Here is a 57352-nt window from a genome sequence, read left to right on the forward strand (position 1 = left end):
CGCCGACGCCACGACACTGCGCGGCCTCGCGCACCCCCTGCGGGTCCGCATGCTCGGCCTGCTGCGCGAGAACGGGCCGGCCACCGCGACCACGCTCGCCGAGCGGCTCGGCCAGTCGACCGGCGCTACCAGCTACCACCTGCGGATCCTGGCCAACTACGGCTTCGTGGTCGACGACCCGGAACGCAACGTCGGCCGCGAGCGCTGGTGGAAGGCTGCCCACCGGACCACCCGCCTCGAGATCGACTCGGCGTTGCCACCCGCCGAGGCGGAGGGCTACCTGCGAGCGGTCGCCGCCCAATACGCCGACCAGACCGTCCGCTTCCTTGACGAGATGGCGTCGATGCCGCCGCGATGGCGTGACCCGTTCACGATCAGCGACTGGCGACTGCGGCTCACCCAGGCCGAGGCGATGGAGCTCAACGAAGCGATCTTCGCGCTGGCGGAGCGCTACCGGCGGGACGACCCCGACATCGAGCACCCGGACGGCGCCGAGAAGGTCACGCTCCAGGTGCACCTCCTGCCGTTCCCGGCCGCGCCCGAGGAGGAGGAGCGATGAGCCGCCGGCCCGCGCTCGTGGCCCTGCTGACCGCCGACACGATCTCGGCCGTCGGCACCCGGATGAGCGCGCTCGCCCTGCCCTGGTTCGTGCTGGTCAGCACCGGTTCGCCGAGCCGCGCGGGCGTCGTCGCATTCGTGGAGATGCTTCCCTACGTGCTCGCCGCCGGCGCCGGAGGCCCGTTGATCGACCGGATCGGCGGCCGCCGCTTCAGCATCGTCGCCGACGCGGTCAGCGCCCTCGCCATCGGCGCGATCCCGCTGCTGCACGACCGGATCGGCTTCGGCGGCCTGCTCGTGCTGGTCGGCATCGCCGGCGGCCTGCGCGGGTTCAGCGACACCGCCAAGGAAGCGATCTTCCCCCGCGTGGCGCGCGAGTCCGGCATGGAGATGACCCGCGCCGCCAGCCTGCAGGACGGCCTGCACCGGCTCGCCACCCTGCTCGGCGCCCCGGCCGGCGGTGCGCTGATCGCGGTGCTCGACGCGCCGACGGTGCTGCTGTTCGACGCGGCCACGTTCGCGGTCGCGGCTGCCCTGGTGCTCCTGCTGGTCCGGGTGCCGCCGGCGGAAGTGCCGGTCAAGGAGGAGTCGTACCGGCTGGCGTTGCGGGCCGGCATCGTCTTCGTGCGGCGGGACCGGTTGGCCGGCGCGATCATCGTGATGATGTTCGCGACCAACCTGTTCGATGCCGCGTACAACTCGGTCCTGTTGCCGATGTGGGCCACGCTGGTGGGTTCGTCGGTCGTGCTCGGCCTGGCCAGCGGGTCGTTCGCGATCGGTGCGGTGTTGGGCAACATCGTCTTCACCGCGTACGCGCCGCGGGCACCGCGCTGGGCCCTGTTCACCGTCGGGTTCATCGTCGGCGGCGCACCGCGATTCCTGGCGGCCGGCTTCAGCGACGAGGTCTGGCTGCTCTACGCGGTGTCGTTCGCCGCCGGCCTCGGCATAGCCGCGATCAACCCGATCCTCGGCGCGATCCTCTACGAGCGCGTCCCGGAGCACATGATGGCCCGGGTCCAGGGCGTCCTGACGGCGGTCGCCTGGGCCGGGATCCCCCTGGGCGGGCTGCTCGGCGGCGCGGTGGCCGGCGTGGCGGGCGTACACGTCGCCCTGATCGGGACGGGCGTGCTCTATCTGGCGGTCACGCTGCTGCCGCTGGTGCGGCCGGTCTGGCGGGAGCTCGACGTGCGACCTTCCGTGCCATCACCCCGCGTCGCCGAGGATTCGGCCGACCTGCAAGCTAGGTAGGCGTCCAGGGCGGCTGCCCCGGTGAGCATGGCGCGTCCCCTCGCATCGAGGCGGGCGCGCCAGTCCCGCAGCATCGACTCCAGCGGCGCGACGCCACCGGCGGACCGGACCTGGGCGATCACGGGCGAAATCTGCTCCAGGAGATAGCCGCCACGGCGGAGCTGATGGGTCAACAGCGCATCGCGTACGTCGGCCGCGCCGTAGATCCGGTAGCTCGTTCGCGGGTCCCGGCGCGGCTGGACCAGGCCGGCGTCCTCCCACTTGCGCAGGGTGGCCGGGCGGATGCCGAGCCGGCGCGACAGCGGACCGACGAACGTGTCGCCGCGCTCGGCCGGGACTGGTTCGAGGTCGCGCAGTGCGGTTTCGACGGCCCGCAAGGTGCGCCGGTCCTCAAGTAGCTGTGCGTGGCTCTCGTCGATCAGCGCCAGCGCGTCCGCGGTCGCGTACCCGTTGATGGCCCGCATGATCGAGGTGGCGGTCTGGTTGCCGTGGCCGGGCACGAGGGCGAGGTAGGCGGCCAAGGCCGTGGCGTGGGTCGGCGTGTAGGTGCGGTAGCCGGACGGCGTGCGGTCTGTCTCGGGGAGGATGCCGGCCGCCTCGTAGTTCCTGATCGCCTGCGTGGACCGGCCGTGCTGCCGGGCCAGGTCCACCGGCCTTTGAAGCTTTTCCCGCACCGCCCCGCCTAACGTCGCACAGAAGTCTCAACCGAAGGTTCAACGATACTGTTGAGAGGCATGACTGCTGTTCTGAAGCTGCTGTCGGGCCGGCCGCGCGTCCTCGGGCTCGGTGAGCCCACCCACGGCGAGGACGTGCTGCTCCACGTACGCAATGAGCTGTTCCAATCGCTCGTCGACGAGGGGTACCGCACCATCGCGATCGAGAGCGACTGCCTGATGGGGCTGGTCGTGGACGAGTACGTCACGACGGGTCGCGGGTCGCTGGACGAGGTGATGCGGCGCGGGTTCAGCCATGGTTGGGGTGCGTCCGCCGCCAACCGTGAGCTGGTGAGCTGGATGCGCGCGTACAACGAGGGACGTTCCGCTTCCGATTGGGTGCGTTTCGCGGGGTTTGACGGGCCGCTGGAGCTCGCCGCCGCCGCGAGTCCTGGGCCGGCGCTCATCGCACTGCACTCCGCTCTTGCCGCCCGGGTGGACGCCGATCTGCTTCCGTGCGACGCGGAGACGCTCGACAGCCTGCTCGGCTCCGATGAGCTTTGGACGAATCCCGCCGCCATGATGGACCCGGGAGCGTCTGTCGGGCAGGCGGCGCCGGAGCTTCGCGGGGTCGCCGACGATCTGGTGGCGTTGCTGTCGGAGCAGACGCCTGCCTTCGCGTCCGACGACCTGGTCCACCTCTATGCGCGTACCGCTGTCGGGCTCCTCCGTTATCACTTCTGGATGGCGGACTCGTCACCTGGCCGGCTCGCGCGGCTGGCCGGGGTGCGGGACGCGATGATGGCCGCGAACCTGCTCGCCCTCGCCGCACGGGGGCCGGTCTTCGTGCACGCCCACAACAGTCATCTCCAGCGCGGCAGGAGCGGGATGCGACTGGGTGGCCAGGCGATTTCATGGTGGGGTGCCGGCGCGATCGTCGACGCCCGTCTCGGCGGGGACTACGCGTTCGTGGCCACGGCGATCGGCACGATCCGGCAGCACGGGGTGTCTTCGCCACCGCCGGACACCATCGAAGGCCAGTTGTACGGGCTTCCTGAGGACCGTTCTGTCGTCTCTCCGCAAGGGCTGGCCGGTGTGCCTCGCGTGTCGCCGTGGTTCGGGTACGCCCCGCTGGATCCGACCCAGCTCGCCCGGATCGACGGGATCGTCTTCGTCAAGGATCTGTAATCGCCGCCACAGCCGGTGAACCTTCTTGCGGCGCGGTGGTACCCACAAGCGATGGACGGGTCCGACGAGGCGTTGGTGCGCCGCGTGGCGGGTGGCGACGAGCAGGCACTGGAGCTGCTCTACGCCCGCCACGCGGCGGTGCTGCTGCGCTATGCCGTGCAGCTGACCGCCGACCGGGGGCAGGCGGAGGAGGCACTACAGGACACGTTCGTCGGCGTGTGGCAGGGCGCGGCGGCCCGGTTCGCGGGCGGGTCGACCGTGCGGACGTGGCTGTTCGGCATCTGCCGCCGCCAGGCCGGCAAGCGCACCCGTTCCATGCCACCGCCGTCCCTGCCACTGGACGCGGCCGCGTCCGTGCCGAGCGCCCTTCCGACACCTGACGAGATAGCCCTGGCCCGGGCCGACGTCGCGGCGGTCGGTGGGGCGCTGGCGCGGTTGCCCGCGGGCCATCGCGAGGTGCTCCACCTGACGTTCGTCGCCGAACTGCCCATGGCGGAGATCGCCACCTTGCTCGACATCCCGCTCGGCACGGTCAAGAGCCGCCTCTTCAACGCCCGCGCCGCCCTGGCCCGGGCCCTGCCCGTCGACCAGCTCACCGTGAAGGAGGTCGGCCGATGACCCATCCCGTCGACCAGCTACCGGCGTACGCGGCCGGCACGCTCCCACCGCCACAGGCGGCGGAGATCGCCGGCCACCTACGGGGTTGCCCTTCCTGCCGCACCGACGCCGCGTCGTGGTCGACGTTGGCGACGGGGATACGCACGGCCACCCTCGCCGTAACCCCATCGGACCCGCCACCGTTCGCGGCCCTCCGGGCGCGGCTGGCGGTGGCCACAGCGCCGTCAGAGGCGGTCGGGTCTGCGATGGCTTCTTCGGCTGAGGCATCGCTGTCAGGCCGGCGTCGTTCCGGACCGTCGCCGTCGCGCGGCGGTCGGGCCGCGGAGTCTCGATCGGCGGCGGTGTCGTCCGGGCCGGCCGTGCCTCGCTACCTCCCGACCGCCGCGCCGGCCCGTCGCCCGCTGGCTTCCGGGCGGATCGCCTGGGGTCTGCTGACCCGCCAGGTCGGGCTGATCGGCTGGCGGGTGTGGGCGATCGCGTTGGTGGTGATCGGTGCCGCGGCCGGTTACGCCGCCTCCGCCCCGCCCGGCCGGGCCGGTGACCTGCTCGCGCTGGTCGTCCCCCTGGTGGCGGCGGTCTCGGTGGCCGCCGCGTGCAGCGCCGACGGCGAGGCGGCGGAGCTCGTCCGGGCCACGCCCACCTCGACCCGCGTACTCGTGCTGGCCCGCCTCACCCTCGTCCTGGCGGTGACCGTCGGCATCGGCACGGCCGCCTCGGTGGCCGTGGCCTGGCCGCGCGGCGACCTGCTGCTCGCGGAGTTGTTCCTGACCTGGTTCGGCCCGCTGGTGCCGCTGTCCGCGATGAGCTTCGCGCTGGCCGTCCTCTGGCGGCACGAGGCCGGCATCACGGTGGTGATGGCGTTGTGGGTGCTGCGCCTGCTGGCGCCGACCTCGATCCTCGACCACGGCGTGGCGCCGTTCCTTGACGCGCTGTGGCGACCGGGCCCGCCGCTGCTGCTCAGCGCCGTCGTGGTCGCGGTCGCGACGGTCGCCCTCGCGCCGCTGGCCGGCCGGCACCGCGGAATTCCCGCCCTCCCGTCATGAACCTTCCCCACCCCACCCGGTACCCATCACCGTGAGACTGACCATCTGGCTTCACGAGGCGCGTCGGGCCGGCCCGGCCGCGTTACTCGCCCCACCCGCCGCGCTGCTGTTCGCGGCCGCCATCGCCATATTCATCCGGGCCACCGACGGGAGCCGCGACCAGGCACAGACACTCCTGCTGGCCGGGCTCGAGGCGATCACGCCGCTCGCGGTCGCGATGGTCGCCCTGACCATCGTCACCCGCGAGAACTGCCGCGAGCTGCACCTGTCACTGCCCACCCCACACCTGGCCACCATCGGCCGCCGGCTCGGCGTGCTCGGCGCGGTCACCGCGGTGCTCTGCCTCGCCCACACCGCCGCCGTCGCCGTGGCCGGCTACCGCACCGGCCCCGGCGGCGTGGCCAGCCTGCTGGTCTGGGCGGCACCGACCCTGTGGCTGGCCGGCTTCGCCGCGCTGGTCGCCACGGTGACCCGCAGCGCGGTGCTGGCCAGCAGCGCCGTCGCCCTGGTGTGGATCGGCGAGCAGGTCTGGGCGTCGGTGTTCGTCGGCAGCCCTCTGCTGCGCCCACTGTTCCTGTTCTTCACCAGCCGGGTCGGCGACGGCCCCGGCTGGGCCGCGAACCGGGTCGGGCTGCTCGCCGGCGGCCTGCTGCTCCTGACGGTCACCGCCGCCGTCCTGAGCAGGCCCGAACGACTGCTCTCCGAGGAGGACGCGTGAATGCTCTGCTGGCGGTGGCCCGCTACGAGTTCCGCATGCAGGCCCGCAAACGTTCACTGTGGATCGCCGCGACACTGCTCGGAGGGGCGTTGATCGTGCTCCAGGGCGACCGCGGCCCGCGCAGCCTTCCGATGGGCACGCCGGCCCGCGAGGTGATGGGCACCTGGGCGCTGCTGTTCGCGATCCTGATGCCGCTCGCCTACGGCATGCTGCTCGCCGACCGGCTGGTCCGCGACCGCAAGCTACGCGTCGAGCCGCTGCTGGAAAGCCTGCCGCACGCACCGGCCACCCGGCTGGCGGGCAAATACCTCGGCGGCGTGGCCGCCTGCGCCCTGCCGGGCCTGGCGGCCCTGCTGCTGGCCGCGATCACCGAGCTACCCACGCGGCACGACCCGGCCCTGATCGGGTGGGCGCTGGTCGCGTTCCTCGTGGTCACCCTCCCCGGGATCGCGATGGTGGCGGGCTTCGCCCTGGTCTGCCCGGTCATCGTCTCGGTGCCGCTGTTCCGCGTCCTGTTCGTCGGCTACTGGTTCTGGGGCAACCTGCTCACCCCTGAGTTCCTGCCCTCGCTGACCGGCACCCTGCTCACCCCGATCGGCGACTACGGGGCGACCTGGCTGCTCGCCAACGACCACACCGCCCTGTTCGCCGGCACCCCGGGCTTTCTGCCATTCCTGCGCCCAGACCCCTCCGCCGCGACCGCGGCGCTCAGCGCCGTCGTCGTCGTCCTGTGCGGGCTGATCCCGCTCGCCGCCGCGGCCCTGGTCGCACACCGCAATGCCCGCCAGACCTGGCCGTCCAAGGCCTGAGAGGACCCATCGTGCACATCGAAATCGCTGACCTGCGGCGCCGGTTCGGCCGGGTGACCGCCCTCGACGGTGTCGACCTGACGGTGACCGGCGGGATGTTCGGCCTCCTCGGCACCAACGGCGCGGGCAAGACCACGCTCATGCGGATCCTGGCCGGCGTGCTGCCGGCCACCTCCGGCCGGGTCATCGCCGGCGGCCACGACCTGTCGACCCGCGCCGGCCGGGTCGCGGTGCAACGCCGCCTCGGCTACCTGCCACAGGACCTGGGCCTCTACCCGGACCTGACGCCGACCGAGTTCCTCGACTACGTAGGGCTGCTCAAGGGCCTCGACGACCGGGCGGCCCGGCGCCGCCAGGCCGGCGAACTGCTCGACCTGGTCGGCCTGTCCGACGTGGCCGGCCGCAAGCTCAAGGGCTTCTCCGGCGGCATGCGCCGCCGGGTCGGCATCGCCCAGGCACTGCTCGGCGACCCGGCCCTGCTGATCGTCGACGAGCCCACCGTCGGCCTGGACCCCGAGGAACGGATCCGCTTCCGCACGCTGCTGTCGAGCCTGGCCGACGCCCGCACGGTCCTGCTCAGCACCCACATCGTCGAAGACGTGGCACAAACCTGCCGCCAAACCGCCGTCCTAGCCGCCGGCCGCGTCCTATTCACTGGCGCGGTCACCGACCTAACGGCCCGCGCCGAGGGCGTCACCTGGGAGATCGTCACCCCAGGCCCACCACCCACCGACGGGGTCGTGGTCTCCGCGATCGCCCGCGCCGACGGCACCCACTACCGCGTAGTCAGCCCACGACCACCAGCACCCGACGCCGTCCTGGTCACCCCGTCACTCGAGGAGGGCTATGTCGCCCTGATGCGCTCATCCGTGCCAACCCCGGTCGGCTGACCAGTCGCCGCCCGCGGCCGCCGCCGGTCGTGCCGGCAGCGGTCGGTGGGGTCAGCGCAGCGGAGGGCCGCGTCAGCCGTTGGCGAGCAGCACGACCAACACGGTCGCGGCGGTCACGACGAGCACGCTGAGGATCACGACCCAGGCGAGCCCAGTGCGGCCCGATGCCGCGCCGGACGCACCTGGTCGCTCACCCGGCGCGGCGACGTGACCGCTGGCGGGACTCGTCGGAGCCGGATACCCAACCGGTCGGCGCTGGCCAGGCACCACCCGGCCAGGCGCCGCACCGCCCGGGACGGTCGCATCCGGCGCGGCCTGGCCGGGCACGGCATGGCCGCCGGGCAGCGACTCGTCCGATGCACGCTGCCCCGGCACCACGTAGCCACCGCCGACAACCCCGGTCGGCGGCGACACGGGGCGGTCGACAGCGGGTGCCGATCCCACCCCGCCCGGTCCTCGTTGCGCCGGCACCCGAGGCGCGGTCTCCACGCTGACCGCTCCCTGGGCCACCACCGTCTCCGGTTGCTCCAGGGCGGTCGGCGCGATACCCAACTCCTGATGGATCAGGCGGGCCACCAGCGGCATCCGGCTCGACCCACCGACCAGGAAGATCCCGACCAGGTCGTCCTCGCTCAAGCGGGCGTCGGCGATCGTCCGCGCCAGGCAGTCGACGGTCCGTGCCAGCATCGGCCGGGACAGCCGCTCCAACTCGTCTCGGGTGACGTGGGCCGCGACGTCCAGCGCCGGCAGGTGGACGTCCGCCGACGACGTGCGGGACAGGGCCTCCTTCATGCCGCGTACGTCGTCGTAGAGCAGCGCCCGCTGCCGCCGCGCCGCTGTGTCCGCCGGCGTCAGCAAGCCGTTCCAGAGAGCGGTCCGGGAGGACGAGTACCCCTCGCCGAGGTGCTCCACCAGCGCCTGGTCGAGGTCGAGCCCACCGACGTCCGGCAGCCCGTGCGCGGAGAGCACCTCGAAACCGGCGGGGGAGCGCCGCACCACTGCGGCGTCGAAGGTGCCGGCGCCCAGGTCGTACACCGCCAGCGCCGCACCGGGCGGCACGGACCCGCGCAGCACCGCGGTGAAGTAGCGCGCCGCTGCCACCGGCTCCGGCAGCAGCGTCGGTGTGCCGGGCAGCCCCGCGGTGTCAGCCGCCGACACCAGGACCTCGCGGCGCTGCGACGACCAGCCCGCCGGGTGGGTCAGCACGACCGAGTACGCCTCGCCCGCCCACCGCCGCGCCTCCTCCGCCACCCGAGCCAGCACCGCACCGACCAGCGAGGAAACCGGCACCGAGCGCGAACCCAACAGAACAGAGCCCTCGTCGACGCGGCGTTTCGGGTTCGGCTCGAAGCGGGCTGGGTCCAGTCGCGCGGCCCGCACCGCGTCGGAGCCCGCGACGAGCCGGCCGGACTCTTTCAGGAAAACCGCCGACGGCAGCAGCGGCGAGCCGTCGAACAACAGTGGCCGGGGCGGCGCGTCATCGACGGCGACCACCGCCACCGTGTGCGACGTGCCGAAATCGATGCCCACCGCCCGCATGGCCGACACCCTATCGTCGGTTACGGGCGGCATACTCCGTCGCGTGCATCCGTACCTTGACGCGCCCACGCCGATCGCGTTCGCTCACCGGGGCGGCGCCGCCGACGGTGACGAGAACACCGCCGAGGCGTTCGCCCGCGCTGTCGCGCTCGGCTACCGCTACGTCGAGACGGATGTGCACGGCACCCGCGATGGCGTCGCGGTCGTTTTCCACGACTCCGACCTGCGCCGGCTGACCGGTCAGCCGGGCCAGATCCGCGACCTGACGATCAAAGACCTGGAGACGGTACGCGTCGCGGGGTCGGCCGCCGTACCCCGGCTCGACGATGTCCTGGCGGCCTGGCCGCAGGTGCGGTTCAACATCGACGTCAAGGCGTCGCCGGGCATCGAGCCCACACTCCAGACGGTGAAGAACGCGAAGGCCGACGACCGCGTCCTGCTCGCGAGCTTCAGTGACAGCCGCCTGGCCCGCATCCGCAAGCTGGCCGGCCCGGACGTCGCGACCTCGCTCGGCATGCGTGGGGTGACCAGGCTCTGGCTGGCGTCGCGGAGCAACACCAACATGAAGCTGCATCCGTCGGTGGTCGCCGCCCAGGTGCCACCCCGCTATGGGCGGCTGACCGTCGTCGATCCCCGTTTCGTCGCGTACGCCCACCGGCTCGGCCTGCAGGTCCATGTCTGGACGATCGACGATCCCGAGCCGATGCACCACTTACTTGATCTCGGCGTGGATGGCATCATGACCGATCGCGTCGACGTGTTGCGCGACGTATACATCGCCCGTGGCCTCTGGCCCGCCTGACCACCCCCGAGGATCACCCGATGGCCGAGGTCACCGCCGCCACACCTGTCGACGCCGCGCCGCCACCGAGCACCAAGCGGGAGCGCACCGGCTGGTACATGTACGACTGGGCCAACTCGGCCTTCCAGACCACGGTCATCACGGTCTTCCTGGGACCGTTCCTCACCACCGTCACGGAGCTCGCTGCCGGCTGCGCGCTCGGCGCCGACGAGTGCGACGGCCGCGTCAGTCCACTGGGGATCGGGATCGCGGCCGGCTCGTTCTACCCGTACCTCATCTCGCTGTCGGTCCTGCTCCAGGTCTTCGTGCTGCCGGTGGTCGGCGCGATCGCCGACCGCACCCCGCGCAAGAAGTGGCTGCTGGCCGGCTTCGCGTTCCTGGGCGCGTTCGCCACGATCCTGTTCGCGTTCGTCACCGGCGACCGCTACCTGCTCGGCGGCTTGCTGTTCCTCGTCGCCAACATCTCGTTCGGCGCGGCGTTCGTGGTCAGCAACTCGTTCCTGCCGCAGCTCGCGAACCCCGACGACCGGGACAAGGTGTCCAGCCGTGGCTGGGCGCTCGGCTACCTCGGCGGCGGCCTGCTGCTCCTGCTCAACCTGGTCGCGGTGACGCTGCTCAGCCAGGACGGCAACGACCAGCGCACGCTCGACCTGGCCCGCTGGTCGATCGTGTCGGCGGGCGTGTGGTGGGCGCTGTTCACGGTGCTGCCGCTGCTCTGGCTGCGCGACCGGCCCGTCGTGGTCACCGAGCGGGTAGGCCCGCGCGGCAACGTGCTGACCGACGGGTTCCGGCAGCTCGGCGGCACGATCCGCCACCTGAAGGCGTACCCGTTGACGCTGTACTTCCTGCTCGCCTTCCTGGTGTTCAACGACGGCATCCAGACGGTGATCACGCTGGCCAGCCAGTACGGCACCGAGGAGCTCAAGCTCGAACAGGACACGTTGATCATCACGATCCTGATCGTGCAGTTCCTGGCGTTCGGCGGCGCGCTCGGGCTCGGGCGGCTGGCGGGGCGGATCGGCGCGTGGAAGACCGTGCTGCTCAGCCTGATCCTGTGGACCGGCGTGGTCGTCGCCGCGTTCTGGCTGCCGGCGAAGGAGCCGGTGCCGTTCATGATCCTCGGCGCGTGCATCGGCATCGTGCTCGGCGGCAGCCAGGCGCTGAGCCGGTCGCTGTTCAGCCAGATGATTCCAGCGGGCAAAGAGGGCGAATACTACGGTTTCTACGAAATCAGCGACAAGGGTACGAGTTGGCTCGGCCCGCTGGCCTTCGGCTTGGTGTTCCAGCTCACCAACTCGTACCGCGTCGGCATCGTGTCGTTGGTGTTCTTCTTCGTGGTGGGCTTCTTCCTGCTGCTAGCGGTGCCGGTCCGGCGCGCGATCGTGGCCGCGGGGAACACGCCGCCGCGCGTACTGTGAGCGGACTTCGCGTATCCGGCAGTTAGGCTGCCGGATCGTGACCGACGACTCCGCACTGGCTAACACCTGCCACGCCGCCGGCGACGGGCGGTTGCGCCACGGCGCGGCCCTCAAGTTCTTCTGGGGACCGATGGACTGCGGCAAGTCGACGATGGCGCTGCAGATGAACTACAACCATGCCCGCCAGGGGCGCCGTGGTCTGGTGCTGACCCGCATCGACCGCTCGCTCGGCCCGCAGGTGACCAGCCGGATCGGGCTGGCCCACGACGCGATCGAGGTGACCGACGACCTCGACCTGGTCGCCCTCGTGCGGTCCAAGTGGGCTGACGGGATCGGTGTCGACTATCTGATCTGCGACGAGGCCTGCTTCTACGGTGAGCAGCACATCGAGCAGCTCGTCGAGCTGGTCGACTGCTACGACGTGGACGTGTTCGCGTTCGGGCTGGCCAGCGACTTCCGCTCGGTGCTGTTCCCGGCCGCCCGGCGGCTGTTCGAGCTGGCCGACTCGGTCGAGCGGATCCAGGTCGAGGTGCTGTGCTGGTGCGGGCGGGCCGGCACGCTGAACGCGCGCATCGTCAACGGCGTCGTGGCCCGCTCGGGCGAGCAGGTGGTCATCGGCGACACCGCTTCGGATGCTGACGTCCGTTATCAGGTGTTGTGCCGGCGCCACTTCATGGCCGGTGACCTGGGCGCTGCGTTGCCGCAACCCGCGTTGCCGGGCATGTGAGAAATTCTTCGCGCGTACGCGAACCAAATCGCCCCCTCATTCCGATGAAGAGGGTGTGAGACCACCACCGACCGACGCCGACCTGTTGGCCCACGTCGCCGCCGGCGACCGGGCCGCCTTCGAGGCGTTCTACCGCCGGCACGCCGCCTGGCTGGTGCTGCGGCTGCGGCACCGCTGCCCCGACGACGGCCTGGTCGACGAGGTGGTGCAGGAGACGTTCCTCGACGTGTGGCGGGGTGCGGCCCGGTTCCACGCGTCTGCCACTTCTCCCGACGTCGCCGGCTGGCTGTGGCGGGTCGGCTCGCGGCGGCTGGTCGACGCCCTACGCAAACGCCACTCCCGCCACCGGCTTGGCCGCCTGCTGGCCCGGTTCCGCTCCGGCTCCGAGCCCTCCGCAGAAGAGCAGGTGCTGCTCGGCGTCGAGCATGGCGACCTGTCCGGCGCCCTGGCTCGGCTGTCTCCTGAGCTGCGGGCGGTCGTCCAGGCGACCGTGATCGACGGCCTGTCGACGGCCGAGGCCGCGGTCCTGCTCGGCATCCCCGCCGGCACCGTCAAGTCCCGGGCGATGCGCGCCCGCCAACAGTTGCGTGCGGAGCTGACATGAGCACCTGGCATGTTCCAGACGACGACCTACGCTCCTACGCCGGCCGCGGGCTCGGTCCGCCGCTGCTCTGGTCGACGGAGACCCACCTGTTCTCGTGCTCGTGGTGCCGGTCGCGGCTCGCTTCGTTGGTGCCGGTCGACGACGGTTGGGCCAGGCTCGACGCGGCACTCGACGCACCGCGTCCCGGGCCGGTGGAGCGGCTGCTGGTCGCGGTCGGCGTGCCCGACCACACAGCCAGGCTGCTCACGGCGACCCCGGCGCTGCGGCTGTCCTGGCTGATCGCGGTCACGGTCACCCTCGCGCTCACCGCGCTGCTCGCGAAGGCCTTCACCCCGGTCGTGTTCCTCGGAGTGGCGCCGCTGCTGACCCTGGTCGGCGTCGCGGTCTCGTTCGGCCCTGGCGTCGACCCGACCTACGAGCTCACCGTGACGTCGCCGGTCCACGCGTTCCGGCTCCTGCTGCTGCGCTGCGTCGCGGTGCTGTCCGCCAACACCCTGCTGTGCGCGGCCGCGACCGCGTTCGTCCCCGACTACGGCCTGACCATCGCCGGCTGGTTCCTGCCGTCGCTGGCGCTGACCGTGACCACGCTCCTGCTCTCACCCTCGCTCGGCCCCGTCTGGGCGGCGGTGCTGGTCGGCTCCGCGTGGGTCATGACGATCACCTGGGCCGGCATGGTCCCGTTCACGACCGTCGGCCAACTGTCCCTGTTCGCCGCGGTGGCGGTGCTGTCCGTGCTGCTGGCCCGCCGCGCCGCCCTGTTCGACGTTCTCTCACCTCGGAGGCTCCGATGACCCTGACATCCGCGACCGACGTCGCGGTCCGTGCCGACGGCGTGGTGCTGCGCTACGGGCGCACCACCGCCCTCGACGGGGTCTCCCTGTCGCTCGGCACGGGCGTGACGGGCCTGCTCGGCCCGAACGGCGCTGGCAAGACCACCCTGTTGCGGGTGATCGCGACCGCCGTCCGTCCCGACGCGGGCTCGGTCTCCACCTTCGGCCACGACGCCCTGCGCGGCCCGGGCCGGCTCGCGGTCCGTCGCCGCCTCGGCTACCTGCCGCAGGACCCGGGGTTCCACCCGTCGTTCACCGCGTTCGAGTTCGTCGACTACGTGGCGATCCTCAAGGAGCTGACGTCCCGGTCGGCCCGGCACGCCGAGGTCCGCCGAGTGCTCGCCCTGGTCGGCCTCGACAGCGTCCGGACCAAGCGGATCCGGGCCCTGTCCGGCGGCATGCGCCAACGCGTCGCCCTGGCCGCCGCCCTGGTCGGCGACCCCGCGCTGCTGATCCTCGACGAGCCCACCGTCGGCCTCGACCCCGAGCAGCGGATGCGCTTCCGCGAGCTCTTCGCCGACCTGGGCGAAGACCGGGCCGTCCTGCTCTCCACCCACCAGACCGAGGACGTCATGTCCCTGTGCCGCGAGGTGGTGGTGCTCGACCAGGGCCGCGTCCTGTTCACCGGCACACCCACCGACCTGGCCGGCCTCGCCGCGGGCCGCGTCTGGACCAGCGACTCCCGCGTGCCGGGCGCGCTCGCGTCCTGGCGCACCGGCAGCGGCGCCTACCGCCATGTCGGCGACCCGCCACCCGGCGCGCCGCTGCTCGACCCCACCATCGAAGACGGCTACCTCACCCTGGTCGACCTCCACACGGCGGAGGCCCAGCGATGACCGCACTTCTATCGGCTCCGCCGGCACTGGCGGCGGAGGCCGCCGCCACGCGGCGCCAGGCGATGTTGGCCCTGACTCGGTTCGAAGCGATCCGGATGCTGCGCCACCCGATCACGGTGGCCGCGTTCCTGCTCTACCTCGGCCCCTGGGTGTGGACCCTGACCCGCCCGGGCGCCGACCGCTACCCGGTCCTGCCCTCCGACGTGGTCACGCTGCAGATGGCGGCGATGCTGCTGCTCGGCGGAGCCACGCTGGTGGTGGCCAACCTGGCAGTGCTCCGCGAGCACCGGCACCGCACCGACGCGGTCTCGGACCTGCTGGTCCTGCCGCCGCCCTGGCGCACGGGCGCGTTCCTGCTCGCGATCCTCGCCCCGGCCGCCCTCACGCTGGTAGTGGTCGGCGGCCAGGTGGCGACGCTGGCTGCGCTGCCGGGCCGAGCCGGCACGGTCAACCTGTTCGACGTCGCCATCCCGGCCGCGATCGTCGCCGTCCTCGGCGCGGCCGGAGCCCTGCTGGCCCAGGTCGTCCGCTCGCCGATCGTCGCGCCGCTGACCGCGGTGCTCTTAGCCGCGGCCGGCTTCGTCGCCATCGCATCGGTAGCCACCGGCACGAGCTGGGGCCGGCTGCTACCGCTGCTACCCGACGACCTGCCGATCGCCATCCCGTCCGTGCTGGTCGATCGCCCATCCGGGCGGCACCTGGCCTACCTGGCAGGGGTGATCGCCGTCCTCGTGGTGCTGGGCCTGTTCCGCTCCGGCACCCGCGCCCGGGTCGCCCTGCCGGCCCTGGCGGCGGCGCTCGCGGTCACGGTGGCGGGTGGCGCGGCCCAGTTCGTCCGCGACGACGCGGTCCTCGCCGCCCGCGTCACTACAACCGACAACCCGGCGCCAGTGCAGACGTGCTCATCGCGGGAGGGCGTCACCTACTGCGCGTTCGACGACTTCACCTCGTGGATACCCGCCTGGGAGGGCGTCCTGCGCGACGTGGTCCGACTAACCCCGCCCGGCGCCGCCGGCTCGCCGCCGCTGGCAGTGCGCCAATGGGTGTGGGCAGACGGCTACCCGACCTTCGGCGGCACCTTCGGCCCCGAGGTCGCCGAGGCTCGCGCCCGGTCCCAGCGCGCCACCGACACAGCGGCAGGCACCCCGGAGGCGATCCCGGTCGGCACGTCGTGGGGCGACAACACGACGGCCGCGGCCTTCGCGGGCGGCGTCGCCTTCCGGCTCGTCATGGGCCGCGCCGTGGCCGGCGACAGCACGCTCTGCGGCGCCCGCGGCGCGCTCGTCGTCTGGCTGACCGGCAAGGCCAACTCCCGCACCGCGGCGGGGCTGCGGCAACTCGACAACCAGAGCAGCGGTTCGCTGGCGCTGGTCGACTACACGATCGACAACGCCCTGTACGTCGACGACCGCGACGCCGCCGTGGGTCTGGCCATGCTCGACCGCCCGGCGGCCGAGATCGCCTCGGTCGTGACCGCGCACTGGGCCGAGCTCACCTCACCGGAGACCACCATCGAACAGGCGGCTTCGCTGCTCGGCGTGCCGGTAGGCCCGGCGCCCGACCCGGCCTTCGCCAACGTCGGGTGCGAGTCGTGACCGCCGGGTCCGCTGATGGTGGACCTCGCGATCCGGGACGGAGCCGCAGGATGGTGGGGCGGGCGACGCTAGCGGTCGCAGGGGCTGTTGCGGTCCCGGTGGTGCGGGCGGCACGGTGGACGCCGGTGCTGGCCGCGCTGCTGGTCGGCTACGCCATGGTGGGCGTCCCGGCCGTGGTGTCCGGCCCGTCGGATCCCGCGACGGTGGTCGTCCTGCTGCGGTTGGCGGTGCTGTGCGCGGGCCTCGGGGTCGGATTCCTCTTCGACGACCCAGGGCGGCCCACGACCGCGACCTTGCCCACGCCCGCGTGGCTACCGCTCGCCCTGCGGGTCGCGGGGGGCGGCATCGTGCTCGCGGGCTGGTGGTGGGGCACGCTCGTCACGGCGGGTGCGGTGGCGGGCCCGGCTGGGGTGGTGCTGCCTCGCCGCGACCTGACCCTGGAGGCGGTCACCGTGGTCGTCGCCGTCCTCGCGTTGGCGGCTCTCATCTGGCGCCGCTCCGCCCGTGGCGGGGTCGGCCTGGTCGCAGCGCCGGCCTTCCTGGCCGTGGTCTTCCTGGCGGCGTTGCTTCCGGAACGGGTGGCGCTGCTCGTGCCCTTCGACGACTCGGTCTGGGCCGCCGCCCACGATCGCTGGATGGTCACCCTGGTGGCGGCCACCGCCGTCGCGCTCGTCGCGGCCACCTGGTCCGGGTTGGGGAAGGCCCGGTTCACGGTCTAACGCCGCGGAGCGTGCCCGGCCGGGCGCGAACATAGCGGGGGTTTGGAGTTCGGCCGGCGGTCGAGGCACGGACTCCGAGCGCGCCCGGCCGGGCTCGAACAGAGCCAGGCTCGGGCCCGAGCGCGTCCGGCGGGATTAGACGACGGACCGGGGACCGGCCACCGGTCCAGGTGTGAACCCCGCTTCATGGGGCCGCCGCCGAGTGGGGAGCGGGCTCGGCGATCGGAGCCTGGTCGGTGGTGGGTCAGCGCCACGGCTCCTCGGGGGCGCCGGTTCGGCGGTTGTGGTGGTCCAGCAATGTGGACAGCAGCTCCGTCAGCCGCTGTCGCTCCTCGGTCGAGAGCGGCTCCAGCAGCCTCTCCTGGGTTTCGGCCAGCTCCTTCTCCAGCCGCCGCAGTTGGCGTTTGCCTGCTGTGGTCATGGAGATGACGTTGCGGCGGCGATCTGCGGGGTCCGGGGCGCGTTCGACCAGGCCCTCGTCGGCCAGTTCGTTGATCGTCGCGACCATGTCGCTGACGTGGATGCCGCTGCGGCGCCCGAGCGCGGCCTGGCTGGCCGGGCCGAACTCGGCCAGCGTCGCCAGCAGGCGGTAGTGGTAGCCGCGGGCACCGACGGACGCGAACCCGTCGAACACCAGCCGGTGCGCGTGGCCGGCGGTCTGGGTGAGCAGCCAGCTCGGCAAACTCTCCCAACTGGCTGGTGTCGGGTTCTCCATGTGACAAGCCTATCGAATCGTTGGGCGCACTAACGATCGTGCTACCGTTCGGAGCATAAACGTTTGGCCGACCAACGATCCCGCGATGGAGCCATCACCATGATCAAGCCCTTCCGTATCGACATTCCCCAGGCCGACCTCGACGACCTGGCCGACCGGCTCGCCCGCACCCGCTGGCCCAACGAGGTCGCCGACGCGGGGTGGGACTACGGCTTCCCGCTCGCCCGGCTCAAGGAACTGGCGGACTACTGGCGCACCGGCTACGACTGGCGTGCCCACGAGGCCAGGCTCAACGAGCTCCCGCACTTCACCACCGAGATCGACGGCCAGAACATCCACTTCGTCCACGTCCGGTCCGCGAAACCCGACGCGCTTGCGCTGGTCCTGACCCATGGCTGGCCCGGCTCGTTCCTGGAGTTCCTCGACATGATCGAGCCGCTGTCCCGCGACTTCCACCTGGTGATCCCGTCCATCCCCGGCTACGGCTTCTCCGGGCCGACCCACGAACGCGGCTGGGATGTCTACCGGATCGCGCGGGCCTGGGCCGTCCTCATGGACCGCCTCGGGTACGAGCGTTACGGCGCACAGGGCGGCGACTTCGGCGCGGGCATCTCGCTGGCCCTCGGCGCGGTGGCGCCCGAGCAGGTGGTCGGCGTGCACGTCAACTACCTGCCGACCAGGCCAGTGCCCGGCGTCGTCTTGTCCGAAACGGACGAAGCCCGCCTCGACAAGGTCAGAGAGCTGATGGCGAACCGTCCGCCGTACCAGGCTCTGCTCGCCCTCACCCCGCAGACCATCGGGTACGCGCTGACTGACTCGCCGGTCGGCCAGCTCGCCTGGATCGCCGAACGCTTCGCGCAGTGGACCCACCAGCCCATCAGCGACGACCGGATGCTCACCGACATCTCGCTGTACTGGCTCACCGCCACCGCGGCCTCCTCGGCGCGGCTCCACCACGATGCCGCGCGCGGTCAGACCCTGCCGTGCGAGGTGCCGGTCGGTGTGGCGGTGTTGCCGCACGACATCACGCAGTCGGTGCGGCCGCTGGCCGAGCGCCTCTACGACATCAGGCACTGGTCGGAGTTCGACCGGGGAGGCCACTTCGCCGCGATGGAGGTTCCCGACCTGCTTGCCGAGGACGTCAGAGTCTTCTTCGAGACGACACTTCAGCCGAGCACCGGAAGCAGCGCGGTCAGCGTCGACACGGTGTAGGTCGCGGTCAGCCGGCCCGGCAGACGCCGGCCGTGGCGGTTGACCCACGCCGTGTCAATGCCGAGGGCGCCGGCTCCCGCGATGTCCGACGCCGGGGAGTCGCCGACGTGGATGACGTCGGGCGCCGACAGGCCCAGTCGCCGCAGCGCCAGTTCGAACGGCTCGGGACGCGGCTTGTACGCGCGGGCGTCCTCACTGGTCACCACCGAGGCCACGCTGATGCCGTGGTGGTCGAGCACCGCCATCAGCGGATCCCGGTCCGCGTCGGAGACCAGGCAGACCGGCACGCCGACGCGGGCCAGGAACGGCACACTGTCGGCGAACAACCACGGCCGATCCGGGCGGCGACGCAGTTGATCAGCGTCCACGCGTACCCCGTAATGGGAAGCCGTCGCGGTGAGTCCGGAAAGGTTCAGGTCCGCCAACCGCCGGAACTCCGCACCGTACGCGGAGGAGGCCAGCTCCCAGACCCGCGTGGACCACTGCCGTGCGACCACGTCAGCGGAGACGCCGGCCAACTCGGCGACCATCGTGGCCGCCGACACCTCCCACGAGGCGTCGTCGTGCACGAGTGTGCCGTACACATCGAGCAACACGGCTTTGTACACGCCGCCGATCGTAGCCACCCGCCGTCCGGCGAGCCGGGTGTGCCTTCCGGCGCTATTGAATGGTTGCGTGCCCGCGGCGTCGGTTAACGTCGGGCCAACCCGTTCCCGCCGCGAAGGAGCCGCCATGGCCCGGTTCGTGCAGCCGCTTCCGCCGCCGGAGGACCCGTACGCCGGCGATCGGTTTCTGCGGGTCTGGCTCGACCGGCAGCTCGGCGTGACCGGCCACGCCCTGGCCAAGGCACGGCTCACCGACCTCGCCGCCGACGTCGCCGGACCGCTGCGGGCCGCGCACGCCGACGCCGAACAACATCCGCCCAACCTGGTCCGCTACGACCCGTGGGGTGCCCGCGTCGACCGCGTCGACACCTCCGCCGGCTGGCAGGCGCAGCGGGCCGCGGCCGCCCGGCACGCCGTGGTCGCGCTGCCCTATCTGGACGAGGCGCGCGGCACCTGGGGCGCCGCCACCCGCAGCGTCCAGCACGCCCTGCTGCACCTCTACGGCCCCGAGTCGGCGACGTTCTCCTGCCCGGTCGCGATGGCCGACGGCGCCGCCGCGCTGCTGTGCCGGGGCGACGTCGACCGCGGCGTCCGCGACCGGTGGCTGCCGCGGCTGCTGTCCACCGACCCGGACACCGCGATCACCAGCGGGCAGTGGATGACCGAGTCGCAGGGCGGCTCCGACCTGGCCCGGTCCTCGACCGTCGCCCGCCGCGACGGTGACCGTTGGCTGCTCTCCGGCGACAAGTGGTTCTGCTCCGCCGCCGACTCCGCGATGGCGGTCGCGTTGGCCCGGCCCGAGGGTGCGCGTCCGGGCAGCCGGTCGCTGGCGCCGTTCCTGCTGGCCCGGTACGCGGGCGGCGCCGACGGAGGCCCGCCCGCCCCGGGTGTGACCGTGCACCGGCTCAAGGACAAGCTCGGCACCCGCGCTCTGCCGACCGCTGAGATCGGCCTGACCGACGCCGTCGGCGTCCCGCTCGGCGACCCCGCTCAGCCGGGCCTCGTACGCGCGATGACCCTCGTCGTGATCACCCGGCTGCACAACGCCGCCGCGGCCGCCGGTGGGATGCGCCGGGGGCTCGACTACGCGATCGCGTACGCGAAGGGCCGGCACGTCGCCGGTGGTCTGCTCTTCGACTCGCCGCTGCACCGGGCCACCCTCGCGACCCTCGCCGTCGACGCGATCGGCGCGTTCGTCCTGGCCGGGCACGCGTTCGCGCTGCTGGGGCGGGTCGAGGTCGGCTCCGACCCGGCCGCCGCGGCCGAGCTCCGGCTGGTCGCGCCGCTGGCGAAGCTGGCCACCGGGCGGCTCGCGGTGAGCTCGGCGAGCGAGTACGTCGAGTGTTTCGGCGGCGCCGGCTACGTCGAGGACACCGGCGTGCCCCGGCTGCTCCGCGACGCCCAGGTGCTGCCGATCTGGGAGGGCACCACCAACGTGCTGGCCCTGGACGCGCTGCGTGCCGTCGCCCGCGACGACGCCGGCACCCCCGTGGTGGCCCGGGTCGCGGCCGCCGCCGACCTGGCGCGCGGGCTGTCCCCGGCGGTCGCCGACACTCTCGCTGGGGCGGCGCGTGACCTCAGCGCCCGGCTCAAGGAAGCGGCAGCGGACCCGACCGCGGCGACCGTCGTCGCCGGGGCACGCGGGTTGGCGCTGCGCACCGCGTACGCCCTCGCCGCCGCCCTGCTGGTCGAGCAGGCCGCCGACCGCGACGAGCTCGCCGAGACCGCCGCCCGGCTGTGGGCGCGGCGCTGGCTGCGCGGCGAGGACATCGCCGTCGACGCGGCCAACTACGCCGACGTGCTGTGCTAAGCGGGGGGCATGCCCCAGAACCGGGCGAGGGCCGCCGTGGCCGGGTCCTCTGAGCCCAGTAGCGTCTCCCAGCCCGACGACGCCGGGTCGAGGCCGGCGTAGGCGGCCAGGTCCGTGGGCTCCGGCACGTCCGACGGCATCAGCTCGGACGGGCCGAGCGAGCCGAGCGCGGCCGGGTCGGTCCACGGCGCACCGTCGATCGGCTCCGGCAGGCCGGCACCGAGATCGAGGGCGGCCGGGAACTCCGGGGTGGGCCAGAGCGCGTCCGTGTACGCGGAGACGTCCGGGTCGATGCCGAACAGCCCGGTGGCGTCCAGCGGCGCCGGTGTGTCGTCGCCGTCGAGCGCGTCGAGGCCCGCCGACCAGTCGTGCTGCTCGCTGACCAGCGCGTGCGGCGCGAAGGGATCGTCGGCGCCTTCGTCCCACTCCTGGTGGTCGTCGTGCCCGGCGAGATCGTGGCCACCGCCCAGGTCGTGTCCGCCGCCTAGGTCGACGCCGAACGGGTCCGTGTCGGCGTTGCCGTCGAACCCGAGGTCACCCGGCTCATCGTACCCACCGTGCTCGTCATGCGATCCGTGATCTTCAAGATGGTCGCCGTGGTCGCCAGGATCAGCGTGGCCGTCGCCCCAGGTCCAGTCGTCACTCATGGCAGCTCCTGGTCGTCGGTGGTCGGTGCGGGTGCCAGGGTCCGCGCGCGGACCAGCACCGTGTCGACCTGCTTGATGCGGGAACGGATCGCCTCACGTTCGGCGGCCACGCCGGCCCGGCGCCTGGCCCGTTCGGCCTTGTCGTCGGCGAGCGCCTTGTCGATCTCGGCGATGTGCGCGTCGAGCTGTGCCAGCCGCCGCTCGATCGCGTCGTCGAGGGAGAGCGTCAGCGCGTACTGCAGGTCGGTGAACCGGTGCATGATCTCGTCGGAGAGGGCGGCGCGGGCCTCGCTGAGCACGTCGCGCAGCCACAGCCGGGCCTGGGCGCGGTCGCTCTGCGCCCGCCGCCGGTAGAGGATGAACGCCCCCGCCGCCAGCCCCAGCCCGAGGCCGGCGACCGGCACGAGCAGCCCGCCGCCGAGCAGCGCGCTGGCACCGAGCGCGGACGCGCCCGCCATCGCCCCGCGGCCGGCCATGAACGCCATCCCGCCGGCCGACATCGCGATCATCATGTTGTCGGTGCCGGTGTCCCGCGGCGGCCGGCTGGTCAGTGCGTGCCGCAGGGTGGCGTTGAGCCGGGCGAGCACGAACTGCAGCTCGTCGGCGCCGAACACCTGGGCGAGAACCTTCTCGGCGACCTTGCGGAACCGGTACTCCAGGTCCTGCGACAGCCGCACCGACAACGCCTGCAACGCCGTGTCGAGGTCGCTGGGCAGGGCCTTGAGCTCGTCGCTCTTGGCCTTGTCGATCCGGGTGAGCAGCTCGTCCTGCAGCTCGGCGACGTACGTGCGCAGCTTGCCGGTCGCCTCCACCCGCGCCCGCTGCGTCTCGGTGTTCAGCGTCAGCGACCACTGCCGCGACTCGGTCCGCTTGCGCGCGGCGAGGGCGGAACGGTCGGCCCGGGCCTTGGCCACGTCGGCCGGGTCAGGGTCGGTGGCGGTCAGCCGCTCGCCGGCCCGCAGGTCGAGCCGGACCAGCTCGCTGCGCACGGCCCGCAGCACGTTGGCCTGCCGCAGCAGGTGTCCCTTGCCCGCCAGCTCGATCAGCGCGTGCTGCAACGGCGCGATCCGCGACTCGCGGACCAGCTCGGCGCCGGCCTCGCCGGGCAGCGTCATCGACAACTGCGCGAGCCGCGCGGACACGGGGAACCACGGCGCCTGCGCGAACCGCGGCGCGTGCGTCTGGAGCTGCGCGCGGTCGTCGGCGAGGATGGTCCGCCAGCCCGGGTACGCGTCGGTCTTCGTCAGCGCGAACACGACCACGTTGACCCGCTTGCTGGCCTCGATCAGGAACTCGAGCTCGGGGCGGGTGAACGGCCCGGACGCGTCGACCACGAACAGCAGCGCGCCGGCCTGCGCGGCGGCGTCGAGGGCGACCTCGGCATGCAGCGGGTCGAGCCCGCCGGTGCCGGGCGTGTCGACCAGGCTCAGGTACTGCAGCAGCGGCGCCGAGTGGGTCACCTCGATCCGGCGCGGCGGCCGGATGCCGTCCGGGAGCTGCCCGAGGACGGTCGCCCAGTCCCGCAACTGCGAGAGCTCCAGGGGTACGGGCTGCGCGCGGTCGGGCAGCCACGCCTGCGCGCCGGGCGGGCTGCCGGGCACGAACTCCAGGTACGTCGCGGTGGCCACGGCCGCGTCGACCGGTGACAGGTCCGGCACCCCGATCAGCGCGTTGACCAGCGAGCTCTTGCCGCGCTTGGTCTCACCGACGACCACGATTGACGGCCTGGTCACCGCGCGGCGCCGCAGCGCCTCGATGTCGGCGGCCGCGTCGGCGTCGGCCCGGCGCAGGAACGCCAGCGAGCCGTCGACGGCCTCACCGAGCAACGTACCCAGGTCGCTCACGAGGCCACCTCCGCCCGCAGCCGCTGCGAGAGCAGGTGGAAGCCGCGGTGGACGACCAGCGCCACCCGCGACTGGGCGGGGCTGGCGCCGGCGACCGCGAACACCCGCCAGCGGGCGGCGGCGGCCAGCGCGGCCTCGCGTAGCTCGCCGGCGCCGGCGGTCGGCAGGCTGAGGATCCACTGCGGGTCCTGCGACAGCGCGAGCCGGGTCAGCTCCTGCTCCATCGGCGCGGGCAGCTCGACGGCGCCGCCGCTGACCTGCTGTGCGACCTCGAGCAGCCGCAGCCGGTGGTATTCCGGGCGTTGCAGCACCCGTTCGATCGCGTCGCGCAGCACCTCCCGGTCGGGGATGGTGTCGGCGTGCCCGGCGGCCTTCTCCAGCGTGGACAGCGCCCAGCCGGCCTTGATCGCGTCGGTCCGCCACCGGAACGCGTGGTCGAGCGTGTGCCGCAGCCGGGGGAACCCGGACGCCTGGTAGAGCATCCGCACCAGGTCACCGCTGCCCAGCGTCGGGTGGGCGGCGAGCTGCGCGAGGGAGAAGCCGATCCCGTACAGGTCGAGCAGGGTCAGGAGCCGTTCGCGGTGCTCGCGCGGCACGGATGCGGGCCGGGACACGAACAGGTCGACGGACGCGAGCAGCAGCGTACGGTCGGCGAGCGGCATACCGGAGAGCACCCGCAGCGCCTCGCAGTCGGCCGCGGTCAGCCGCCCCGCCTCGGTCGTCTCAGCCAGCAGCCCGACCACCGGCACGACCCCGGAGACCACCCGGCGCAGCGCCTTGCCCTGGTCGTCGGCCAGGCGCTCGGCGACCGGCCACGGGTCGGCGGCGCCGTCGACGAGCTTGTCGGCCTTGTTGAACAGCCCCACCGAGTTGATCGGGTTGCTGGCCAGCCGCGCCGACACCGACCGGAACGCCTCCAGGGCGGCCACGTCGTCGTCCCGGACAGCCTGGGTGAACACGTACACGATGGCCTCGGCCCCGGAGATCGCCCCGGCGGAGTCGGCGTCGAGCCCTTCGTCGATCGGCGCGGTGTTGTCCTCGAAGAGGAAGCGTCGCGCGCCGGCCGAGACGGAGGCGTTGGTCGACGACAGCCCGGGCGTGTCGACCACGGTCAGGTCACGCAGGTTCGCGCTGGTCAGGGCGACATCGACATAGGCGACCTCAGCCGCGGGTACGCCGAGCCGCTGCGGGATCATCCCGCTCTCGTCCAGCGGCAGGCTGACCCGGCTGCCGTCGCGGCGCACGACGTCGACCCGGTCGGCCGTCCCGTAGCGGAACTGAGTGACGACCCGGGTGCACTCACCGACCTCGGTCGGCGCGACCCGCCGCCCGATCAGCGCGTTGACCAGGGTCGACTTGCCGGCCTTGAGCCGACCGGCGATCGCCACCCGCAGGGGTTCGTCGAGCCGCTGCCGCACCCGCCGCACCTGGATGCGGGCGGCGTCGGAGGTGAGCCGCGGGCCAACCTCGTCGCACAGCCCGGCGACGACCTGCCGCAGCGCGATGGGTGCCGTCACGCCGGGACACTCCCCTGCAAACCGCCCTTATCGGGCATGATGCCCGTGCTGGGGTCGTCAGGTCGCGGCACGTCGGCGACAATGACGGTGGCCCGGCGGGGGTGCGCGGTCATCTGGCGTGGTCCTCCTGGCTGGGTCGGCTAGACCAACACTACGAATATCCTGCCGGCGGCAGGATCCCATGTTCGTGCCACCGGGGTACGCGTCCGCCGGCGGCCCCGAAGGTCGGAGGATGAGTGCCGCACGCACCGGGCACCGACGTCGCCGACCGTGCCGCCGGTGAGCCGGCCGGCACGGCGCCCGACGACGTCGTCGCGCGGGCCAGCGCCCTGCTGGCCAAACCCGGCCTGGTTGTACTGACAGGGGCGCCCGGCACCGGCCGCAGCACGGCCCTACGAGACCTGGCGGCGGCCTTCCGCGGCCCGGTCTTCGCCGGCGGCGGCCTCTCGATGCTCCAGGACGTGCCCGCGCTGGCCCTGTCCCGCGCGGTCCGCGTCCGGCTGCCCGCCCACGACACGGCGCTGCTCGCCGAGGCGGTGCGCTCGCGGGTCCGGTCCGGGCTGCTCGTCGTCGACGACCTCCAGTGGGCCGATCCGGCCACGGTCGCCGCCGTCGCCGCGCTGGCCGCGCACACCCGGGTCGCGGTCGCCCTGCGCACCCCGCACCGCCTGCCCGCCGCGTCGGTGGCCGCGCTGCGGTCGGCGTCCGCCGGATGGCTGGCCGTGCCGCCGCTGACCGTGGCCGCCGCCACCGACCTGGCCCGCCGCGTCGCGCCGGCCCTGGGTGACGCGGCGCTGGCCGAGGTGGTCCGCCGCGCCGGCGGGGTGCCCCTGGCCGTCACCGCACTGGCCCGGCACGCCACGACCGGGCGGCCGGCCGCTGTCGACCGCGGCCCGGAGACGACCGGTGCGCTGCCGGTCGTGGTGCCGGCGACGCCGGAGGTCGACCAGGTGGCGTACGCGGTCGCCGAGGCGCTCGCGGACCTGACCCGCCCGGCCCGCACCGCGATGGCGGCCCTCGGCCTACTCGGCCGCCCGGCCTGCCCAACCATGCTCGGCGCGGGCGTGGAAGAGCTCCGCGAGGCCGGCCTGATCATCACCGTGCCCGCCCCCGCCGCACCGCCCGCGTCCTCCGGACCCGATGTCGCGGTGTCCGCCGACGGAAGTCCGGACAACGGCGGTTCTCCCGGCACTACCGCCGGGGCGGGCGACGGCAGCTCTCCGCCGGCCGGAGCCGCCGCGCCAGAGGCCGGTGAGTTGGTCGCTCCCGCCTCGCCCTACGTTGCCGAGGTGGCGGCCGGGATGCTTGATCCTGCCTCCCGGGTCGCCCTGCACCGGCGGTTGGCTGAGCTGACCCCCGACCGCGAGGCGGCGCGACATCTTGCCGCCGCGGGTGACGACGTCGGCGCGGCCGCGCGGGCGTTGGCCGCTGTCGCGCGGGCCGGCACCGCTGGTGAGCGGGCCGAGCTTCTGCTGCTCGCCTGCGACCTGCCGGGCGTGCGCCCCGACGACGCGACCCGGACCGCCGCCGCGGCCGCGGCCCTGGCCGCCGGACGGCCCCGCGACGCGGTGCGGGTGCTGGCGGCCGGTGGGCCGCTCGGCGTCGACGCCGCCGTGTTGCGGGCCGAGGCCCTGCTCCAGATCGGTGACCTGGCGGGGGCGCGGGCCGCGGCGGCGCCCGTACCCGACGACGCACCAGAGTTGGTGCGGTCGGCCCGGGACCGGGTCCTGCTGTTGGCTCGGCTGGCTAACGACCCCGCCGGTGCGCTCGCTGCCGCCGCCGGGCACGGTGCCGCCCCCGAGAACGCCGGGCTGCGGGCTGCGGTCGCCGCGGTGCGGGCCGCGGGGCGGGTGCCGGGCTGGGAGTACGGGCTGGCGTCCGCGGCCGAGGCCGCCGCCGCTGCCGGTGACCTGCTGTCGACCCGGTGGAGCGCCTGGCTGCTGGTGGAGACCCTGGCGGCCGACGGCCGGCTCGTCGAAGCCGCCGCCACCGCGCAGCGGGCGGCGGCCGCGTGCGCTACCGACCTCGCGTATAGCTGGCAGGCCCGGTTCCTCGCGGCCGCCCTGTGGTGCGAGGCGCTGCGCGGCGATCCGGCCGGGACCCCGGCCGACGACGTGGTGCGCCGTGCCGCCGACCTCAGCGACCGGACGGTGCCTACCCTGGCCCGGGCCTACGCGGTCGCCGCGGCCAGCCTCGTCGAGGCCGACGGTGGTCTGCTCGCACCCGCCCGGGCGCGGCTCGCCTCGGCCGCTCCCGCGCCGGCGGCCGCCGCCCTGTTGGACTGGGTCGGTCGGGAGGCCGCGTGGCTCGACGGCCAGCCCGACCGGGCCGCCGCACCGGACAGCGCCGCCGCGCCGCCGTTGGTCGACGGGCTGCGGCGGATCACCGCCCGTTGGGCCGCGTACGACGCCGGGGTTGTCGAGGAGCCGGACCCGGCGGAACTTGACGCGACGGACGTGGCGTCCGCCGGGCTGCCCGCGGTACGCGAGACCCTCGCCGCGTGGTCGGGTACGGGTGGCTTCGACCAGGCGGCGTTGGCGTGGCACGACGTGGTCGTGCGCGAGGAGGTGCGCTGCCTACTGGCGGCCGGCCTGCACGAGACGGACCCGGAACGCGCGGTGGCCGCGCTGCTGGCGGCGGAGTCCCTGGCGGAGTCGGCCGGCCTGGTGGTGCTGCTCGGCCGGGCCAGGCGGGCGTTACGCCGTCACGCGGTGCGGCGGGAGACGCGTGGGCCGCGGGCCGGGTCCGACCTGACCGAACGCGAACGCGACGTGTTGCGCTTGGTCGCCCGGGGCGAGCCGAGCCGCCGGATCGCCGGTCAGCTCGGAATCTCCGCCGAGACGGTGGAGACCCATATCCGTGCCGGGATGCGCAAGCTAGGAGCCCGCACCCGCACTGCGGCCGCCGCGATGGCGTTGGAGCAACTGCGATGACCGGGGTGGGGCCGTGACCGACGTTGACCAGCCCCGCTACGTGTTGCCGAGCGCCGGTGACGCGACCGCCGTGTTGCGCCGGCTGGCCCGGTCCGGCTGGACGACCCGGGAGGGCTTCGCCCTTACCGAGCAGTCCTGGGACCTCACGGGCACCCGGCTGCTGCTGTTCGGCCGTGTGCCTGACCGGGAGACCGTCCGCCTCGTCGTCCTGGCCGCGGCCCGCGGCGCCGGTGTCGTCGCGATCACCGACGCCACCGGCGACATCGGCCGGTCTTTGCTGGCGGACCTGACCCGGCTCGGCCCGGTGCACCGCGACGCGGGTGGCGCCGACCCTGGCCCGGCCGAGTCCGGGGACCTGCTGCCCGAGCAGCGCGCCCTGCTCGACCGTCTCGCCAGCGGCGAGACCATCGCCGCCGCGGCGGCCGCCGAGTTCCTGTCGCTGCGCACCGCCAACCGGCGGATCGCGCAGGCCCGCGAGGCCCTCGGCGTCCGCACCACCCGCGAGGCCGTCCTGGCCTACCTGAGCCAGCGCGGCACCTGAGCGGCCAAGCCAGCGCCAGACCCAGACCCGCGCGACAGACCAGCGCCAAAGCCAGGCCAGCGCAGCAGCCAGGCCCGCGCAAACGGCCGGGCCCGCGCGAACGGCCGGGCCCGCGCGAACGGCCGGGCCCGCGCGAACGGCCGGGCCCGACCGCGAAGGCCAGTCCTGCGCGAAGGCCAGGCGCGTGCAACAGCCAGGCGCTGCAACAGCCAGGCCCGCGCGAAGGCCAAGCCCGCGCGAAGACCAGGCCCGCGCAAACGGCCAGGCCGCGGGACAGCTAGGCCCGTGCGAAAGCCATGCCTGCGGGAACGCCATGCCTGCGGGAACAGCCAAGTCCGCGCGGCGGCTGGCTCAGGCGGTGATCAGCCGCTCGTATTCATTGCCCTCCGGTGTGAAGACCAGGATGAAGTCGTCGCCCGCTTCGGTGGCGACCCGGTGCAGGCGGGCCAGGACCTCGGCCTCGGTGGGAAGGTCAATGCCGAGCGCCGCGGCCGCCCGGTCGCGCCGCTCGCCCAGGTCGGGCAGGTCCTCGAGATATTCGGTGGCCAGCTCCTGGCTCTCCTCCGCGGTGAACGCCTGGCAGTCCCGCCACCACGGCGCGACCAGCAGGAGTTGCAGCAGGTGCTCGAGGCCGATCGCGACCAGGGCCGCGCCGCCCTCTGAGTCGGCGTACAGCACTGGGCGTTCCTCGCCACCGTCACCGCAGAAGAAGTACGTGCCGCCGGCCCCGTCACCCGCGAAACCTTCGAGGGTCGCCCCCGATGCGAGGTGGACCTCCTCGACGTGGTCCTTGCGGTCTAGCTCGAAGTCGCCCGGCCACATCAGGAAGCTGGCGGCGTCGTCGTGGTCGGCAATGGCGGCTATCAGCGATCGCATGCGCCGCACCTTAGCGGCCACCTACGACACTCACGCGCCCCGAAACTCAGGTGCGGCGGCGGTAGCGGCGCGACTGGTCGGCCGGCTTGGTCGGGTCTACGAAGCGCGGCCCGTCGAGCTCGTCCTGCCGGATCGCGGCGAGGGTATCGGTCAGCCCCTCGATGACCCGCTCCGTGGCCCGCTGCGCCGCGCCGGGCACACCCGGATCGAGGTCGGACAGGTCGATCGGTGCGCCGAAGCGGACCTTGATCGTGGGACGGCGCCAGACCGAGCGGGCCAGGCCGGCGATGACGCTGCGGAACGAGGCCACATAAGGAATCACCTCGTGCGAGCCCCACTGGGCGACCGGTACGACCGGTGCGCCGCTGGCGAACGCCAGCCGGGCCGTGCCCGTGCGGCCACGTTCGGGCCACATCGTCGGGTCGAGGCCGATGCGGCCCTCGGGGTAGACCATCACCACCGACTCGCGCACCGCGTCGACCGCGACCTGCAGCGCGTCGCCGACGTTGGCCGTGCGACGGTCGACCCGGATGTGCCCGCTGGACCGCATCGCCCAGCCGACGATCGGCGCCCGGAACAGCCCGCCCGTGGCCATGATGCGGGGGGCGATGCGGCGGACGCGGGTGGCGGCGGTCAGCGCGATCGGGTCGAACGGGCTGATGTGGTTGGCCGCCAGGATCAGCGGCCCGTGCCGCAGCGCCTCGGGGACGTCGCCGCTGACCTCGAGCTTGGCGAGGGCGGCGACCGCCAGCCGGGCGGTCATCTGCAGGGCCAGCCAGAACCGTGGCGCCTGCCACGTGGTGGCCGGCGGCGTGCTCGACATGGTCTCTGCGTCCATCAAGAATTGATCGTGCCACACCGGACGATCATGGGATCAGCGGTCGAAGCTCCGCACGCCCGCGCCGGGCCGCCACAGCTCGATGACCAGCTTGTCGGCCGCCCGGGACAGCCCCGTGTAGACGACCTCGCGCAGGTCGAGGCGGAACAGGTGCATGCTGTCGGGTGAACCGTCGGCGATCACCGCCCAGAACTGGTCGAGGTCGGTGACCTGTTCGGCGACGCCGCCCAGCTTGGCCTCGCCGGGCCACGAAGCCGGGTCGTCGCCCGGGTCGACCGGCGCCGAGTGCAGCGCGAAGCGCGGGTCGTGCAGCAGGTCCTGCGCCTTGCGGGCCTGCCACATGCTGCCGAGCCAGACGTCGTCACCGGCGAAGATCGTCTCGGTGCCGCTGATCCGGGGCGCGCCGTCGCGGCGGAGGGTGGCGAGGGTCTTGTGGGTGTTGACGTCGAACGCCGCCTTGACCCGCACCGCCAGCTCCGGGGCCTCCGCCGCGAAGCGCGCCCACGTCGTCATGTCAGCCGACGTCGCGTAGCTCGGCCAGCCGCGCCTCGATCTCGGCGAGCTCGGCGCGTAGCTTCACGGCCTGCGTCTCGGCCTCGGCCCGCTCGGAGGCCATGATCTGCTCGACGGCCTCGTGCACGCCGGGGACGTCGACCAGGGCGACCATCTTGAGCGCCTCGGCCGGGCGGATCGTGTAGGGCTTGGCCAGGCTCTTGGTGCCCTGCGCGGCCGCGACCGTCCACTCGCCGTCGGCGTAGGCCAGCGTCACCGTCAGGCCCGCCGGCCCCTTCGGCCTGGCCGCCTTGGCGGGCCGCTTGGCCGGGCGCGTCGCCTCGGCGGTCGGCTCCTCCACCGTGGACGTGGTCACTGTGCTCTCCTCACGTGGTGCCGGGACAGAAGGTTTGGCGGGGGTGGGCGGCAACAGCCCGGGGCCCGGTGGGGCCTCGTCGACCGGTGCCACCGGCTTCGCGGCGGCCTTGGCCGCGGCCGACGAGCGGGCAGCGGCGCCGCGGGGCGCGACGGCCAGGTCGATGGGGGAGAACGGCAGCTCGTCGCGGCCGAAGCGGACCACGACGAACTCGTCGGACGCGTCCGGGTCGGTCAGCTCGATCACCTGGCCGGTCTGGCCCTCGATCTGGCCCGCCGACGCCGTGAACACCACCTTGGGCTTGCGACCGGCGGCCAGGCCATCGCGGATCGACGACAGCTCGTCGGTGGAAAGACCGCGGACTGCGGTGCGCGCGGCGGCCATCAGGGAACCCCTCTCATCCGTACACCTGTTTGATTTTGTGCAGGCTCTTCATATCAGGCGCCTCCGACAAAACCGAAGGCGGCACGCCGCTCAGGCCGACCAGACCGCCGTGACCCTGGCCGCCTCGGTCGCCGCCTGCGCCCGTCCGGCCCGCGCGGAGGGCGCCCGCGCCGCCGGGTCGAGCACGTTGCGCCCGATCGCCTGCCGCGCCGCCGCGTCCGGAGTCACCACGACCACCGAAGCGCCGCCGCGGCGCAGCGTCGCGAGCTGCCGGTCGAGGCGGTGGTGCCGGCCCAGCGCGCGGGCGATGGGCGCGAGCAGCACCACCCGGTCGCAGCCGGCGGCCAGGTCGACGTTGGTGGCCGAGCGCACACCGCCGTCGACGTAGCGCCGCCCGTCGATCGTCACCGGCGGCCAGACGCCCGGCACGGCGCAGCTCGCACCGACCGCGTCGACGATGTCGACCCCAGACTCGCGGGTGAACACGGCCGTCTGGCCGCTGCCGGCGTCGACCGCCACGATCCGCAGGTCCCGTTCCGGCCAAACGGCGGCAGGCATGCGCGCCGCAATGGCCGCACGGCGACGGTCCTCCGGCATCGTCGGGGCGCGCAACGCCATCGCGCCGACCCGCGCCGCGGCGCGCTCCGGCTTCCGCGACGTCGCCGCCGCCCAGACCCACGACGCCATCGGACCCCAGCCGAGCTTGGCCGGCGTCCCGGTCTCCGGCGGGGCCAACTGCGAGGCGTAGAGGTCCTCCACGGCGACGCCCGACGCGATGCCCGTGCCGACGAACGACCCCGCCGACGTGCCGATCACCAGGTCGGCGGCGGTGAGGTCCACGCCTGCCTCAAACAGCCCGGCCAGCATGCCGAACTCCCACGCGATCCCGGTGACCCCGCCACCGCCGCACACCAATGCCCTGCCACCCATGCGCACCTCCGCCGGAAAAGTGCACCCAGCGTACGGCCCGGACATGCGGAGTCGACAATGGATGATCGCGACTATCGAATGCACATTCGCAGACGCCTATGCCCACGAATAAGCGGGGCAATAGGTTGCAGTGAATTTCTGTCAGATGGACGACCCCCTGGCGCAATTGATACGCCTCTATGATCGGCGCTGGATCACTGACCAGATCCGTCCACGGGGGAGGGTCGACCATGTCCGGTATCACCGTGCGCCGCCATGTCCGCTGGCGGCGCCGCGTCATAGCGACTACCTGCGCGATAGTGCTGACCGTCACGCTGGTGCAGCCGCTGGAGGGCAGCCCGGCCGCGGCCGCGCCGCCGGCCCCACCAGGGCCCGGGCAGGGTCCGGTCGACCGGCCGATGCCCAAGGGCGTCCGCCCCGACACCGCATTCCCGCCGGACGAACGACCGCCACTCGTGCCGCCGGAGGTCCGCGCCGACGGCGCCCCCAAGGAACTGTCCCGGGCGGCCTGGGACCGCCGCACCACCGCCCGCGTCGCGGCCGACGACCGCGTGTTCACCGACGTGCTGGCGCGCCCCGGCTTCCTGCTCGGCGACACCTCGGTCACGCTCTTCTTCAACGTCGCCGCCGACGCTCCGGCGTTCGGGAGCTGGCGGGTCACCGCGTACGACAAGGAGTCCCAGACCGAGCAGGCCTCGACCACCCTGTCCCGCGACGAGATCGCGAGGTCAACCTGCTCCGGCCAGCGCGACTTCTGCCGGTCGTTCGGCCGCGAGCACGGCTGGGAGCTCGACGCGAGCCGCGACTACGAGATCACCATGACCGCGGTCCTCGACGACGGCCGGGAGATCGTCTCCGACCGGCCCGAGGTCCGGCCCCGCGCCACCATCGTCCCGCCGGCGATCCCGCTGGGCCAGGCCGGTGGCTGCGGTTGCGGCAACGCACTCGCCCTGACCAGCGCCGGCCAGGCCATCCGCGCCGACGGTGTCAACACCGCCACGGGCGCGTTCATCCAGACCGCCGGCGACCTGGGCATGTCCTCGATCGGCGTGCCGTTCAGCTCGTCGCGCACGTACTCGTCGCTCAACGGCGTCGGCCCGCTCGGCGGCGGCTGGGCCTGGTCCTACGGGATGACCGTGACCGCGACCGACGGCGGGGCGGTCGTGCGCGCCGAGGACGGCGCCGAGGTGACCTACCGGCTCGACGGCGACAGCTACCGCCGCCCGCCGGGAGTGCGGTCCAACCTGCGCAGGGCCGGCGACGGGTGGGAGCTGACCACCCCCGACAACATCGCACACACCTTCGACGCGCAGGGCCGGCTCGCCTCGATCCTCAACCCGCGCGGCCAGGGCGTGCGCCTCGCGTACACCGACACCGCCATCACCGTCACCGACGCCTCCGGGCGCACGGCCAGAGTGACCCTCGAGGCCGGCCTGATCCGCGAGATCCACCTGCCCGACCACCGCAAGGTGCGGTTCTCCTACACCGGCACGCTGCTCACCTCGGCGCTCGACGCCCGCGGCAAGCTCTGGAAGTACACCTACGGCACCAACGGCCTGCTCGCCTCGGTCACCAACCCGGACCGGGTCGTGGCCGTGCGCACCGAGTACGACGCGAACAACCGGGTCAGCCGCCAGTTCGACGCGCTCGGCAACCCGACCACCTTCGCGTGGAACGCGGATGCGCAGGAGTCGCTGACCACCGACGCCGACGGTGTGCGGGTCTACGACGGCTACCGCGGCAACGTGCTGCTCTACACCCTCAAGGGCAACGGCGACGTCGAGCACCACCGCTACGACGGCTCGCTCAACCGCGGCCTCGTCGTCGACGGCAAGCAGAGCCAGCACGAGTCGCGGTTCGACGACCGCGGCAACCGCACGCGCCAGGACGCGCCGCAGTCGCTCGGGTTCAAGGAGGACACCGAGTACGACAACCGCAACAACCCGACCAAGCACACCGACGCCAACGGCAAGGTCTGGCAGGACACGTACAACGAGTTCGACGAGCTGCTCGAGAGCAAGGACCCCAAGGGCAACACGATCACCTACGAGTACGACGCCCGGGGTCTGCTGCTCGCCCAGACCGACCAGCGCAAGAAGGTGACCCGGTACGAGTACCTGCCGGTCGGCGACCCGAACAGCGGCCTGGTCAAGGCGGTCATCTCACCGCTGGGCCGCCGGGCCGAGTTCAGGTACGACAAGACCGGCCGCCAGGTCGCCGAGACCGACCCGCGCGGCACCGCGCCACGGTCCGACCGCGACGACTACACCACCCGCTACGAGTTCGACGCCCAGGACCGGATCGTCGAGGTCCACGAGCCGGGCAAGCACGACCCGTGGCGCACCACCTTCGACGACCTGGGCCGCACCCAGTCCCAGACGACGCCGCTGGGCGCCCGCGTCGAGCACCGCTACTTCGACAACGGGCTGCTCAAGTCCATCAAGGACGCCCGCCGCACCCTGTCGTACACCTACACGCCCGCCGGGCGGCAGGCGTCGATGCGGCTGGAGATGGACGACCAGCCCGACCCGGTGACCACGTACGCGTACAACGCCAAGGGTCTGCTGCACAAGGTCGTCTCGCCGCGCGGCAACCTGCCCGGCGCGAACGCGGCGGACTTCACCACCACCTACTTCTACGACGCCAACGACAACCCGCTGCGGATGGAGCGCCCGTACCCGGGCGGGATCACCGTCAAGCGCGACATCCGCGTCGACGACCTCGACCGCACGACGGCCAAGACCGACGAGCACGACAAGACGTCGACATTCGAGCGCGACAACGCCGGCAACGTCACCTCCACCACAGACAACCTGAAGCGCCGCACCGAGCTGGAATACGACGACAACGGCCAGCAGACGAAGATCCGCGACGGGGAGCAGGGTGTCGTCGAGTTCAAGTACGACGCGGCCGGCAACAAGATCGAGTCGATCCGGGCGACCGGCGGCCGCACCACCTTCACCTACGACGACGACGGACTGCTGGCCAGCTCCACCGAGCCGCGCGGCAACCTGCCCGGCGCCGACCCGGAGAAGTTCACCACCCACTTCGAGTACGACCTGGCCGGCAACGCGACCCGGACCGTCGACGCGCTCGACCACACGACGACCAGCAAATACGACGCCAACGACCGGCTGACCTCGGTCACCGACGCCAACAACCACACCACCACGTACACGTACCGCGACGACGACCTGCCGCGCACGATCCGGACCCCGGAGGCGCCGAACGACCCGCACGACCCGGCCAAGGGCGCCACCGTCTACGACTACTTCGACGACGGGCTCGTCGCCTCGGTCCGCGACCCCAACGGCAACCGCACGTACGTGGCGTACAACGAGGCCGGCTGGCTGACCAAGGAGACCGACCCGCTGGGCCGCGTCACCGAGTACGGCTACGACGTCGAGGGCAACCGCGTCTCGACCCTGAGCCGGTGGGACAACGAGCGACTCTCGACGACCGAGCGGGCCAAGCGCACCGTCGTCGAGTCGTACGACATCGTCAACCGCCGCGAGTCCAGCGCCCTGGGCAGCCAGGGGCCCCGCTACGCCTGGCAGTACGACGCCAAGGACCGCACCACCGCCTACATCGACCCGACCGGGCACCGCGCCGTCACCTACGACGACGAGGACCAGGTCCAGACGGTCACCCGCGTCGAGGCGGGCCTGGAGGAGAAGTTCCGCTACGAGTACGACGTGCGCGGCAACATCAAGCTGCGCGAGTACCCGGACGGCACCGCGGTGTCCTCGACGTACGACGCGGACAGCCAGATCCGCACGATGACCGCCGCGGGCGGCTCGGTCGGCGCCACACCGGCGACGTGGAAGTTCGACTACGACCCGGCCGGCCGGCGTGAGGTCACCTGGCTGCCGGCGGCGACCGGGCTGATCGAGCGCCGCGGCTACGACGACGCCGGCCGGCTCACCCGCATCGGCACCGAGCGCGCACCGGACGCGGCGCCGGTCGACCTGGCCGACGGCGGGCTGCTGTCCTTCGGCGACCGGCCCGACCCGCCGACCGACGTGACCGCACAGCCGGGCGCCGGCCTCGCGGTCGTCTCGTGGAAGGCACCGCGCGGCGACGACGTCGCCGGCTACACGGTGACCGCCGCGCCCGGCGACCGGTCCGTGACCGTCGGCGCGACGGCGACCAGCGCGGTCGTCAACGGGCTCGACGCCGGCACCGCGTACACGTTCACCGTCACCGCCCACGACAAGGACGGCGCCGGCGACGCCTCCGCGCCCTCCGGCCCGGTCGTTCCCGTGGCGGTGCCGCAGAACCCGGTCTCCGCCTACCAGCTCGAGCTCGACCCGGTCGGCAACCCGACCCGGGCCGTCACCACCCGCGGCGGCGTGTCCGAGTCCGTCGCGTACGCCTACGACAAGGCCGACCAGCTCGTCTCGGCCTGCTACGCGGCGGTGGACTGTGGCGACAAGACCCGGCCGGCGGGGCGGATCGACTACCGCTACGACCTGATGGGCAACCGGCTCAGCCAGAAGCGCACCGGGACCGCCGGAGACGACACCACCACGTACGAGTACGACCACGCCAACCAACTCGAGAAGGAGGTCCTGCGCGAGCCGCGGCACGTCACGACGACGGAGTACGGCTACGACGTCAAGGGCAACCAGACCCGCGTCGGCACCGACCGCTTCGACTACAACCTCGACAACTCCCTCGCCAAGGCGCGGGTCGCCGGGCGTGACGCGGTCTTCTCCTACGGGGCCGACGGGCTGCGGCTGACCGCGACCGTCGACCCGGGCACGCCGGAGCAGGCCACGCAGCGCTGGTCCTGGGACGTCGCCGGGACCCTGCCGCAGATCGCCCTGGACGTCCTGACCGACGCGAACGGCGCGACGACGGAGAAGCGCGGCTTCACGTACGGGCCCGACGACGAGCCCCTCGCCCTGCTCGACCCGACCACCGGGCCGCACTCGTACACCCACGACTGGCTCGGCGGCGTCGCGAACATGCTCACGCCGTCGGGGACGCCGGAGATCGGCTACGACTACGACCCGTACGGCAACCCGCGGGTCGGCGCGACCCTCGAAGGCACCGAGACCGCCGCAGGCGACACCGCACCGGGCGCCGTCCAGGCCCAGGCGGGCGGGCCGGAGAACCCGCTGCAGTACACGGGCGCCTACCAGGACTCCACCACCGGCAGCGGCAACTACTACCTACGGGCCCGCAACTACAACCCGGGCACCGGCCGGTTCACGGCCGTCGACCCGATGCCGTCCGGCGGCGCGGCGACCTCGGCCTACACGTACGCCGACAACAACCCGACCGTCTACACCGACCCGACCGGCAACATGCCGGCCCCCGGCGACACGGTCAGCACGGCCGCACCGGCCACGACCGCCACCGACGTCCCCCAGGTCAACCCGGAGGAGGTGGCCGAGGCAAACCGGATCCAGAGCAAGAGCGTGCTCGACGTGATCCTGGAGGCCGGCGGCCAGATCCTCATGGAGGTCCTGGGGATCAACGACATCCTCAACTGCCTCAAGGGCGACCTGGGCGCCTGCGCGATGGCGATCATCGGGTCGCTGCCCTGGGGCAAGATCTTCAAGGCGAAGAAGATCGGCGAGGCGATCTTCCGGGCCGGCAAGGCCGTCCTGACGTGGTTCAAACAGATGGACTGGGCCAGAGCGGTCCTGCGCGGTGCCGAACGGGCTGCCGAGGCCGCGAAGGCAGCAGCCGCCGCAGCGGCCCGGGAAGCGGCGCAGAAGGCGGCCGCGGCCAAGGCAGCGGCGGAGGCGGCGGCGAAGAAGGCCGCCGCGGAGGCCGCCGAACGGGCCAAGGCCCTCGCCGCCAAGGCGAAAGCCGCGACCAAGAAGTCCGACGGTGGCGGTGGCCCCAAACTCTGCGAGATCGCGAACAGCTTCGTCGCCGGCACCAGGGTCCTGCTCGCCTCCGGCGCCACCAAGCCGATCGAAGAGGTCCAGCCCGGCGACGCCGTCCTCACCACCGACCCCGAGTCGGGTCGCACCGAGGGACACCAGGTCACCCACACGATCCGGACCGACACCGACAAGGAGTACGTCGACATCGCCGTCGACTCCTCCGGCGGCCGCGACACCATCACGGCGACCGCACACCACCCGTTCTGGTCCGGCACCCACAAGCGGTGGGTCGACGCCGGCGACCTGAAGCCCGGCGAGCTGCTGCGGACCTCGGCCGGCACGTACGTCCAGGTCAGCGCCGTCCGCGCATACCACGGGGAACGCGTCACCTACAACCTGTCGGTCGACGGGATACCCACGTACTACGTGTTGGCCGGCGACACCGCAGTCCTGGTCCACAACCGCGGCACCAAGGTCGTCGGTCCGGCATGCGACCCGACGTCGGTCCTGGACGACGGGCGGGGCGTCTACATCCTGGCGGTCAAGCCGAAGAACGGAAACGGGTACAAGTTCTACATCGGCATCACCGACAAGCAGACGTTCGCGTCCCGGGTGCCGAAGCACTGGAAGCGCAGCCGGGGTGCCCTGAAGCGCGACGGCTACGACAAGAACGACATCGTCGGCGTCACGATCTACAAGACCGACGCGTCGAAGGCGACCCTGCAGCAGATGGAATGCCGCCTGATCGCCCGGTTCGGCGGCCCGAACGGTCCGCTGCTGCTCAACCGCAACAAGGGCACGAACTGCTAGGGGAGTAAGCGGAAGGGGGGCCGGGCGCCGGCCCCCCTTTCTTCAGAAGTGGCGGTTCTCGTCGAACCAGCGTCGCGCGGTGTCGTCGGGGACGCCCGCCCGCTTCGCCAGGTCGTCGAAGACGTCGCCGGCGTGCTCCCGGTTGAGCGTGTCGATCAGCCCGTACTTCTTCTCCACGGCGTTGAGGTCCGCGACGAACGCGCGCAGCACGGCCTCGGCCCGTTCGAGGCGGTCGGGTGCGTCCGCCGGGAGGCCGTCCACGGCCGTCGACGCCTTCACGTACGCCTTGCACGCCGCGGTCCCGAACGCCTTGGAGTCCTCGACCCAGTCCAAGAACGGGTTGTCGATGTGGGCCGACACCCAGCTATCGGACTTGGCGCCGCTGACGCTCACCGTCACACCGGTGCCCTTGAACCGTGCCTTGAGCGTCTTCGCGGTCGCCTTCAGGGTGCCGTTGAGCTCCAACTCCCGCAGCGCGGGCAGATCCGGCAGTGAGCTCGGGTCCCAGTCGTACGCGTTGTCGATCGTCAACGTCGTCAGGCCATGGTGGACCCGCAGCGCTTCGGTGTCGGTGAGCCGGCCCGGCGGGTCCAGGAACTCGACGTCGAGACTCTCGGCGGCGGCCAGACTGCTCAGCAACCGGGCCGAGAACTCCCCGCCGACCTTCACCCACACTTTCCTGGCATTGCGCAGACCCGCGGGCACGGCCGGCGGCTGCTCGCTGAAGCGCAGGAGCACCTCGGTGCCACGGCCGTCGTCCGGCGACTCGACCCGCAGCGTGGGGTGCGGGTCGTCCATCGACAGCGACTCGACACCGGCCGGCAGCCGCAGCCGGCGCAGGTCCGTGCCGTGCAGCCCGAGGTTGACCAGGCCCGTGGCGGACAGGTCGACGTCGGCGGGCAGGTCGCTCCAGCGCAGCGCCGGCATACCACGCGCCACGAGGGCCGCGAGCATGCCGCGGTCGGGACCTGACCAACTGATCGACATGGCGGACGGGAACTTGTCGAGTGCGGACCAATCGACGGGCCCGTCGGCCGGTACGGGAATCGCACCCTTGCCGCCGCTGAGATCGACCTGCTGCGTCCACACCGGCACCGTGGCCGGGCCCGCGCCGAAGTCGACCTCCATGGAGTCTCCCCAGGACATGCGGGCGACTATACAACGCGGAGGTTCACCACCATCGATGCGGCACTCCCGGCGTCAGCCCAGGGTCAGCGGGCTCAGCCCCAGCGCCGCCAACCGGGCCGCGTCTTCGCCCGAGACGGTGGCGCGGCCGGTCGCCATGCGCAACACCACCACGGGATCCCCACCGAACGCGGCGACCGCACCGGCCCAGGCCGGCCCGAACAGCGCCGGCAGAAGGTGCGCGGTGGCGCCAGCGGTGAGCCACGGCGGCCGCTCCAGCGCGTCGGCGACGTCCAGGCCATGCACGGCCGTCTCGAACAGCCGGGTGAGCAGGAAGTCGGACAACAGCATGGCGTCGCCGTGCCGGGTCCGCACCACCCGATCGTCGCGCTGCCGCCGGCAGACCTCGACCACCTCGTCGGCGACGCGGCGCAGGTCGCCGGCCAGGTCCAGGACACCGGCGCGGTCGTGCGCGATCCGGACCCGGTCCGCGTTCGCGGCCGCGCTGAACCGCTCGTCGCCGCGGTAGTAGCCGGTCACGCTGGTGTCGGCCCGTTCCGGCGCGGGCGCGGCCACCATGTCCGGGACACGACCCAGCACGGTGATGACGTGGCCGACGACGTCGCGCACCTGCCAGGGCGTGCACCGGGTGGGGCGCTCCCAGCCCGCCGCGGGCAGCGCGGCGACGAACGCGTGCGCCTCGGCGCGGAACGCGGACAGCACAGACTCGCTCGACTCCATCCCATGCACGCTAATTGATCATGGCAAGGGCAGGGGAGAGGCCAGGGAGTGTCCGAAATCAGGCGATATTACTGACGGGCTTGGCTACGTACGCCGTCTTGGCGTCCGGGTCGAAGCCGCAGGCGCGGTAGAAGGCGTGCGTGGCGGGGGTGCGGGACCCGGTCATCAGCATGACCTTGTAGCAGCCGGCGTCCCAGGCGGCCTGGAGTGTGCCGGCCATGATCTGGCGGCCGAGCCCGGTGCCACGCACCGAAGCGTCGACGACGACGTTCTCGACGACCGCATAGGGAGCCGCGCCGCGGGTCAGGTTCGGGATCACGTTCAGGTAGGTCGTCGCGACGACGACACCGGAAACCTCGAGCACGAACAGATCCAGTCCGGGCGTCGCCAGGATCCGCCGGAACGTCTCCGCCGCGCCGGCCGGCAACGGGTCGGCGGGGTGCAGCTGCCGGTACAGGCCGAGGATCGCTTCGAGGTCGCCCTCCCGGGCCACACGGAACATGCCAGGACACCCCCGGGATAACTGGTTGTTCGATAATGCACATTATGTAAACCTGCGAGCTGAACCGGAGCCCCGCTCACATCGTGAGGTCGACCACCAGCGGGCGGTGGTCCGAGACCCCGACCGCCGGAGTGGTCGCCGACACCGTGTGCGGCCACCGGCCCCACCCGCGCGGGTCCGCCAGCACATGGTCGAGTTGCACGCGCGGCCCCGACGACGGGAACGTCGGCAGTCTCCCCAGCGGACGCCACCCCGACGCGAGCGCCGCCGGACCGGCCGGCAGGTTCAGGTCGCCGAGCAGCACCCGCGGCGCCGGGAACGTGCGCAGGAGCCGGACCACCTGGCGGAGCTGCCACAGGTTCCAGCCCGGTACGAACGACAGGTGCGTCGCACCCACCGTCACGTCGCCCCACGGCGTGTCCAGGACCGCGACCACCAGCACGCGTGGCTCGTCGCGCAGCAACATCGGACGGCCCCGGCCGCCCGGTCCCAGCGCGTAGATCGGGCCCGGCACCGGCGACGGTGAGAGCCGCAGCGTCCGCCACGACCGCGCCGGGTAGCGGCTCACCAGGCCGATGCCGTAGTTGGGCTCGTCGGCCCCGTCGTCGTCGAAGGACAGTGGACGGTACGTCTCCCCCGGCGTGCCGACCACCGCCGCCACGAACCGGTGCGCGACCGCCCCGGACGCCTGCGCCGCCAGCACCGTCAGGTCCAGCGAGCCGGACCGCGGCTGGAGGCGGTCCACCTCCTGTAGGGCGAGCACGTCGGCGTCGATCGTCGCCACCGCGTCCGCGAACCGTGTCCGGTCGACGATCCCGTCGTCGATGGACCTGCCATGGAGCACGTTGAAGGTCGCCAACCGCACCTATGCACCCTACGGGGTCGTGTGACAGGGTGGCCGCGTGATCTTCAAGCTCCTGGTGTGCGCCGCGCTCGTCTTCATCCTGATCGGAATGGCCGGCATCTACCTGCGGCGCTCCCGGGACCGCTGAGCTTCCCGGAGGCCGTGGGGCGCGTGCGAGCCCCGGGGTCAGAGGTAAGGCTGCCCTTAGTAGGCTGGTGCGGTGAGTGGCACGACGGCGGAGCCCCTCGACGGGCCCGACCCGTCGACGACCACGCGATGGCTGGAACGCCACCGCCCTGACCTGCACGCCGCCTACCTTCGCGAGCTACCGGCCGCGCGCGCGGCGATCCGGCACCGCCTGGTCACCGCGATCGCCCGCGAGCACCTCGACGGCCCGCGATCAACGGGCGAAGACCCCGCCGAGCTCCTGCGCGCCATGGGCCACGACGGGTTCGCCGCCGAGGTCGACAACAGCGTCGCCAACCTCGCCCTCGCGCAGGCCACCCAGCCCCACCCCGACGGCGGTCCCCCGGCCATCACGAGAGCGACCCCGCCGCACTGGGAGCAGCTCGTCGTCGACGGGCATCCGCTGCACCCCGGCTGCCGCACCCGCACGGGGATGACCACGGCGGACGTCCTCGCGTACGCCCCCGAGCACCGCACCGTCGTCGACCTCGTCCAGGTCGCCGTGCCCCCGGACCGCTGGCACACCACCGGCGCCGGCCTGCCCCCACTGCTGCACCTGCACCCCTGGCAGGCCGAGCGGGTCGAAGAACTGCGCCGCGTCGGCACCCGCCCCGCGCGGCCGCTGATGTCGCTGCGCACCCTGGCCCCGCTCGACGACCCGACCCTGCACCTCAAGACCGCGATCGACGCCCAGCTCACCAGCGCCGTGCGCACCGTGTCCCCGGCCGCCGTCGAAAACGGACCGAACCTGACCGGATTGCTGGCCAGCCTCAGCACGGACGTCACGATCCTGCGGGAGTACGCCGCCGGCGCCGTCCTCACCGACGGCCGACCCGACAGGCGCCTCGCCGTCGTCCACCGCCAGGCACCACCACCGGACGCGATCCCCGTCGGCGCGCTGTCCGCGCCCTCACCGGCCGACGGCGCCCCTCTGGCCCGTGAGGCCGTCCGCCTCGCCTACGGCGGCGACCCCCGGCCGTTCCTGTCCGACCTAACCCGCCTGCTCGTCAAAGGCCCTCTCGAACTGCTCGACCGCGGCATCGGCCTCGAGGCACACGGCCAGAACACCCTCGTCACCCTCCACCACGGACGCCCGGCCACCCTCTACTACCGCGACGTCGGCGGCATCCGGATCAACCCGGACAAGCTCGGGACCACGCTGCCGCCCCTGCACGGCGACCTGACCGCCGCCGACCCCGACGAGCCCGAGACCACCCTGTTCGCCGCCCTCACCGTCGTGTTCGGACAACTCGTCGGCACCCTCGCCGGCGCCACCGACACCCCACCCGACGAGCTATGGGCCGCCGTCGCGAAGACCGCCGGCGAACGCCTCACCCGTCGCGACACCTTGCCGATCAAAGCCACCACCACCATGCGCCTGGCCCCGGACCCACTGGAACCCCGCTGGGCGTACGTCCCGAACCCGCTCCTGGAGCACCGGTGAACAGCGATCTCGACCACGCCGCCCAGCACACCGCGCAACGCCTGACCCGGGTAGCGCCCGCGCTCGTCGGGCCGTTCCGGGCGGCCCTCCCGCACGCCGCCGCCACCGTCGGGCGCCGCCTCGCCGGCGCCCTCTACCGGGAGGACATCGGCGACGCCCGGGAACGGTTCGCCGGTGTCGGCCGCCGCCACGGCTTCGACCGCCTGGAGGTCGACAAGCTCGACGACCTGCCCGCCGGCCCCGCCGCGCTGCTCCCGCCCGGCCTGCCGGGCGCCGACGGCCTCGCCGAGGAGCTCACCGACGCGACCGTCAACCTCGCCCTCGCGTACGCCCGGCCCCAGCCGCCCGACCCCGGCCAGGACCCCGACGCCCGCGCCCTCGCCTACGAGCGCCTCGCGATCGACGGACACAACCTGCACCCGTGCGGCCGCACCCGCCTCGGCTGGGACACCGCCGACACCCTCCGCCACGACGTCGAGGCCGGCAGCACCACGGTCGCGTTCGTCGCCGTGCACCCGGACCTGCACGTCGGCGACGACCTCGGCGCCACCCTCGCCGACCTCTACGACGACGTGCCACGCGGGCACGCGGTCATACCCGTGCACCAGTGGCAGCGCGACACCGTCCTGCGCCACCGCTACGCCGACCTCTACCGCGACGGACTGATCCGCGACCTCGACGGCACCCTGGACGCCGCACCCACCGCCGCCGTGCGCACCCTGCTGCTCCCACCGGCGAGTGACGGCCACCGCCGCTACCTGAAGGTCTCCCTCGACATCCAGGTCACCTCAACGCGCCGCAGCATCTCCACCGCCAGCACCCGCAACGGCCCGGCGATCTCCACGCTCTTACACCGGCTCCTGGCCACAGACCCGACCGTCCTGCTGCTCGCCGAGACCGCCGGGACCGCCCTGACCGCCGGCGCCGGACGCGACGGCTCCGCGATCCTGCGCGCCGGCCTCGACGGCCATCTGAGCCCGGACGAGACCGCCATCCCCGGAGGCGGCCTGACCGCCGGAGACACCCTCGACCGGCTCGTGCCAGCCGGAGCGGGGAATGCTCTCCGCTTCGTCGGCGACTACGGCCGGCTGCTCCTGCCCCCAGTGGTCACCCTCGCCGCCCGGCACGGCATCGCCCTCGAAGCCCACCTCCAGAACTGCCTGCCCACCTTCGTCGACGGCCGCCCACACCGGATCGTCTTCCGCGACTTCGCCGGCCTGCGCATGTACCTGCCGCGCCTCGCCGACCCGCCGCCGCTGTGGCCCGGCTCCGTCATCGCCACCGACGACGTCGACGTCATGCGCGCCAAGCTCGGCTACACCGCCCTGCAGGCCCACCTCGGCGAAATCGTGGTGCGCCTCACCGGCTCCCACGACCTCGACGAGGACAGCGCCTGGCGGGCCATCCGCGACGCCCTCGACGAGGCGTACGAGCCGCTGCTCGCCGACCCCGCCACCGCCGCCGCGGCCCGCGCCGACCACGCCGCCCTGACCGCCCGCACCGTCCCGCACAAAGCACTCGTCCGGATGCGGCTCGCCGGACACGGCGACCGCTACGTGCCGGTGCACAATCCGCTACATGATCCCTGAACGGGTCGCCGCGGCCCTGCGCGAAGCCCGCCGCCCCGTCTGCGCCTACGTCTACGCCCCGGCCGTCGCCATAGGTCGGATCGCCGCCCTGCGCGAAGCCCTGCCCACCGGCACCCGCGTCCTCTACGCCGTCAAGGCCAACAGCAACCCCGACCTCGTACGCGCCATCTCCGCCCACGCCGACGGCCTCGAGGTCGCCTCCGGCGGAGAGCTCGCCTTGGCCCGGGAGACCGGCGCCAAGGAGATCGCGTTCGCCGGCCCCGCCAAGACCGACGACGAGCTAGCCGCCGCCGTCACCGCCCACGCCATGATTCACGTCGAGAGCGCCCACGAGCTGCGCCGCCTGGCCCACATCGCACAGGGAAGAGCGGTCCGCGTCGCCCTGAGGGTCAACCGGGCCGCCGACACACCCAGTGGCAGCCACCGCATGACCGGCACACCCACCCCGTTCGGCATCGCCGAGGAAGACCTCGACACCCTGCCCCGCGACCTGCCGATCAGCGGCTTCCACCTGCACGCCGTCTCCAACAACCTCGACGCCGCCGCCCACGCCGCCTTCATCAACGACGCACTCACCTGGTCGGAGCACACCGCCGCGCGCCTGGGCATCACCCTGCGGTACGTCAACGCCGGCGGCGGCTTCGGCATCGACTACACCGGCGACACCACGTTCGACCTGAGCCGCCTCCAGATCCGAACGCCGCCAAAAGGCGTCACCCTCGCCGTCGAACCCGGCCGGTGGATCGCCGCCGACACCGGCTGGTACGCCGCCGAAGTCATCGACCTCAAACGCAACCACGGCCGCTGGTTCGCCGTCCTCCGCGGCGGCACCCACCACTTCCGGCTACCCGCCGCCTGGGGCTACAGCCACCCCTTCACCGTCCTGCCCATCGACGACTGGCCCCACCCGTTCCCCCGTCCGGAGGTATCCGACGTCCCCGTCGACGCCACCGGCGAACTGTGCACACCCCGCGACGTCCTCACCCGCGGCCAACACGTCGACCGGCTCCGCGTCGGCGACGTGCTCGTCCTCGCCCGCACCGGCGCCTACGGCTGGGACATCTCCCACCACGACTTCCTCCGCCACCCGTACCCGGAGGTAAAGGTCCTCAGGCACGTGGGTTAGCGTCGGCCCGTGACGACGCCAACCAGCCTGCGCTCCGGCCGCCGGGTCCACACCGGACGCCGCCTCGGCCAGGTGATCGGCCGCAAACCCACCGGCGTCACCGCCGGCCAGTGGAACACCGCCGCCAACGTCGTCGTCGACTACCTGATCACCGACCCCGACACCGACCGGCCCGACTTCGCCCTGCTCTTCACCGACACCGCGGACACAAAAGTCGCCCGGATGACCACCAACGTCTGCGACGCCGTCGGCCTGCCCCTGCTGCGGATCACCTCACCGACCCTGACCGCGGCCGAGAACGGCACCCAGATCCTCGGCTACATCCTCGACGCGCGCGCCTTCGGCGCCGACGCCGACTTCGGCGGCTACCGCGACATCGTCGGCCGCCTCCCCGACGGCCGCACCGGCTACGTCAACGACCTCTCCTCGGTCGCCCGCGCCACCGCCGTCGACGCGTACGCCGCCCGCCAGCTCTTCGACCCCATCATCCGCGGCATCCGCGTCCACTGGACCGGCGGACCCGCCGAAGGATGGGCCTGGGTCCAGCTACACGAAGGCGGCTACGTCTTCGAACGCGTCCAGCTCGCTGAACACCGCACCACCTGCGGCGTGCCCGCCGACCGGCTCGCCGAGGACCTCGCCGGCGCCGCCATCGGCCAACGCCTCAAACTGCGCCACAGCGCCCAGCCGGACCTCGTCGACCTCGCACACATCGAGGCCCGGCTGAGGGAGCTGTCGACCCGCCGCGAAGAGCTGGTCGACGGCTTCCCCTACGAACACCTGCTGGTCGATCAGCCCGCCGCTCGATAGGCCGTACCCATCGGCGTCAACGCGCCACTCTCCTTGTACAGGCCGGTGTGGCTGTCACTCGTCGACGGCAACCCGAACCACGAGTAGCGCTCCACGTACGACAGGCCCTCCAGCATGTCCGTCGCCCCGTTGATGAACGCCACCTGCTGCGCGTCCGTCGGATAGTGCGCACCCGACCCGTCGAACCGGATCAACGCGAACTCCGTCAACCAGATCGGCAGCTTGTACTTCGCGTACACCTGCTGGATGTAGCCCCGCAGCTGCCCGACGGCCGCCGCCGAGAAGTCACCCCCGTACCAGTGCAGGGTGATGAAGTCGACCCGGTAGCCCTTGTCCTTCGCACCCTTCATGAACTGGTCCAGCCACTTGCCGCTGTCCGCCGCACCGAACGCCACCGACGGGCTGCCCAACCGCATCCCCGTCGCCTGCAGCTTCGGCCACAGCTCCAACGCCTTCGCCGGCGTCATGTTCGCCTGCTCCGCCATGTCCGGCTCGTTGAACCCCAGCAGCGTGTCACCCTCGCGCTTGGCCTGCGCCAACGTCGAGTCGGTGGCGTTCGCCGTGCCCCAGATCATCGGTACGAACTCGACACCCGACGCCGGCATCCGGTCGTTGTTCGCACCCCAGTTGTAGTACCAGGACGCGCCCACCGCCTTCAGGCCCGCGCTCACCTTGGGGAAGTCCCAGACCGCGGCACCCTTCTTCTCCGTCGTGCCGGTAGGCGGCAACGGCGCCCGCTGCGTCTTCTTCACGGTCGGCTTCGCGGTGGGCGAGACCGTCGCCGACGGCACGGCCGTCGGACTCGGCGTCGCATCAGGGGATACGAGCGACGACGCACTGGCGCTCACCGGAGGCAACACGGCCGCGGCGGGCACCGCGTCCCCGTTGCGGACCACGCCGAACGTGACCACCGCCGTCGTCGCCACCGCCACCGTGGCGACCGCGGCCGCCACCGGCTTGCTGATCAGGAACCCCTTCACCAACCAGCCCGCGCTCTTGGCGGCCGTACTCGCGGCACCCACCGCACCGGAGCCGCCTGCCCCCGTGGCGGCGGCTCCCACGGTCGAGGCTCCACCGAGGCCCGGCATCGCCGCCGTCGTGCCCGCCACCTCAGCGCCCCACGCGCCGGCCGCCGTGCTCCCCGTGCCTGTCCACGCGGCCGCGCCACTGGTCGCCGCGGTCCAGCCCGCGCCACCGACGGCACCGCCGGCCACCGCACCAGCGGCCGAGCTCACCATCGCCGCCACCAGACCCGCCGCCGGCGCCACCAGGCCGATACCGGCCAGCAGCCGCTCCGCCGCGACGAGCTGCTCCGACGCCGGCCCGCAGTACGCGCACTCCCGGATGTGCCGGGAGAGCCGCTTGCGCCACAGCGCGTCCGGATGCCCGGACCAGCCCGCCAGCACCCCGATCAGCTCCGGGCAACGCGGCCGGCTGGACAACGCCCGCACCACCGCCCGGGCCGTATCGAGGGTCGCCTTCATCCGCTGGACGCGTACCGCCGCGTGCTGGTTCGTCACCCCCAACGACTGCGCCAGCTCGTCACGGGTCAGCTCGCCGGAGGCCTCCAGCCACCACAGCGACAGCAGCTCCTGATCGTCCTGGTCGAGCCAGCGGGTCGCCTCGACGACCTCACGCCGCTGACCGGACAGCTCCAACCGCAGAATCGTCAGGTTGGCGAAGTCCGCACCCGGGTCGGTGACGTCGTCGCTGCCCGGGTAGCCGAGCTGACCGGCCTGCCGCGCCCGGTAGGGGTCCGACTGCCGATCCCGCACCTGCCGCACCGCGATCGCGACCAGCCACGCCCGGAAGCTCGCCGGATCGCGCAGCCCCCGCAGCCCCGTGACACAGCGAAGCATCGTCTCCTGAACGACGTCGTCGACGTCGGCGTGCCCGTCGAGCGCTCGACCGACGACGTTGTAGACCAGTGGTAGGTATTCCGCCACGAGCCGTTCGACCGCCCGCGGATCACCGTCCTGAGCGGCGAGCACCAACGCCCGCTCATACCCTTCGCGCATCGCACCTCTCCTTGAAGCCGCCCCATCGTGGCTCACAGGAGACGACCAAGGCGACCGCCGGATAACACAATTAAGGCAGCCCTAGGACTTCCGCGACCGTCCGTAGCGCCATCGGCGCTGACTTGTCATCGCGACTGGCCGCACACCCTGTAAACCGTCCTAGGATAGAAGATTGGCAATCAGGTTGGCGCGGATGGCCGCGTCCTCGTCGGAGGCCGCGGGATGCCAGGGGCACGCCACGTCGACAGCGACGACCCGGCCGGTGGACAGGACCCGCTGGACCGCCTTACGCACGGCGGCCGCGGACGGACCGTGTGGCGCCGGGAAGAGCAGACCGGGTAGCTCGCCGGCATCGACCACATCCACGTCGACGTGCAGCACCAGCGGCCCGTCAGGCAGCACCAGGTCGTCGGCGCCCTCACGCGTCCTGTCGGGCGACGCCAGGTCGTCGACGCTCACTCGGGCCGGGCCGTCGGCAGACAGGTAGGCCGCCTCGGCCGGGTCGAGGTCTCGGGCGTCCACGAGCAGCGCCCGGTCCGGTGTCAGCGGCCGCAGGCCGAGCGGGTCGGCCACCAGGTCCGGGTGCGCGCCCAGGATCAGCCGCAGCGACAGGCCGCCGAGGTAGCCGGAGGTCGTGGTCTCGAGGGTGTGCACGTCACCGTGCGCGTCGAACCACACGATGCCCGCGTCGATCCCGGCCCGCTGCACGCCCGCGACTGTGCCGAGGGCGACCAGGCAGTCCCCCGACACGACGGTCGGCACGACACCCGCCCGGACGTCGTTCGCGACCCGCTGCGCAACAGCGTCGTGCAAGGCGGTGAGCCGCTCCCAGATCGTGCCGTCGGGCAGGGCCGGCTCGACGGTCTCCGCAGGGCCAGCCGGGACCGCGAGGTGCCGGTCGGAGAGTCGCTCGTCCTGGTGGAAGGGAACGTGAAGGGTCGTCACGCGCCGCAGCGTACCCACGTCGGCGGGCTCAGGGCTGGTTCGCGGCCTCCCAGCGGCGCAGTCGCTCGCGGGCCTTGTCGAGGTAGCTCGCACCGCGGACCGTTCCTCCACCGCGTTCCTCGGCGAGGTACCGCTGCTCGGCGCTGACGACCGCCAACAGTGGATCGGGCCCGCGCATGAACAGCGGCCACACCACCGTGCCGTCGGGCCTGCCCAGGTCAACGCGGTACGCGTCGCCGTCGAGGCTGACGAGGAACACCAGCCCGTCCTCCGCCACGACAGCCTGCGCTTCCGACGCGAGGGGATGACGCTCGATGCCCACAGCTCAAGAGTGCCGCAGACCCGCTACGGGCTGCGGCGCAGCCAGGATGTCGCGCGGATCTCGCGCAGCGCTTCGCGGCGGGTCTGGCCGCGCAGGCCGTCCACGTACAGGCGGCCGTTCAGGTGGTCGGTCTCGTGTTGCAGCGCCCGCGCCAGGAAGCCGGTGCCGGACACCGTCAGCGGCTCGCCGTGCTGGTCGAAGCCGGTCACCGTCGCGTGCAGGGCCCGCGGTGTCGGGAAGAACAGCTCCGGGATGGACAGGCAGCCCTCGTCACCGTCCTGGAGCTCCTCGGACACCGTGATCGTCGGGTTGACCACGTGGCCGCGCTGCCCTTCGGCGTCGTAGACGAAGACCCGGGCGCTGACGCCGATCTGGTTGGCCGCGACGCCGGCCCGGCCGGGCTCGCCGAGCAACGTGTCCATCAGGTCGGTGACCAGCGACCGCAGCTCCGCGTCGAAGGTGCGGACAGGGTCACAGTCGGCGCGCAGCACCGCGTCTCCGATGAGCCGGATCGGCCGGATGGTCATGCGCCGAACCATATCGCTCCCCCGCCGCCGGTTGATCTCCGTACCCCGGCACACCCCCTAAGGCGTCCTAGGATGATGATTCGGTCAGCGGGAGGCGGCCGGAAACGGTTGGATGGACGGCATGGCGGAGATCGTCCTGGTCCGGCACGGGCAGACCGAGTGGAGCCTGGGCGGGAAGCACACCTCGTACACGGATATCGAGCTCACGCCCGATGGTGAGCGGCAGGCCCGCGAGATCGGCGAGCGGGTGGCCGATCGCGCCTTCGCCGCGGTGATCAGCAGTCCGCGGCTGCGGGCGGTACGCACCGCGGAGCTGGCCGGCCTCGACGTCACCGAGTTGGACGACGACCTGGCCGAGTGGAACTACGGCCGGTACGAGGGGATCACGTCCGCCGAGATCCACGAGAACCACGACCCGAAGTGGTCGTTGTGGACCGACGGTGCTCCCGGAGGCGAGCAGCCGGCCCAGGTGGGTGCCCGGGTCGACCGGGTGATCGCCAAGGCGGCCAAGCTGCTCGACCAGGGTGACGTCGCGCTGGTCGGCCACGGCCACCTGCTGCGGGTCGTCGGCGCCCGGTGGATCGGGCTCGGCCCGGACGGCGGCGGTCTGCTCAAGCTGGACACCGCGACCCTGTCCGTGCTCGGTCACGAGCACGGAGCGCGGGTCATCCAGCAGTGGAACTCGGGTCGCTGAGCGACACCTTCGGCGAGCGGCCCTCGTACGGCGTGGACAGCACGACGGTGGTCCGGTGCGTGACGTTGGCCGCGGTCCGGATCTCCTGGAGCACCCGCTCGAGGTCGGCCGGGCCGGCGACCCGCACCAGCAGCAGGTAGAAGTCGTCGCCGGCGACCGAGTAGCAGGACTCGATCTCCGGGATATGCGCCAGCCGCTCGGGCGCGTCGTCGGGCTGGGACGGGTCGAACGGCCGGATCGCCACGAACGCGGCCAGGGGCAGGTCGATCGCGTCGTACGCCACCTTGGCCGTGTAGCCCTTGATCACCCCGCGCTGCTCGAGTCGGCGGACGCGCTGGTGCACCGCCGACACCGACAGTCCCACCCGTTCCGCTAGGTCGGTGTAGGACAGCCGGCCGTCGGCGGTCAGGGCTGCGACGATGGCGCGGTCAATGTCCTCCACGGCAGAGAAACTACCGGTCCGACGCGCCCGGCGGCGATGTCGATCCCGTCATGGTGCCGTTCGTCATCCCAGGACACAGCCGTACGAAGCCGGAAAGGCGAGCAGATGCGCTACGTGATGATGATTTGCGGACCCGAGTCCAACTGGACCGGGCCGGGGACCGACGAGCTGATGGCGACCGTCGGCACCTGGTGGGAGAAGTGGCACGCCGCGGGCGTGATCGTCAAGGGCGGCGCCGAGCTCCAGCCGGTCAGCACCGCAAAGACCGTCCGCCGGGGCCGCGACGGGAAGGCCGTGGTCACCGACGGGCCGTACATCGAGCTCAAGGACGTGGTCGGCGGCTTCATGCTGCTGGAGGCCGACACGATCGAGGACGCGGTCGCCGTCGCCGCGACCTGGCCCGGGATCGAGGCGGTCGGTGACCAGGTCGAGGTCCGCCCGACCACCGGGCGCTAACCCCCGAGTGCGGCGAGGCGGCGGCGCAGCAGGTCGCGTTCGGCATCGTTGGTGGCCAACGCCAGCGCGCGCCGGGTGGCGTCCGCCGCCTCGCCGGCGCGGCCCAGTTTGACCAGCAGGTCGGCCCGGGTCGCGTGCCACATCCGGTAGCCGGAGAGCTCGAGCGCCTCGACCTCCGCGAGGGCCACCGCCGGCCCGTCGACGAACCCCGTCGCCACCGCCCGTCCCAACGCCGCCACCGGCGACGGACGCAGCTCCAGCAGCCGGTCGTAGTGTCCGCGCACGGCAACCCAGTCGGTGTCCGCGTAGGACGGCGCCAGCGCGTGCTGGACCGCGATCGCCGCCTGGAGCTGATAAGGCCCCGGTGCGCCGAGGGCCACAGCGCGCCCGAGCCGGCGTACACCGGACAGGATCATGGACCGGTCCCACCGCGACCGGTCCTGGTCGGCGAGCAGAACCAGGCGCCCGTCGGCGTCGACCCGGGTCGCGGCGCGGGCCTCGTGCAGGGTGAGCAGCGCGGCGAGGCCGGCCGCCTCGGGCTCGCCGGGCATCAGGTCGGCGAGCTGGCCGGCCAGCTCCAGGCCTTCGCGGGCAAGGTCCCGCCGGACGGCGTCATAGCCCTGGTTGAACACCAGGTACACGGTGGCCAACACGGCCGGCAGCCGTTCCGTGCGCTCGTCCGGCCCCGGCACCGTGAAGGCGGCGCCGCGCAGGGTCCGCTTGGCCCGCACGAGCCGCTGGGCCATCGTCGCGGTCGGCACGAGGTACGCGGCGGCGATCTCGTCGGTGGCCAGCCCGCTGACCGCGGAGAGGGTCAGCGCCACCTGGGACGGCTCGCTCAACGTCGGGTGGCAGCAGGCGAAGATCATGGCGAGCCGGTCGTCGCCGGTCGGTGCGGCCGGCGGGTCGAGGGCCGACAGCTTCGCCCGGCCGGTCGCCTCCCGGCGCAGCACGTCCAGCGCCTTGCGCCAGGCGGTGGTGACCAACCAGCCGGCGGGGTTGTCCGGGATGCCCTCTGCCGGCCAGCGCCGCAACGCCGAGCCCACCGCGTCCTGCAGCGCCTCCTCGGCCCGGTCGAGGTCGCCGCCGAGCCGCCGCGCCAGCACGGCTCGCATCCCGGCGGCGTCGGTGCGCCAGACGGCGTCGAGGGTGGCAGCCGCGTCAGCCACAGCCGGCCCCCTTGAGTGCTCGCCCGCCGAGGTCGGCCAGGTGGGCGATCAGCTCCGGCGGCTCGTGGACCTCGAACTCGCAGCCGAGGCTGAGCAGCCGCCACGCCAGGTACTCCAGGGTGTCGCTGTGGCCGCGCAGCAGGCACCGGTCCGGCCCGAGCGGCGTGAGGTCGCCGATCCGGCCCGCCAGCCGTTCGGCCGGGGCGTGCAGGGTCGCCACCGCCTCGTAGACCGGGGCGAAGTCCGTCAGGGAGGCGGTCACGTACGCCGCGGCGTCCGGTGCGGGCAGGTCACGCGGCGCGAAACGCACCCCCGTCGGGTGCGGCTCGCCGATCCGGTCCGCCCGGAAGACCCGCCAGTCGGCGCGGTCGAGGTCGTAGGCGACCAGGTACCAGCGACGGCCCGCCGACACGAGCTTGTGCGGGTCCGCCTGCCGCTCACCGGACGTGCCGTCGTGCCGGCGGTACACGAACCGCAGCCGCTCCCGGCCGGTGATGGCCGTGGCCAGGGCCGCCAGCCGGGACGGGTCGGCCGTCGGCTGCCCCCAGGTGAGCAGCGGCTCGGTGGCCCGGCCGAGGGCGCCGACCCGCTGCCGCAGCCGGGCGGGCAGCACCTGTTCGAGCTTGGCCAGGGCGCGCACCGAGGCCTCCTCGACGCCGGCGGCCGCGTGCGCGCGCAGCCCGACCGCGATGGCCACCGCCTCCTCGTCGTCGAGCAACAGCGGCGGCATGGCCTTGCCCGCGACGAGCCGGTAGCCGCCGACGGCGCCCATCGTCGCGTGCACCGGGTAGCCGAGGTCGCGCAGCTTGTCGACGTCGCGGCGGATGGTGCGCAGGCTGACGCCGAGCCGGCCGGCTAGCTCGCTGCCCGGCCACTCGCGCGGGGTCTGCAACAGCGACAGCAGGCTCAGCAGCCGGGCCGGGGTGTTCGACATGACCCCAAGAATGCCAGCCATGTGTGACAGCAGTTGACCTACATGGCTCCTAGCGTGGTCCGCATGACGCCTTTCCGGATCGAGATCCCCCAAGCCGACCTCGACGACCTGCGCGACCGGCTCGTGCGCGCCCGCTGGCCCCGCCAGCTTCCCGGCGACGGCTGGAGCCGCGGGGTGCCGGTGGACTACCTGCGCGACCTGGCCGAGCACTGGGCCACGAAATACGACTGGCGGGAGCACGAGGCCCGGCTCAACGAGTTCCCGCAGTTCATGACCGAGCTCGACGGCCTGGCGGTGCACTTCCTGCACGTCCGCTCCCCCGCGCCCGACGCGCTGCCGTTGCTGCTGACGCACGGCTGGCCGAACTCGTTCGTCGAGTTCCGCGACCTGATCGGCCTTCTCACCGACCCGGATGAAGGACAGCCCTTCCACGTGGTCGTGCCGTCCGTGCCCGGGTTCGCGTTCTCGGAGGCACCGGCGTCGGGATTCGGTGTCGAGCGGGTGGCCCGCATGTGGGCGTCGCTGATGGACCGGCTCGGCTACGACCGCTACGGCACCCAGGGCGGCGACCTCGGCGCGTACGTGGCTCCCGAGGTGGCCAAGGTCGCGCCCGAGCACGTGGTCGGCGTGCACATCGACGGCGGGTTCGGCTTCCCGACGGCGGCCGACGTGCCGGGCATGGACGAGGCCGAACGGGCGGAGTGGGCCCAGATGCAGCAGTGGATGAGCGGCGGCGTCGACCATCACGCGCTGCTGCGGGCGGCTCCGCAGACCATGGCGTACTCCTGGAACGACTCTCCGGTGGGGCTCCTGGCCTGGCTGACCCACAAGTTCAAGGAGTTCGCGTTCATGGCCGAGACCCCCGACCAGGTCATCGACCGGGACCTGATGCTCACCAACGCGAGCGTCTACTGGTTCACCGGCACGGCGGGGTCGTCGTCCTGGCCGATGTACGAGCGCCTCACGCTGGCCGCCGACGGCGGTTTCGCCTGGCCGAAGGGACAGAGGCAGGTCCCCTCCGGCGTGTACGGCGGCGGCTCGCCGCTGATGCGTCGCCTCGCCGAGCGGGACAACACGATCGTGCACTGGCCGGAGGGGAACCCGGGCAACCATTTCGTGGCGATGGAGCAGCCGCGGGCGCACGCGGCCGACATCCGGGCGTTCTTCGGGAAGCTAGCCCTTGGCCAGTGACCGGGCGACGACCATGCGCTGGATCTGGTTCGTGCCCTCGACGATCTGGAGCACCTTGGCCTCGCGCATGTAGCGCTCGACCGGGTGGTCGGCGACGTAGCCGTAGCCGCCGAGGACCTGGACCGCGTCGGTGGTCACCTTCATCGCGACGTCGGTGGCGAACAGCTTGGCCTTGGCGGCCTCCACGGAGTAAGGCCGGCCGTGGTCGCGCAGCCGGGCCGCCGACAGGGTCAGCGCGCGGGCGGCGGACACCTGGGTGGCCATGTCGGCGAGCATGAACCCGAGCCCCTGGAACTCGATGATCGGCGACCCGAACTGCTCGCGCTCGCGGGCGTAGCCGGCCGCGTAGTCGAGCGCCGCCTGGGCCAGCCCGACGGCGCAGGCGGCGATGCCGAGACGGCCGGAGTCCAGCGCCCGCAGGGCGATGCCGAAGCCGGTGCCCTCGTCGCCGACCAGCCGGTCGGCGGGCACCCGGACACCGTCGAACGCGATCTGCGAGATCGGAGAGGCGTGCAGGCCCATCGTGCGCTCCGGCGCCTGCGGCACGATGCCCGGCGTGTTGGCGTCGACCAGCAGGCAGGAGATGCCGCCGGCGCCGGGGCCGCCGGTGCGTGCGAACACGTTGAAGAAGTCGGCGTCGTGCGCGTGGGTGATCCACGCCTTGGTGCCGTCGACCACGTACGCGTCGCCGTCCCGGACCGCCTTCGTGGTCAGCGAGGCCGCGTCGGAGCCGCCCTGGGGCTCGGACAGGCAGTAGGCGCCGAGCAGCTCGCCGCCGAGCATGTCGGGCAGCAGCTTGCGAAGCTGCTCGCTGCCGGAGCTGGCCACCGGGTAGCAGGACAGGGTGTGCACGCTGACCGCCTCGGCGGCGACCAGCCAGCGCGACGCGAGGATCTCCAGGACCTGGAGGTAGACCTCGTACGGCTGCCCGCCGCCACCGACCTCCTCCGGGTAGGGCAGGCCGAGCAGCCCGGCCCGGCCCAGCGTGCGGATCAGCTCGCGCGGGAACTCCCGGCGCGCCTCGTATTCCGCGGCCCGGGGCGCGAGCTCGCGGTCGCCGATCTCGGTGGCGAGGTCGAGGAGATCTCCGGCTTCCTCTGTGGGCAGGATGCGGTCGGT

General features: G+C 72.8%; 53 protein-coding genes (3 of these 53 cut by a window edge). 28 read left to right on the plus strand and 25 right to left on the minus strand.

Annotated features, from left to right (window positions below; genetic code table 11):
- Positions 1 to 559 carry the 3' portion of an ArsR/SmtB family transcription factor gene (locus tag BLV39_RS25980; RefSeq protein ID WP_090798552.1) on the plus strand. 20 nt of this gene lie to the left of the window's left edge, so the window shows 559 of its 579 coding nt (coding positions 21-579); the start codon falls outside the window, past its left edge; the stop codon is at positions 557 to 559.
- The gene (locus tag BLV39_RS25985) at positions 556 to 1806 is read left to right on the plus strand and encodes an MFS transporter (RefSeq protein WP_090798554.1); all 1251 of its coding nucleotides are present in this window, start codon (positions 556 to 558) and stop codon (positions 1804 to 1806) included. The genes BLV39_RS25980 and BLV39_RS25985 overlap by 4 nt, the downstream gene beginning before the upstream one ends.
- Here the strand turns inward: BLV39_RS25985 and BLV39_RS25990 are convergent.
- A complete protein-coding gene (locus BLV39_RS25990; protein WP_090798556.1) occupies positions 1689 to 2480 on the minus strand; it encodes a TioE family transcriptional regulator in 792 nt (263 codons plus the stop codon). The two genes, BLV39_RS25985 and BLV39_RS25990, sit on opposite strands and share 118 nt — an antisense overlap.
- Positions 2481 to 2540: 60 nt before the next feature.
- Here BLV39_RS25990 and BLV39_RS25995 point away from each other — a divergent pair, with 60 nt between their 5' ends.
- Genes BLV39_RS25995 through BLV39_RS26020 form a run of 6 tightly spaced genes read left to right on the plus strand, consistent with a single transcriptional unit; the run spans position 2541 to position 7725 of the window.
- Entirely contained in the window at positions 2541 to 3647 is a 1107-nt protein-coding gene (locus tag BLV39_RS25995; protein WP_090798558.1) for an erythromycin esterase family protein, read from the plus strand.
- Between the two features lie 51 nt (positions 3648 to 3698).
- On the plus strand, positions 3699 to 4265 hold the full coding sequence (locus BLV39_RS26000) for an RNA polymerase sigma factor (RefSeq protein ID WP_090798560.1): 567 nt from the start codon (positions 3699 to 3701) through the stop codon (positions 4263 to 4265).
- Positions 4262 to 5308 carry a zf-HC2 domain-containing protein gene (locus tag BLV39_RS26005; protein WP_090798562.1) on the plus strand — a complete coding sequence of 349 codons (1047 nt, stop codon included), beginning with the start codon at positions 4262 to 4264 and terminating at the stop codon, positions 5306 to 5308. Before BLV39_RS26000 ends, BLV39_RS26005 begins: the two co-directional genes overlap by 4 nt.
- A 31-nt stretch (positions 5309 to 5339) precedes the next feature.
- Positions 5340 to 6026: a hypothetical protein gene (locus tag BLV39_RS26010; RefSeq protein WP_090798564.1), complete on the plus strand. Its 687-nt coding sequence runs from the start codon at positions 5340 to 5342 to the stop codon at positions 6024 to 6026.
- Positions 6023 to 6835 carry a hypothetical protein gene (locus BLV39_RS26015; RefSeq protein WP_090798566.1) on the plus strand — a complete coding sequence of 271 codons (813 nt, stop codon included), beginning with the start codon at positions 6023 to 6025 and terminating at the stop codon, positions 6833 to 6835. The genes BLV39_RS26010 and BLV39_RS26015 overlap by 4 nt, the downstream gene beginning before the upstream one ends.
- Positions 6836 to 6846: 11 nt before the next feature.
- On the plus strand, positions 6847 to 7725 hold the full coding sequence (locus BLV39_RS26020; RefSeq protein WP_090798568.1) for an ABC transporter ATP-binding protein: 879 nt from the start codon (positions 6847 to 6849) through the stop codon (positions 7723 to 7725).
- A gap of 72 nt (positions 7726 to 7797) precedes the next feature.
- On the opposite strand, the gene BLV39_RS26025 is transcribed toward BLV39_RS26020, so the two are convergent.
- Complete coding sequence (locus BLV39_RS26025) at positions 7798 to 9264, minus strand: Hsp70 family protein (RefSeq protein WP_176985080.1); 1467 nt, start codon at positions 9262 to 9264, stop codon at positions 7798 to 7800.
- On the opposite strand from BLV39_RS26025, the gene BLV39_RS26030 reads away from it, so the two are divergent.
- The 8 genes from BLV39_RS26030 to BLV39_RS26065 all read left to right on the plus strand — a co-directional run bounded on the left by BLV39_RS26030 (position 9263) and on the right by BLV39_RS26065 (position 16795).
- Entirely contained in the window at positions 9263 to 10066 is an 804-nt protein-coding gene (locus BLV39_RS26030; protein WP_090800598.1) for a glycerophosphodiester phosphodiesterase family protein, read from the plus strand. The genes BLV39_RS26025 and BLV39_RS26030 overlap by 2 nt on opposite strands.
- A 20-nt stretch (positions 10067 to 10086) precedes the next feature.
- Positions 10087 to 11484: an MFS transporter gene (locus BLV39_RS26035; protein WP_090798573.1), complete on the plus strand. Its 1398-nt coding sequence runs from the start codon at positions 10087 to 10089 to the stop codon at positions 11482 to 11484.
- A gap of 37 nt (positions 11485 to 11521) precedes the next feature.
- Entirely contained in the window at positions 11522 to 12211 is a 690-nt protein-coding gene (locus tag BLV39_RS26040) for a thymidine kinase (RefSeq protein ID WP_373315210.1), read from the plus strand.
- Positions 12212 to 12266: 55 nt separating this feature from the next.
- Positions 12267 to 12815 (plus strand): RNA polymerase sigma factor, encoded by a 549-nt coding sequence (locus BLV39_RS26045; protein ID WP_239083470.1) that lies wholly within the window; start codon positions 12267 to 12269, stop codon positions 12813 to 12815.
- Entirely contained in the window at positions 12812 to 13606 is a 795-nt protein-coding gene (locus BLV39_RS26050; RefSeq protein ID WP_090798575.1) for a hypothetical protein, read from the plus strand. Before BLV39_RS26045 ends, BLV39_RS26050 begins: the two co-directional genes overlap by 4 nt.
- A complete protein-coding gene (locus BLV39_RS26055; RefSeq protein WP_090798578.1) occupies positions 13603 to 14481 on the plus strand; it encodes an ABC transporter ATP-binding protein in 879 nt (292 codons plus the stop codon). The genes BLV39_RS26050 and BLV39_RS26055 overlap by 4 nt, the downstream gene beginning before the upstream one ends.
- The gene (locus BLV39_RS26060; protein WP_090798580.1) at positions 14478 to 16076 is read left to right on the plus strand and encodes a hypothetical protein; all 1599 of its coding nucleotides are present in this window, start codon (positions 14478 to 14480) and stop codon (positions 16074 to 16076) included. The genes BLV39_RS26055 and BLV39_RS26060 overlap by 4 nt, the downstream gene beginning before the upstream one ends.
- Positions 16077 to 16177: 101 nt before the next feature.
- The gene (locus BLV39_RS26065) at positions 16178 to 16795 is read left to right on the plus strand and encodes an ABC transporter (RefSeq protein WP_143049886.1); all 618 of its coding nucleotides are present in this window, start codon (positions 16178 to 16180) and stop codon (positions 16793 to 16795) included.
- Positions 16796 to 17039: 244 nt separating this feature from the next.
- Here BLV39_RS26065 and BLV39_RS26070 read toward each other — a convergent pair whose 3' ends face one another.
- Entirely contained in the window at positions 17040 to 17510 is a 471-nt protein-coding gene (locus BLV39_RS26070; RefSeq protein ID WP_090798584.1) for a MarR family winged helix-turn-helix transcriptional regulator, read from the minus strand.
- Positions 17511 to 17609: 99 nt separating this feature from the next.
- On the opposite strand from BLV39_RS26070, the gene BLV39_RS26075 reads away from it, so the two are divergent.
- Positions 17610 to 18722 carry an epoxide hydrolase family protein gene (locus tag BLV39_RS26075; protein ID WP_090798586.1) on the plus strand — a complete coding sequence of 371 codons (1113 nt, stop codon included), beginning with the start codon at positions 17610 to 17612 and terminating at the stop codon, positions 18720 to 18722.
- Here BLV39_RS26075 and BLV39_RS26080 read toward each other — a convergent pair.
- Positions 18677 to 19330, minus strand: coding sequence for an HAD family hydrolase (locus BLV39_RS26080; RefSeq protein ID WP_090800607.1), 654 nt, complete (start codon positions 19328 to 19330; stop codon positions 18677 to 18679). The two genes, BLV39_RS26075 and BLV39_RS26080, sit on opposite strands and share 46 nt — an antisense overlap.
- Positions 19331 to 19454: 124 nt before the next feature.
- Between BLV39_RS26080 and BLV39_RS26085 the strand changes: the two genes are divergently transcribed.
- Entirely contained in the window at positions 19455 to 21137 is a 1683-nt protein-coding gene (locus tag BLV39_RS26085) for an acyl-CoA dehydrogenase family protein (protein WP_090798588.1), read from the plus strand.
- Here BLV39_RS26085 and BLV39_RS26090 read toward each other — a convergent pair.
- From BLV39_RS26090 to BLV39_RS26100, 3 genes are read right to left on the minus strand one after another with little or no spacing between them, the layout of a single operon-like run.
- Positions 21134 to 21784 carry a hypothetical protein gene (locus BLV39_RS26090; protein ID WP_090798590.1) on the minus strand — a complete coding sequence of 217 codons (651 nt, stop codon included), beginning with the start codon at positions 21782 to 21784 and terminating at the stop codon, positions 21134 to 21136. The genes BLV39_RS26085 and BLV39_RS26090 overlap by 4 nt on opposite strands.
- Positions 21781 to 23628, minus strand: coding sequence for a dynamin family protein (locus BLV39_RS26095; protein ID WP_090798592.1), 1848 nt, complete (start codon positions 23626 to 23628; stop codon positions 21781 to 21783). The genes BLV39_RS26090 and BLV39_RS26095 overlap by 4 nt, the downstream gene beginning before the upstream one ends.
- A complete protein-coding gene (locus BLV39_RS26100) occupies positions 23625 to 25145 on the minus strand; it encodes a dynamin family protein (protein ID WP_090798594.1) in 1521 nt (506 codons plus the stop codon). The genes BLV39_RS26095 and BLV39_RS26100 overlap by 4 nt, the downstream gene beginning before the upstream one ends.
- Positions 25146 to 25381: 236 nt before the next feature.
- Between BLV39_RS26100 and BLV39_RS26105 the strand changes: the two genes are divergently transcribed.
- Both BLV39_RS26105 and BLV39_RS26110 read left to right on the plus strand, forming a co-directional pair.
- The gene (locus BLV39_RS26105; protein ID WP_090798596.1) at positions 25382 to 28078 is read left to right on the plus strand and encodes a helix-turn-helix transcriptional regulator; all 2697 of its coding nucleotides are present in this window, start codon (positions 25382 to 25384) and stop codon (positions 28076 to 28078) included.
- A 13-nt stretch (positions 28079 to 28091) separates the two neighbouring features.
- The gene (locus BLV39_RS26110; RefSeq protein WP_090798598.1) at positions 28092 to 28619 is read left to right on the plus strand and encodes a LuxR family transcriptional regulator; all 528 of its coding nucleotides are present in this window, start codon (positions 28092 to 28094) and stop codon (positions 28617 to 28619) included.
- Positions 28620 to 28970: 351 nt separating this feature from the next.
- Here the strand turns inward: BLV39_RS26110 and BLV39_RS26115 are convergent, their stop codons facing one another.
- The 5 genes from BLV39_RS26115 to BLV39_RS26135 all read right to left on the minus strand — a co-directional run bounded on the left by BLV39_RS26115 (position 28971) and on the right by BLV39_RS26135 (position 32515).
- Entirely contained in the window at positions 28971 to 29495 is a 525-nt protein-coding gene (locus BLV39_RS26115; protein WP_090798600.1) for a hypothetical protein, read from the minus strand.
- A gap of 46 nt (positions 29496 to 29541) precedes the next feature.
- Positions 29542 to 30333, minus strand: coding sequence for a lysophospholipid acyltransferase family protein (locus BLV39_RS26120; RefSeq protein WP_373315208.1), 792 nt, complete (start codon positions 30331 to 30333; stop codon positions 29542 to 29544).
- Between the two features lie 36 nt (positions 30334 to 30369).
- The gene (locus BLV39_RS26125; RefSeq protein ID WP_090798602.1) at positions 30370 to 30846 is read right to left on the minus strand and encodes a pyridoxamine 5'-phosphate oxidase family protein; all 477 of its coding nucleotides are present in this window, start codon (positions 30844 to 30846) and stop codon (positions 30370 to 30372) included.
- 1 nt (position 30847) lies between these two features.
- On the minus strand, positions 30848 to 31585 hold the full coding sequence (locus BLV39_RS26130; RefSeq protein WP_090798604.1) for a hypothetical protein: 738 nt from the start codon (positions 31583 to 31585) through the stop codon (positions 30848 to 30850).
- 90 nt (positions 31586 to 31675) lie between these two features.
- Positions 31676 to 32515: a patatin-like phospholipase family protein gene (locus BLV39_RS26135; RefSeq protein WP_090798606.1), complete on the minus strand. Its 840-nt coding sequence runs from the start codon at positions 32513 to 32515 to the stop codon at positions 31676 to 31678.
- Positions 32516 to 32745: 230 nt separating this feature from the next.
- On the opposite strand from BLV39_RS26135, the gene BLV39_RS26140 reads away from it, so the two are divergent.
- Positions 32746 to 39168, plus strand: a complete 6423-nt coding sequence (locus BLV39_RS26140) for a polymorphic toxin-type HINT domain-containing protein (RefSeq protein WP_143049887.1) — start codon at positions 32746 to 32748, stop codon at positions 39166 to 39168.
- Between the two features lie 42 nt (positions 39169 to 39210).
- Here the strand turns inward: BLV39_RS26140 and BLV39_RS26145 are convergent, their stop codons facing one another.
- The 4 genes from BLV39_RS26145 to BLV39_RS26160 form a co-directional block, all read right to left on the minus strand.
- A complete protein-coding gene (locus BLV39_RS26145; RefSeq protein ID WP_090798610.1) occupies positions 39211 to 40314 on the minus strand; it encodes a hypothetical protein in 1104 nt (367 codons plus the stop codon).
- Positions 40315 to 40368: 54 nt separating this feature from the next.
- Positions 40369 to 41034 (minus strand): maleylpyruvate isomerase N-terminal domain-containing protein, encoded by a 666-nt coding sequence (locus BLV39_RS26150; protein WP_090798612.1) that lies wholly within the window; start codon positions 41032 to 41034, stop codon positions 40369 to 40371.
- A 58-nt stretch (positions 41035 to 41092) separates the two neighbouring features.
- Positions 41093 to 41536, minus strand: a complete 444-nt coding sequence (locus BLV39_RS26155; protein ID WP_090798614.1) for a GNAT family N-acetyltransferase — start codon at positions 41534 to 41536, stop codon at positions 41093 to 41095.
- Positions 41537 to 41612: 76 nt separating this feature from the next.
- Positions 41613 to 42401: an endonuclease/exonuclease/phosphatase family protein gene (locus tag BLV39_RS26160; protein ID WP_090798616.1), complete on the minus strand. Its 789-nt coding sequence runs from the start codon at positions 42399 to 42401 to the stop codon at positions 41613 to 41615.
- Positions 42402 to 42600: 199 nt separating this feature from the next.
- Between BLV39_RS26160 and BLV39_RS26165 the strand changes: the two genes are divergently transcribed.
- From BLV39_RS26165 to BLV39_RS26180, 4 genes are read left to right on the plus strand one after another with little or no spacing between them, the layout of a single operon-like run.
- Positions 42601 to 44010, plus strand: coding sequence for an IucA/IucC family protein (locus tag BLV39_RS26165; RefSeq protein ID WP_239083469.1), 1410 nt, complete (start codon positions 42601 to 42603; stop codon positions 44008 to 44010).
- Positions 44007 to 45599: an IucA/IucC family protein gene (locus BLV39_RS26170; protein WP_176985057.1), complete on the plus strand. Its 1593-nt coding sequence runs from the start codon at positions 44007 to 44009 to the stop codon at positions 45597 to 45599. Before BLV39_RS26165 ends, BLV39_RS26170 begins: the two co-directional genes overlap by 4 nt.
- Positions 45589 to 46725: an alanine racemase gene (locus tag BLV39_RS26175; RefSeq protein WP_090798620.1), complete on the plus strand. Its 1137-nt coding sequence runs from the start codon at positions 45589 to 45591 to the stop codon at positions 46723 to 46725. Before BLV39_RS26170 ends, BLV39_RS26175 begins: the two co-directional genes overlap by 11 nt.
- Before the next feature lie 9 nt (positions 46726 to 46734).
- Entirely contained in the window at positions 46735 to 47535 is an 801-nt protein-coding gene (locus BLV39_RS26180; RefSeq protein WP_090798622.1) for a hypothetical protein, read from the plus strand.
- Here BLV39_RS26180 and BLV39_RS26185 read toward each other — a convergent pair.
- The 4 genes from BLV39_RS26185 to def form a co-directional block, all read right to left on the minus strand.
- Positions 47517 to 49553 (minus strand): sigma-70 family RNA polymerase sigma factor, encoded by a 2037-nt coding sequence (locus BLV39_RS26185; RefSeq protein ID WP_090798624.1) that lies wholly within the window; start codon positions 49551 to 49553, stop codon positions 47517 to 47519. The two genes, BLV39_RS26180 and BLV39_RS26185, sit on opposite strands and share 19 nt — an antisense overlap.
- A gap of 159 nt (positions 49554 to 49712) precedes the next feature.
- The gene (locus BLV39_RS26190) at positions 49713 to 50498 is read right to left on the minus strand and encodes an arginase family protein (RefSeq protein WP_090798626.1); all 786 of its coding nucleotides are present in this window, start codon (positions 50496 to 50498) and stop codon (positions 49713 to 49715) included.
- Positions 50499 to 50526: 28 nt separating this feature from the next.
- Complete coding sequence (locus tag BLV39_RS26195) at positions 50527 to 50820, minus strand: efflux RND transporter periplasmic adaptor subunit (RefSeq protein WP_143049888.1); 294 nt, start codon at positions 50818 to 50820, stop codon at positions 50527 to 50529.
- A gap of 23 nt (positions 50821 to 50843) precedes the next feature.
- On the minus strand, positions 50844 to 51347 hold the full coding sequence (def, locus tag BLV39_RS26200) for a peptide deformylase (RefSeq protein WP_090798630.1): 504 nt from the start codon (positions 51345 to 51347) through the stop codon (positions 50844 to 50846).
- 121 nt (positions 51348 to 51468) lie between these two features.
- Here def and BLV39_RS26205 point away from each other — a divergent pair, with 121 nt between their 5' ends.
- Complete coding sequence (locus tag BLV39_RS26205; RefSeq protein ID WP_090800616.1) at positions 51469 to 52041, plus strand: histidine phosphatase family protein; 573 nt, start codon at positions 51469 to 51471, stop codon at positions 52039 to 52041.
- On the opposite strand, the gene BLV39_RS26210 is transcribed toward BLV39_RS26205, so the two are convergent.
- Positions 52013 to 52483, minus strand: coding sequence for an Lrp/AsnC family transcriptional regulator (locus BLV39_RS26210; protein ID WP_090798632.1), 471 nt, complete (start codon positions 52481 to 52483; stop codon positions 52013 to 52015). The genes BLV39_RS26205 and BLV39_RS26210 overlap by 29 nt on opposite strands.
- A gap of 105 nt (positions 52484 to 52588) precedes the next feature.
- Between BLV39_RS26210 and BLV39_RS26215 the strand changes: the two genes are divergently transcribed.
- Entirely contained in the window at positions 52589 to 52939 is a 351-nt protein-coding gene (locus BLV39_RS26215; RefSeq protein ID WP_090798634.1) for a YciI family protein, read from the plus strand.
- Here BLV39_RS26215 and BLV39_RS26220 read toward each other — a convergent pair.
- Together BLV39_RS26220 and BLV39_RS26225 are read right to left on the minus strand one after the other, a co-directional pair.
- The gene (locus BLV39_RS26220) at positions 52936 to 54108 is read right to left on the minus strand and encodes an RNA polymerase sigma factor (RefSeq protein WP_425304715.1); all 1173 of its coding nucleotides are present in this window, start codon (positions 54106 to 54108) and stop codon (positions 52936 to 52938) included. The genes BLV39_RS26215 and BLV39_RS26220 overlap by 4 nt on opposite strands.
- The gene (locus tag BLV39_RS26225) at positions 54101 to 55042 is read right to left on the minus strand and encodes a helix-turn-helix transcriptional regulator (RefSeq protein WP_090798636.1); all 942 of its coding nucleotides are present in this window, start codon (positions 55040 to 55042) and stop codon (positions 54101 to 54103) included. Before BLV39_RS26225 ends, BLV39_RS26220 begins: the two co-directional genes overlap by 8 nt.
- Before the next feature lie 63 nt (positions 55043 to 55105).
- Here BLV39_RS26225 and BLV39_RS26230 point away from each other — a divergent pair, with 63 nt between their 5' ends.
- Positions 55106 to 56233 carry an epoxide hydrolase family protein gene (locus tag BLV39_RS26230; RefSeq protein ID WP_090798638.1) on the plus strand — a complete coding sequence of 376 codons (1128 nt, stop codon included), beginning with the start codon at positions 55106 to 55108 and terminating at the stop codon, positions 56231 to 56233.
- Here the strand turns inward: BLV39_RS26230 and BLV39_RS26235 are convergent.
- Positions 56216 to 57352: the 3' portion of an acyl-CoA dehydrogenase family protein gene (locus BLV39_RS26235; RefSeq protein WP_090798640.1), read on the minus strand. It continues 3 nt past the right edge of the window; only the last 1137 of its 1140 coding nucleotides appear in the window; the start codon falls outside the window, past its right edge; the stop codon is at positions 56216 to 56218. The genes BLV39_RS26230 and BLV39_RS26235 overlap by 18 nt on opposite strands.
- Position 57352, minus strand: a 1-nt sliver of a protein-coding gene (locus tag BLV39_RS26240) for a M24 family metallopeptidase (protein ID WP_090798641.1). 1103 nt of this gene lie beyond the right edge of the window; only 1 of the gene's 1104 nt is visible here; its start codon lies beyond the right edge, outside the window; the stop codon is cut by the window's right edge — 1 of its three bases falls inside, at position 57352. Before BLV39_RS26240 ends, BLV39_RS26235 begins: the two co-directional genes overlap by 4 nt.

Origin of the sequence: Asanoa ishikariensis, from assembly GCF_900107455.1 — a bacterium.
Lineage (GTDB): Bacteria > Actinomycetota > Actinomycetes > Mycobacteriales > Micromonosporaceae > Asanoa > Asanoa ishikariensis.

Coding starts and splice junctions, on each gene's coding strand:
- BLV39_RS26135 (WP_090798606.1), bottom strand. CDS start 32,515: ATGGGTGGCAGGGCATTGGTGTGCGGCGGTGGCGGGGTCACCGGGATC.
- BLV39_RS26225 (WP_090798636.1), bottom strand. CDS start 55,042: ATGTCGAACACCCCGGCCCGGCTGCTGAGCCTGCTGTCGCTGTTGCAG.
- BLV39_RS26140 (WP_143049887.1), top strand. CDS start 32,746: ATGTCCGGTATCACCGTGCGCCGCCATGTCCGCTGGCGGCGCCGCGTC.
- BLV39_RS26175 (WP_090798620.1), top strand. CDS start 45,589: ATGATCCCTGAACGGGTCGCCGCGGCCCTGCGCGAAGCCCGCCGCCCC.
- BLV39_RS26035 (WP_090798573.1), top strand. CDS start 10,087: ATGGCCGAGGTCACCGCCGCCACACCTGTCGACGCCGCGCCGCCACCG.
- BLV39_RS26090 (WP_090798590.1), bottom strand. CDS start 21,784: ATGAGTGACGACTGGACCTGGGGCGACGGCCACGCTGATCCTGGCGAC.
- BLV39_RS26060 (WP_090798580.1), top strand. CDS start 14,478: ATGACCGCACTTCTATCGGCTCCGCCGGCACTGGCGGCGGAGGCCGCC.
- BLV39_RS26205 (WP_090800616.1), top strand. CDS start 51,469: ATGGCGGAGATCGTCCTGGTCCGGCACGGGCAGACCGAGTGGAGCCTG.
- BLV39_RS26030 (WP_090800598.1), top strand. CDS start 9,263: ATGGCCGACACCCTATCGTCGGTTACGGGCGGCATACTCCGTCGCGTG.
- BLV39_RS26000 (WP_090798560.1), top strand. CDS start 3,699: ATGGACGGGTCCGACGAGGCGTTGGTGCGCCGCGTGGCGGGTGGCGAC.
- BLV39_RS26075 (WP_090798586.1), top strand. CDS start 17,610: ATGATCAAGCCCTTCCGTATCGACATTCCCCAGGCCGACCTCGACGAC.
- BLV39_RS26145 (WP_090798610.1), bottom strand. CDS start 40,314: ATGTCCTGGGGAGACTCCATGGAGGTCGACTTCGGCGCGGGCCCGGCC.
- BLV39_RS26185 (WP_090798624.1), bottom strand. CDS start 49,553: ATGCGCGAAGGGTATGAGCGGGCGTTGGTGCTCGCCGCTCAGGACGGT.
- BLV39_RS25985 (WP_090798554.1), top strand. CDS start 556: ATGAGCCGCCGGCCCGCGCTCGTGGCCCTGCTGACCGCCGACACGATC.
- BLV39_RS26050 (WP_090798575.1), top strand. CDS start 12,812: ATGAGCACCTGGCATGTTCCAGACGACGACCTACGCTCCTACGCCGGC.
- BLV39_RS26150 (WP_090798612.1), bottom strand. CDS start 41,034: ATGGAGTCGAGCGAGTCTGTGCTGTCCGCGTTCCGCGCCGAGGCGCAC.
- BLV39_RS26025 (WP_176985080.1), bottom strand. CDS start 9,264: ATGCGGGCGGTGGGCATCGATTTCGGCACGTCGCACACGGTGGCGGTG.
- BLV39_RS26230 (WP_090798638.1), top strand. CDS start 55,106: ATGACGCCTTTCCGGATCGAGATCCCCCAAGCCGACCTCGACGACCTG.
- BLV39_RS26085 (WP_090798588.1), top strand. CDS start 19,455: ATGGCCCGGTTCGTGCAGCCGCTTCCGCCGCCGGAGGACCCGTACGCC.
- def (WP_090798630.1), bottom strand. CDS start 51,347: ATGACCATCCGGCCGATCCGGCTCATCGGAGACGCGGTGCTGCGCGCC.
- BLV39_RS26130 (WP_090798604.1), bottom strand. CDS start 31,585: ATGGCCGCCGCGCGCACCGCAGTCCGCGGTCTTTCCACCGACGAGCTG.
- BLV39_RS26215 (WP_090798634.1), top strand. CDS start 52,589: ATGCGCTACGTGATGATGATTTGCGGACCCGAGTCCAACTGGACCGGG.
- BLV39_RS26125 (WP_090798602.1), bottom strand. CDS start 30,846: ATGACGACGTGGGCGCGCTTCGCGGCGGAGGCCCCGGAGCTGGCGGTG.
- BLV39_RS26070 (WP_090798584.1), bottom strand. CDS start 17,510: ATGGAGAACCCGACACCAGCCAGTTGGGAGAGTTTGCCGAGCTGGCTG.
- BLV39_RS26155 (WP_090798614.1), bottom strand. CDS start 41,536: ATGTTCCGTGTGGCCCGGGAGGGCGACCTCGAAGCGATCCTCGGCCTG.
- BLV39_RS26055 (WP_090798578.1), top strand. CDS start 13,603: ATGACCCTGACATCCGCGACCGACGTCGCGGTCCGTGCCGACGGCGTG.
- BLV39_RS25995 (WP_090798558.1), top strand. CDS start 2,541: ATGACTGCTGTTCTGAAGCTGCTGTCGGGCCGGCCGCGCGTCCTCGGG.
- BLV39_RS26005 (WP_090798562.1), top strand. CDS start 4,262: ATGACCCATCCCGTCGACCAGCTACCGGCGTACGCGGCCGGCACGCTC.
- BLV39_RS26120 (WP_373315208.1), bottom strand. CDS start 30,333: ATGGACGCAGAGACCATGTCGAGCACGCCGCCGGCCACCACGTGGCAG.
- BLV39_RS26115 (WP_090798600.1), bottom strand. CDS start 29,495: ATGCGATCGCTGATAGCCGCCATTGCCGACCACGACGACGCCGCCAGC.